This window comes from Nocardiopsis baichengensis YIM 90130 (assembly GCF_000341205.1).
Lineage (GTDB): Bacteria > Actinomycetota > Actinomycetes > Streptosporangiales > Streptosporangiaceae > Nocardiopsis_A > Nocardiopsis_A halophila.
Genome location: NZ_ANAS01000001.1, coordinates 171,525 through 216,421, shown reverse-complemented (window position 1 = coordinate 216,421; position 44,897 = coordinate 171,525). Strand labels below are relative to the sequence as shown.

Sequence of the window (44,897 nt, the reverse complement as noted above, 5' to 3'; positions counted from 1 at the left end):
GCCGCCGGTCTCCTACGACCTCGGGTTGGCCGGGTGGGCCCCGACCGGACCTGGCGCCCGCTCCGGGGAATCGGCCTAGATGGAGGTGAACGAAAGGGGAACCACCATGGACTGGCCCACCGCGGCGATCATCATCGTCATCGTCCTCGCCGTGGCCTTCGTCATCGCCGCCATCGGCACCACCTACCTCGTCAGGGGGAGCAAGGACGACACGTGACCCGTCCCGCGGCGGCCGCGGGTGCCCTGCGAAGCGGGCGTAGAATGCGCGGATGCCGTACGCGACCGCCGCCGACCACTCCAAGATCCACTACGACGTGCAGGGCTCGGGCGAACCGCTGCTCCTGCTCGCCGGCCAGGCCAACGACCGGACCTGGTGGGACGGCGTGCGCCCCGCCCTGAACGCGGCGTTTCGCACCGTGGCGCCGGACCATCTGGGCACCGGGGGCTCGGAGGCCCCGGAGGGGGCCGAGTACTCCACCCGCAGGTTCGCCGCCGACGCCGTCGCCGTCCTGGACGACCTGGGCGTGGAGCGCGCCCACGTGTACGGCACGTCGATGGGCGGCAAGGCGGCCCAGTGGCTGGCGGCCGACCACCCCGGGCGGGTGGGCGCGCTGGTGCTGGGCTGCACCTCGCCGGGCGGCGCGAACGCGGTGCCCCCTTCCCCCGCCATCGCGCGCGCGTTGGGCTCACCCGACCGCGAGGCCGCGCTGCGCACCCTGATCGGCCTGATGTTCACGCCCGAGTGGACGGAGCGCCACCCCGGCCCCTACCGGGTGCTCGGGGACGCGGGCATGCCGCCGCACGCGCGCCGCGCCCACCTGGCGGCGAGCAGGGCGCACGACGCCTGGGAGGCCCTCGCGCGCATCACGGCGCCCACGCTCGTGCTGCACGGCAGCGACGACGCCTTCACCCCGGCGGCCAACGCGGCGCTGATCGCCGGCCGGATCCCCGGGGCACGCGTGCACCTGGTCGAGGGCGCCCGCCACGCCTACTTCGAGGAGCGGGCCGACGAGGCGACCCGGGCGGTCCTGGACCACCTGCGGCGCCACCCCCTGGTTCAGGGCCGGTAGCCCCGGGGGTCGCCCGGCCTGCGGCTGAAGGGGCGGGTCGTGCCCCAGGCGGGTTCGTCGGCGGGGGCGACGCCCCTGCGGCCGCCGCCGCGGGAGGGCGCCTGTCGGGCGCGCTCCTCCTCGACGAGCCCGCGGGCGGTGCCGTCGATGCCCGCGCGCAGGGGCGTGGGCCCGTGGCGCTCCCCTTCGATGACGGCGGACGCCTGCTCGGTGATCGGGGCGTCGAACCCCTCGGCGTCCGGGCTCTCCTCCACGGTCTGCGGGGCGAGCCGCCCGCGGATCCGCCGGGGGAAGCGCCCGCGCTCGGGGTCGGCGATGCCCGCGCGGAAGTACCGCCTCGGCCCGGCGGTCCCCTGCACGAGCCACCAGACGCCGAACAGGGCGCCCAGGAAGATCAGCGGTGCGAGGACCAGTGCCCATGCGGTCATCGTTCATCGCCTCCTCTCTCCCGAGGCGCTGACCGCATTCGGCGCCGCCATGCGGGGCCGCGCCGAATGCGGCCGAAGGTGAGGGCCCTCTCCCGGTCAGGTGAGCCGCCCCAGGACCCCGTCGGGCGCGGCGGGGGCATGGGCGGTTCCCTCTCCGGGTGCCTCTGTGCGACCGGCGCTTCGGTGCCCCGGCCCCGCCGTCGTGGGCCCGCCGCTCAAGGCGGGTCAGTCCACTTCAGTCCGGTTCAGTCCAGTTCGACGAGGTCGGTCCTGTTCGCCCGGTTGATCGCCTGCTTCACTCGATGGGCGAATTCGGCGATCCGGTCGATCTCGTCCCACCGGCGCCGGCGCGGCAGCCCGTAGTCGGTGACCTCGGCGACGTCGTAGCCCTCGACCTCGGTCTCCTCGATCCTGAGCCCCTTGTCGCCGAAGGACTCGCGCTTGCGCTCGACCGTCGTGACCGTACGGTAGCGGATCCAGTCGTCCCCGCTGTCGTAGACGCCGACGTCGTCGGCGCGCAGCGGGGCCGCCCGGGCGGCCCGCTCCAGCTTGGGGATGACGTCGTCCTGGAGCACGAGGAGCTCGGGGACGGTCAGGGTGCGCACCCGGCCGTCGAGGTCCTCGACCTCCGCGCGCGCCCGCTGGCCGGTGCGCGAGATGCGCAGCGCGAGCTCCTCGTCCTCGGCCAGGATCGCGGCGATGCGCTCCCGGCACTCGGGGACGGTGTAGGGGCGCGCGGTGGCCTTCTCCGTGCCCGGCTCCGGCCGGTAGGCGCCGTCCCCCTCCAGGGCGGAGGTCCGGTAGGAACGCCGCTCCGTACCCGCCAGGCCCAGACGGTCGATCCAGGTCTGCAGGTCCGATGCGAGCTTCTTGCGCCGGTCGAAGGCGTCGCCGAGGGTCATGTTCACGCCGGAGAACCTAGCCGCGCCCGTTCCCCGCGCGCCACCGCTTCTCCCCACGCGGCAGCGGTTCGTCCGTATCCGGCCATCGCCGCGACGAACGCCTCTGCCCGAAGGCACGGACGGCACTGACGGCGGGGGCGGGCGGAGGGGCAGGCTCGGAACCGCTTCCCTTCAGGTCCCGATTCCGAGGAGGGTCCGATGACCAGCTCCGTCAGTCGCGTCATGGCCACCGACGTGGTCTCCGTCGGCGAGGACGCCGGCTACAAGGAGGTCGTGGACGTCCTGGTGGCCCACGCCGTCAGCGCGGTGCCCGTGGTCGACGCCGAGGGCCGCGCCGTCGGAGTGGTGTCCGAGGAGGATCTGCTGCACAAGGAGGAGTTCAAGGACGAGGACGCCTCCGACGACTACCGGCCGCCGCTGCGCGCCCGGCTCCGTGCCCGGCTGGAGGGTGCGGGACTCCACGCGCACCGCGCCTCCGACAAGGCCGCCGCCTCCACCGCCCGGGAGCTGATGTCGGCGCCGCCGGTCACCGCCTCCCCCGACACCTCGGTGGTGCGGGCCGCCCGCCTCATGGAGCGGCACGGCGTCAAGCGCCTTCCCGTCGTCGACGACCGGGGGCGCCTGGTGGGCCTGGTCACCCGCAGGGACCTGTTGCGGGTCTTCGACCGGGCCGACGGTGACATCGCCGCCCAGGTGCGCCGGGAGCTCGACGAGACCCTGGGACCCGACGCGGGCCGCGCGGTGGCGGCCTCCGTCGACGACGGCCGGGTGCGGCTGACCGGCCGGGTGAACCGGCGCAGCGACGCTGAGCTCCTGGTACGCCGGGCCGGGTCGGTCGAAGGCGTGGTCTCCGTGGACGACGCGCTGAAGTGGCGCGTGGACGACATCGTCCCACCGCACGTGCAGTGGAGGACCCCCTGACCCCGGCCGGTGCCTGAGCACCTCAGCCGAAGCGCTCGGCCCCCCGTTCGCGCGCGCGGCGGGCCGATCCCTTGAGCACCTCCACCATCTCGGGGACCGGCCGCCAGGGGCGCCTCCGGTGCACGACGTAGATCTCGCGCGCCAGGGCGCGCCTGCGCGCACCGCCGGACGCCCCCGACAGCGCGCGCGCCACCCAGCCCTCCTTCGGGGCGGCGCCGAGGATCGTGCGGGGGATCAGGCCCACGCCCACGCCCGCGCGGATGAGCGCCAGCGTCACCTCGTAGTCGCGCGTCTCGTGCGCCACGGACAGCCGCAGGCCCGCCTCCTGGGCGGCGGCCTCCAGGGCGATCCGGTTCGAGATCCCCGGGGCCCCGCAGATCCACTCCTCCTCGGCCACGTCCTCCAGGCGCGGGTCGGTGCGCCCGCCGGCCGGGTGGCCCTCGGGCAGCACGAGGAGCAGCGGGTCGACCAGGATCCGCTCGCGGTGCAGCCCGGCGGCGGCCGGCAGCGGCACCCCCGGGTAGCGGTGGGTGATGAGCAGGTCCAGGTCGCCGGAGGTGACCAGGCCGTACCCGCCGGGCGGCTCCACGTCGGACAGGGCCAGCCGCACCTCGGGGCGGGCGCGCCGGAAGGCCGCCAGGGCGCTGGGCACCAGCGTCTTGCCGGCGCTGGCGAAGGCGCCGAGGGCGAGCCGGCGCGGCGCCTCGCCGGCCGCCGCGCGCACCGCGGCCTCGGCGTCGCGCAGGTCGCCCATCACCCGCTCGCCGTAGGCGAGCAGCTCGCGGCCGGCCCCGGTCAGGCGGACGCCGTTGCGCCCGCGCTCCAGCAGCGCGCAGCCCAGTTCGCGTTCGAGCTTGGACAGCTGCTGGGAGACGGCCGGCGCGGTGAAGGACATGCGCTCGGCGGCGGCGCTGATGGAGCCGGCGTGGGCCACCTCCACCAGGACGCGCACCCGGTTGGCGTCGAGCACCGCGCCACCTCCGGATCGGAGAATCCCCAGGCAGGCCCCGCCCCGACCGGCGGCCGGCCGACGCAGGGCGCCCCGGGCCGCCGCTTGTGCGGGACCTGCGCGATCTTAAAGGAACGCTTAATCAAGTTAAGCAGACACAACTTCACCTTAAGGCCGCGCGGCGGCAGAGTGGAGGCCATGACACCGAGCACCGCGATCCCCGCCCACCTGCCCACCTCGGGCGACGTCCGCGCCGCGGCCGAGCGCATCGCGCCGCACGCCCGCCGCACCCCGGTGCTGACCGCGCGGGTGGACGGCCGCCCGGTCACGCTGAAGCTGGAGCACCTCCAGCTGACCGGCGCCTTCAAGCTGCGGGGGGCGCTCAACGCACTGCTGGCCGGGCCGAAGGCCGCCAGCGTGGTGACCGCCTCGGGCGGCAACCACGGGCTGGGGGTGGCCACCGCCGCCCGGCTGCTCGGCATCGAGGCGGTGGTCTACGTCCCCGAGACGGTGCCCGAGGCCAAGGCCCGGCGCCTGGAGGCCTCGGGGGCCCGGCTCGTGCGGGTCGGCGAGCACTACGCGGTGGCCGCCGGGGAGGCGGTACGCCACGCCGAGCGCGAGGGCCTGCGCTACCTGCACGCCTACGACGACCCGGACGTGGTGGCCGGGCAGGGCACCATCGGGCGGGAGGTCGCCCAGGACGCCCCGGGCTGCGACGCGGTGGTCGTCGCCGTCGGCGGCGGGGGCCTGGCCGCGGGGGTGCGCCTGGGCGCCGGGGCCCGCACGGTGGTGGCGGTGGAACCTGAGGGGTGCCAGAGCATGCACGCGGCGGTGCGCGCCGGGGAGCCGGTCGACACGCCGGTGGACTCGGTGGCCTCCTCGGCGCTGGGCGCGGCCCGGCTGGGCGAGGTCCCCTTCGAGGTCCTGCGCGCCCACCCGGTGGAGACCGCCCTGGTCAGCGACGAGGAGATCGTCGCGGCGCGGGACCGGCTGTGGGAGGAGTTCCGCATCGCGGCCGAGCCGGCGGCGGCGGTGCCCTTCGCGGCCTGGCTGGCCGGGCGGGTGCCCGCCGAGCACCCCTGCCTGGTGGTCTGCGGCGCCAACGCCGACTGGAGGCCGGCGGACTGAGGGGCCGGCCGGGCCGAGGGGGCCGTCAGTCCCCCCGATCCGCCGGGGGCGGTGTCCGGCCCCCGGCCAGCTCGGCGCGGAGCGCGCGCACCTCCTCGGTCAGCGCGTCCACTTGGGCCTGGGTCGCGGTCGCGGTCTCCTGGGCGGTGTCGATCTTCTCGACGAACCAGGAGGCCAGCGTTCCGGTGACCACGCCCAGCAGGGCGATGCCGGCGGTGAACAGCACCACCGCGATGGTCCGCCCCCACAGGGTGACCGGGTAGAAGTCCCCGTAGCCGACCGTGGTGACCGTGGTCGCCGCCCACCACAGGGCCTCGGGGAAGGTCGTGATCACGGCGTCGGGCGCCCCGCGCTCGGCGTCGAGCACCGCCAGCGCGGCGCAGAAGATCAGCAGCGCCGCGCCGACCCCCGCGTACCAGGCCACGCTGCTGCGCAGGGTCACCATCTGCGCCCGCTTGTTCATGAAGCCCAGCACCAGGATCACCTGCACCAGCCGCAGCGGGCGCAGCACCGGCAGCAGGATGACCGCCAGGTCGAACAGGTTGCGGCGGATGAAGGGGGCCTTGCGCGGCGCCAGGGACAGGCGGGCCAGGAAGTCGGCGGCGAAGAGCGCCCACACCGCCCAGACCGCCGTGTCGCACACGGCCTCCCAGGAGTCGGAAAGGTCGGGGTCGATGATCGGCCAGGCGTAGGCGGCGAGGAAGACGCCCGCGGCCGCCATCAAGGGCGCGAAGGTGCGGCGCCGCCAGTTCTCCAGCCTGGTCTCGTCGGGGGGATCGGTGTCAGGCATGCCCATTCGCTTCGGTCGTCGTGCAGGTAGGCGTGGGGACGGGGCCGGGGGCGGCCCGCGAGGTGCCGGTGGCTACCCTGTCCGGGTCGCATCACGGGGAGGGGCCACATGATCCACACGGCACTGCGCAGGGCCGGCTCTGCCATCGGCCGGGCGCTCTACCGCCCGGATCTGCGCGGCCTGGAGAACATCCCCGCGAGCGGGCCGGTCCTTCTGGCATCCAACCATCTGTCGTTCTGCGACAGTGTCGCGATCCCCCTCGCGGTTCCGCGTCCGCTCCGTTTCCTCGCCAAGGCCGAGTACTTCGACGCACCCGGGCTCAAGGGGCGCGCCTCCCGCACCGCGTTCACGGCCCTCGGGGCGGTCCCCGTTCGGCGCGGCGGAGGTCGGGAGGCCGTCGACGCCTTGGATCTCGGCCTCTCGGTCCTCAAGGACGGCGGCGCCTTCGCGATCTACCCCGAGGGCACGCGCTCGCCCGATGGGCGACTGTACCGGGGGCGCACCGGGGTCGCACACCTGGCCCTGACGTCGGGCGCCCCGGTGGTCCCGGTCGCCGTGCAGGGCACCGACCGGGTCCAGCCCATCGGCGCCAAGGTGCCCAGGATCGCCCCGGTCAGCCTGAGCTTCGGAGAGCCGCTGGACTTCTCCTTCGGCTACGGGCACATGAAGACCGGCAGGGCGCGCAGGGTCGTCACCGACGAGGTGATGGACGCGATCGCCGCTCTGTCGGGCCAGGAACGCGCGGCCGGGTACAACCCGAGGTCGGCGGAGGACTGAGCACGGCGGGGCCCGTCGGGGGGACGAAGGTCCCGACCCGACGGGAGCGGCGGCGGTGCCGTACCGGGGCCCCGGTGGCCAGAATGGTCTCGCGGCCCCAGTCGGAGGAAAGGACCCCGCCATGAGCACGACGGACGAAGGCACAGGCTTCGGAACGGGACACGGCACCGAGCCCGCCGGGGAGCACGAGCGGCTCGGGCCCACCGCCATCGTCGTCGGTGTCGACGGCTCGCCCGGGGGCCGCGCCGCCCTGGAGTGGGCAGCCCGCGCCGCCGCCGTGCGCGGGCTCGAACTCCTCGTCCTGCACGCCCTCAACATGCCCCTGATCACGGTCCCCTTCGGCTATCCGGTGCGGATGACGCCGACCGCGGAGACCGCCGGGCGCGCCGCGCACCTCGTGCAGGCGGCCGTGTCCGGCCTGGCCGAGGCCCACCCGGGACTCGTGGTGCGCTCCCAGCTCTCCTCGTCCGACCCCGCGCACGCACTGATCGCCGCCGGGCGCACGGCCGCGATGGTGGTGGTCGGCTCGCGCGGCCTCGGCGGACTGGGATCGGTGTTCCTGGGATCGGTGAGCATCCGGGTCGGCGCGCACGCCCACTGCCCGGTCGTGGTGGTCCCCGGGGCGGCCGACGAGCACGAGGACCGGCCGGGCCGCCGGCCGGAGCACGGCCGCGTGGTGGTGGGCGTGGACGGCTCCCGGGACTCCGACGTCGCGCTGCGCTTCGCCCTCGACCACGCCGCCCGGACCGGCGCCGAGGTGGTCGCGCTGCACGCCTGGCTCATCTCGGCGCCCATCGACACCCGCGGCCTGGCGGACGCCTCCTATGTGGTCGAGCACCGCTTCGCCGCCGAGAGCGCCTACAAGCACGTGCTCACGATGGTGGAGGCGGCGCGCACCGAGGCGACCGCCGACGTTGCGGCCCGGGCGGTGGCGGTCGAGGACCACCCCGCCCACGCCCTGCTCACCGAGGGCGCCGGCGCCGACCTCATCGTCGTCGGATCGCGCGGGCGCGGCGGCTTCGCCGGCCTGCTCCTGGGCTCGGTCAGCCAGACCGTCCTGCACCACGCCGAGGTGCCGGTCGCGGTGGTGCGCCACCGGCGGACGGAGGACTCGGTGGCGGACTGACCGTGAGGACGCCGGGGGCGCGCCGCTCAGCGGGTGTCGGCGCGCACCACGGCGGTGGGGACGGTGCCGTGGGTCAGCAGCGACTGGCTGACCGACCCCAGCAGCATTCCCGTGAAGCCTCCGAGCCCCCGGCTTCCCACCACGAGCACGTCGGCGTTCTCCGAGGCGTCGATCAGGACCCGGGCCGGATGCCCCAGGACCGCCGACTCCTCCACCTCCACCTGCGGGTAGCGCTCGCGCAGCCCCGCCAGCGACTCGGAGAGCATGCGGCGCGCCTCCGCAGCGGCCGGCTCGAACTCCGCGGCCCCGGAACCGCGGTGCAGCGGGGCCTCCGACCCGCCGAAGCGTCCGTGGGAGAAGGATCCGTGGGCGGTGACCGCGCGCAGGGACGCGCCCCGGGCGGCCGCCGCCGCGAACGCCCACTCCGCGGCTGCGGCCGCGGCCTGCGAGCCGTCGACACCGAGGACCACGCGCCCGGTCGGCGGCTCGGGCTCGCGGTCGGGGACCACGACGACCGGGCAGCGGGCCGAGGCCGCCAGCTCCACCCCGGTCGATCCGAGCATCAGCGAGCCCAGCCTGCTCAGCCCGCGCGAGCCGATCACGGCGAGTTCGGCGCGGGCCGCCTCGGCGAGCAGGACGGGCGCGGCGTCGCCCACTGTGAAGTCCGCCTCGGTCCGCAGACCGGGGACACGCTCCTCGGCCCGCTCCCGCGCCTCCTCGACGATGCCGCGGGCCAGGTCGTCGACGGAGAAGTTCGGGATGCCCGCCGGCACACGGTGGTACAGCGGCCAGTCGAAGGCGTAGACGATGCGCAGGCGCCGCCCGCGCATCCGCGCCTCGTCGGCCGCCCAGTCCAGGGCCCGCATGCTCGCCTCGGTCCCGTCGACCGCCGCCATCACCGGTGCTTCCGGTCGCTCGTTCATCGCCGCCCCCAACGCCGGCCCCGACTGTGCAGGAGCAACGCTACGGAGCCGGACCGGGGCCGCAGCAGCGACGAAGGTTCGTCATGGACGGGACCTTTCGACCGCCCGCTCCGGAAGCGTCCTGGACCGGAGCGCCGTCAGTCCGAACCGTGGCGGCGGGACTCCTCGGACTTCAACCGGGCGGAGTAGGCCGCGGCCTGGGTGCGGCGCTGCATGTCCAGCTTGGAGAAGATGCTGGAGACGTAGTTCTTCACGGTCTTCTCGGACAGGAAGACGCTCTCGCCGATCTGGCGGTTGGTCATGCCCTCGCCGATCAGCTCGAAGACGCGGCGCTCCTGGTCCGACAGGGCTGCGAGCGGGTCCCCGCGCTCGGCCTCCGCCCGGATGCGCCTCATGAGCCGGGCGGTGCTGCGGTGGTCCAGCAGGGAGTCGCCCCCGGCCACGGTCCGGATGGCGCCCACGAGGTCGTTGCCGTGGATCTGCTTGAGCACGTACCCGGCGGCGCCGGCCATCACCGAATCGTAGAGCGCGTCGTCGTCGGCGTAGGAGGTCAGCATGAGGCAGGCCAGATCGGGCAGGCGGGAGCGCAGCTCGCGGCAGACCTCGACGCCGTCGCCGTCGGGCAGGCGCACGTCGAGCAGCGCCACGTCCGGCTCGACCGCGGGGATCCGTGCGAGCGCCCCGGCCGCGTCCGCGGCCTCGCCCACCACCTCGATGTCGGACTCGCCCCCGATCAGCGCCCCGACACCGCGCCGGACGATGTCGTGGTCGTCGACCAGGAAGACTCTGATCGCACGCTCGCCGCCCGCCATGACACGCCCCCTCGATCGGCTGCGCCGTGACCGAGCCTACTCCCCACCGTCCGCGCCCCACATCCGGCGGGCGTCCGAGCGGCGCCAGAGTGCCTTGTCGGTCTCCACGGCGGCGTATGCGGCGGCGCCGACGGCCAGCACCAGCGCCCAGGTGCTCCCGGCGACGGGCGCCGTGTGGAAGAGGGCGTTCATGACCGGGGTGTAGGTGAACAGCAGCTGCAGCACCGCCATCACGGTGATCCCCGCCCAGACCCACCGGTTGGGCCCGTGCGGGAGCAGCCGCTCCAGGGAGCGGCAGCTGATCAGGTAGGCGGCCTCGACGACGACGAACACGTTGACCGCCGCGGTGCGCGCCTCCTCGACCGGGGCGCCGCCCGCCAGTGCGTGGTGGAAGACGCCGAAGGCTCCGGCGACGAGGATGAGGGAGACCAGCACGATGCGGCGCACCAGGTCGCGGCTGAGGACGGGTGCGCGGGGCCGCCGCGGAGGGCGCCGCATGGTCTCCGGCGACCGGGGTTCGAAGGCCAGGGTGAGGCCGAGGAAGCCGGCGGTGGTCATGTTGATCCACAGGATCTGCACCGGAAGGATGGGCAGGACCGCCCCGGCGAGGACGGCGGCCATCACGACCAGCCCCTCGCCGATGTTGGTGGGCAGGGTCCAGGCGAGGAACCTTCGGAGGTTGTCGAACACGCCGCGGCCCTGTTCGACCGCGGCCTCGATGGTGGCGAAGTCGTCGTCGGCCAGCACCATGTCGGCCGCCTCCTTGGCGGCGTCGGTGCCCACCCGCCCCATGGCCACCCCGATGTCGGCCTGCCGCAGGGCGGGCGCGTCGTTCACGCCGTCGCCCGTCATCGCCACCACCTCGCCGCGGCGCTGCAGCAGCCGCACCAGGCGCAGCTTCTGTTCGGGCGAGACCCGGGCGAAGACGCCCGCCCGTGCCAGCGACTCCTCGTCCGCGGCGTCGATCCCGTCGCCGACCAGCACCTCGCCTCCGATGCCGAACCGGTCGGCGATGGCACGCGCGGTGGCTCCGTGGTCGCCGGTGAGCATCCGGACCCCGATGCCGGCGGCCCGGCAGGCGCGCACCGCCTCAATGGCCTCCGGGCGGGGCGGGTCGTGCATCGCCTGCAGGCCCAGCAGGGTGAGGCGGCCGGGCAGGTCGTCCTCGCGGACCGCGCCCGCGCGCTCGGGGGCGAAGCGGGCGAAGGCGAGAACCCGCAGGCCCTGCCCGGCCCATTCGGCCGCGGTGCGCCGGACCTGCTCGGCGCCTTCGGCGTCCAGGGCGCCCTCCCGCCCATCGGGGCCCAGGGCTCGCGAGCACAGCACGAGCACCCGCTCGGGCGCCCCCTTGACGTAGCCGGCCAGGCGGCCGTCAGCGCCCCGGTGGGCGGTGGCCATCAGTTTGCGCTCGGAGGTGAAGGGGAGCGCCCCCACGCGGGGCGCGCGGGCGGCCTCCTGCGCGGGGACCAGCCCCTGGGCCTGCGCCGCCGCCAGCAGCGCGGTCTCGGTGGGGTCGCCCACGGCCCGCCGCCCGTCCGGGCCGGTCGGCGCGGCGTCGCTGCACAGGACCCCGGCCAGCAGGCAGGCGCGCGCCGCGGCCCCCTCGGCCAGGACGCGCACCACGGTCATCTCGTTCGTGGTCAGCGTTCCGGTCTTGTCGGTGCAGATGACGGTGGTTCCGCCGAGGGTCTCGGCGGCGGTCAGCGTGCGGACGACGGCGTTGCGCCGGGCCATGCGCACCGCGCCGATGGCCAGGACGATGGTGATCGCGGCCGGGAGGCCTTCGGGGATCGCGCCGACCGCCAGGGCCACCGCGGCGGTGAACATCCGGTCCGGTGCCTCACCGTAGAGGGTGCCGACCGCGAAGGTGAGCGCCGCCAAGGCGACGATGACGGCGGTCAGGCGGCGGCTGAACACGCCGAGCCGGCGGGTCAGCGGCGTCGGGTGGCGGTCGGCGGACCCGACGAGCCGGTCGATGGCCCCGACCTCGGTGTCGGCGCCGGTGGCCACCACGATGCCGCGGCCCGTCCCGCGGGTGGTGACCGTTCCCGAGTAGGCCATGGCGGTGCGGTCGGCGAGCAGGGTCCGCGGGGCCACGGGCTCCGCGGACTTGGCGACCGGGGCGGACTCACCGGTCAGGGCGGACTCGTCGGTCTCCAGCTCCTCGGCGCCGACGATCCGCAGGTCAGCCGGGACCCGGTCGCCCGCCTGGAGCACGACGAGGTCGCCGGGGACCAGGTCCTGAGCCGGGAGCCGCCGCGCGGCCCCGTCGCGCACGGCCACCGCCTCCACCCGGACCATGCGCGCCAGCGCGTCCAACGCGCGCTGGGCCCGCGCCTCCTGGACATAGCCGATGGCGGCGTTGAGCACGACGACGCCGGAGATCACCCCCGCGTCGACGAAGTGCCCCATCGCCAGGGTCACCGCCGCCGCGACCAGCAGGACGTACACCAGCGGGCTGTGGAACTGGCGGAGCAGGCGCATGAGGCGCCCCGTCCCCTCGGTCCGGGGCAGGGCGTTGGCACCGAACGCGGCCAGCCGCCGGGCGGCCTCGTCGCGAGTGAGGCCCCTCTCCCGGTCGGCCGCCAGCGCCTCGGCGACCTCGGCCCCGCTCAGAGCATGGGCGCGCGCATGGAGCGGTGTGCCGGAGGTGGTGTCGGGGGTCGCCATGACGCCCACTCTGCCCAGGCCGCCCTGTGGCGGAGCAGAGACCTTCCGCCCGTAGGGCAGGGGATTCGGGACCGGATCCCTCCCGGTGACGGCCTGGTCCGCCGGGACCTCCGGCACGCGAAATCCGGTGATGGCCGCGGGAGCATCGATACGACGGCACCGTCCCCGGAAGGGCAGGCCGATCGTTCCCTAGGGGGAGGACCATGACCATCCGAGTGCGCAACGTGATGACCAACGGTGTGATCGCCGTCCGGCCGAGTACCGGGATGCGGGAGATCGCCCTCCTGCTCTCCCGCTATTCGATCTCGGCCGTTCCGGTGGTGGACGAGGACGGGCAGGTCCTCGGAGTGGTCTCTGAGAGCGACCTGCTGTACAAGCTGACCGAGGACCAGGACCGGGGCGACCCCTCGGCCAGGACGAAGCGCTCGGCGGTCACCGCCCGTCGGCTGATGACCGAGCCGCCCGTCACCGTCGATGTCCGCGCCGAGGTGGCCGAGGCGGCGGGGATCATGGAAAAGCACCGGGTCAAGCGCTTGCCGGTCATCTCCGAAGACGGAAGGCTGATCGGCATCGTCAGCCGCAGCGACCTGGTCAGGATCTACACCCGGCCCGACTCCTGGATCCAGGGGCGGGTCGAGCGCCTGCTGCTGCTGGAGTTCGACGAGCCGCAGGTGAAGGCGGAGGTGCGCAACGGGATCGTGACGCTGCACGGCAAGGTGCGGCTCCGCTCCAGCTCCATTGCGCTGGGCCGGGCGGTGCGCCACATCGAAGGGGTGGTGCACGCCGAGAACCGCATCGCCTTCGCGGCCGACGACATCTCCCCCTTCTCGCTCATGGCCGACTGACTCGCCCATGGCCGGCTGAGACGGCGCCCCGCCGGGGCGGCCCGGCGGGGCGCCGCGGACCTACACCTTGGGCAGGCGCTCGGCGAGCCAGGCCTCGACCTCGTCGGAGCGGCGGGGAAGGCCGGCGGACATGACGCGGTTGCCGTCCTCGGTCACGAGCACGTCGTCCTCGATCCGCACGCCGATGCCGCGCAGCTCCTCGGGGACCGTCAGGTCGTCCGGCTGGAAGTACAGCCCCGGCTCGACCGTGAGCACCATGCCCGGCTTCAGCTCGCCGTACAGGTGCTCCTCGGTGCGCGCCCGGGCGCAGTCGTGCACGTCCAAGCCCAGCATGTGCCCGGTGCCGTGCAGGGTGTACCGGCGCTGGAGCCCCAGCTCCAGCACGCGGTCGACCGGCCCCTCCAGCAGGCCCCACTCGACCAGGCCCTCGGCCAGCGCGCGCTGGGCGGCCGCGTGGAAGTCGCGGAACGGGCGCCCGGGGGCGACCGCCGCGATGCCCGCCTCCTGCGCCTTGTACACCAGGTCGTAGACGCGGCGCTGGAGGTCGGTGAAGGTGCCCGAGATCGGCAGGGTGCGGGTGACGTCGGCGGTGTACAGCTCGTGCGTCTCCACGCCGGCGTCGAGCAGGAGCAGCTCCCCGTCGCGCACCGGGCCGTCGTTGCGGACCCAGTGCAGGGTGGTCGCGTTGGGCCCCGAGGCGGCGATGGTGCCGTAGCCGACGTCGTTGCCCTCCACCCGCGCCCGCAGGAAGAAGGTGCCCTCGATGTAGCGCTCGGAGGTCGCCTTGGCGTTCGGCAGCGCCGCCACGACGTCCTCGAAGCCGCGCACCGTGGAGTCCACGGCCTCCTGCAGCTGCTCGACCTCCCACTCGTCCTTGACCAGGCGCAGGTCGTGCAGGGCGACGGCGAGCTCCTCGTCGCGCTCGGCCGCCTTTCCGGCGTCCCCGCGCAGGCCGTCGACGACCCGCTCCAGCGCCGCGTCGTGCCCGCGCACGATGCGGGTGGCCGCGCCGTCGGCCGCCTTCTCCAGGATGGCGGGCAGCTCGCGCACGTCGTGGGCGGCCAGCCCCAGGCGGGCGGCGCCCTCGGCCAGGCTGTCGCGGCGCCCGCTCCACAGCTCGCCGTGCCCGTCCAGCCAGAACTCGCCGTTCTCGCGGTTGGAGCGCGGCCGCAGGTACACGGTCACGTCGTGGCCGCCGGGGCGCGGCTCGAAGACCAGGCAGCCGTCGTCGGACTGGTCGCCGGACAGGTACACGTAGTCGCAGGCGGCCCGGAACGGGTACTCGGTGTCGTTGGAGCGGGTGGTGAGCCCGCCGGCCGGGACCACCAGCCGCTCACCGGGGAAGCGCGCGCTGAGCGCGGCCCTGCGGCGCGCCGTGTGGGCGGCCTGGGCGATGGGGGCGAGGTCGCGGGACTCGGTGTCGGCCCAGCCCGTGCGCATCCAGTCGGAGAGCTCCGCGGAGACCTTCTGCTCCTGACCGTTCTTGCGGGGCCGGAACACCGGCGCCTCCTGCCCCTGGGGGTCGTGCTGCTCGGTCACGGCTGTGGCCTCCATCGCTCGCTCGCTGCTGCTTCCGGGCCGCTTGTGGCGGCGCTCGCCGTCAATCGTAGGACGCCCCCGGGCCCGTCGGCCCCGTGGAGAGCTCTGCGGAGAACTCTGCGGAGAGCTCCTTGGAGAAGGCGTAGTAGCGGCGGCTCCCGTCGGGCCCGGTCCCCTCGTCCTCCGACAGGGCGTACCCCAGGCGCGCGTACATGGCCACGGCCTCGGGCTGCTCGGGGCCGGTCGTCAGGTAGGCCCTGGCGTACCCGCGGCGGGCGGCGGCCCCCTCGAGTCCGGCCATCGCCCGGCGGCCCAGGCCCTGGCGCCGGCGGCCCGCGTCGGTCCAGATGCGCTTGAACTCGGCGGTGCGGGCGTCCTTGCGCCGGAAGGCGCCTCCGGCGACGGGACGTCCGCCGTCCTCGACGAGCACCACGCCCCCGTCCGGGGCGCTGAACTCGGCGTCGGGGGTCCCGGCCAGCTCGCGCTCGGCGGCCTCGGGGCCGTAGCGCGCGGCGTACTCGGCGGCCAGCCCGTCCAGCAGGGGGGCGACCCCGGGGTCGCCCATGTCGGCCTCGCGGACCGCGATCCGCACCCCGTCGCCTCCGCGCCGCTGCGCGACCGCCTCCATCGGCACCCCTTTCCGCCGGCTTCCGTCCACCGGAAGCAGAACACGGCGTCTCCGCCGCTTCATCCCGGTGTCCGGCGAGGGATGGCGCACACGCCGGGCGCCCCGCGCACCCCTGCTCCCCCGCGGCTCCCGGCGGCACCTTAGAGTGGCGTCCATGCCTTTGATCGAGCGCACCCTCCTGGGTCCCGGACCGAGCAACCCCTACCCCGAGGCCGTGCAGGGGCTCTCCGCCCCGATCCTCGGCCACCTCGACCCGGAGTTCATCAAGGTCCTCGACCGCACCGGTGAGCGCCTGCGCGCCCTGTGGGGCACCGCCAACCCGCTCACCCTGCCCCTGTCGGGCACCGGGTCGCTGGGCATGGAGACCGCCTTCGCCAACACCGTGCGCCGGGGGGACACCGCCGTCGTGGCGGTCAACGGCCTCTTCGGCGAGCGGATGTGCGAGGTCGCGCGGCGCTACGGCGCCGAGGTCGTGCGGGTCGACCACGCCTGGGGCGAACCGGTGGACGTGCAGCGCGTACTGGACGCCCACCCGGCGCCGGCGATCGTCGCCGCCGTGCACGCCGAGACCTCCACCGGCGCGCTCAGCGACATCGGCGCGCTGGGCGCGGCGCTGCGCGCGCGCTCCGACGACACGCTGCTCATCGCCGACTGCGTGACCTCGCTCGGCGGCACCGAGGTCGCCGTCGACGAGTGGAAGGTGGACGCCGCCTACTCGGGCACCCAGAAGTGCCTGGGCGTGCCCCCGGGCCTGGCCCCCTTCACCTTCTCCGAGCGGGCGTGGGAGCGCCGGGTCGAGGACCCGCCCGTCTGGTACATCGACCTGGGCCTGCTGGGCGCCTACGTGCGCGGCGGCCCCGGCGGCGGCCGCGCCTACCACCACACCGCGCCGGTGGGCATGGTGGCCGCCCTCGACGCCACCCTGGAGCGGATCGAGCAGGAGGGCGTGCAGGAGGTCGCGGCCCGCCACCGCGCCGCGGGGCGCGTGCTGCAGGAGGGGCTGCAGGAGATGGGCCTGGAGCTGTTCGCGGCCGAGGGCCACCGCCTTCCGCAGCTGACGTCGGTGAAGGTCCCCGAGGGCGTGGACTCGGCCAAGGTGCGCGAGCGCCTGCTCACCGAGTACGGCATCGAGATCGGCGCCGGCGTGGGCCCCTACGCCTCGACGGTCTGGCGGATCGGCCTGATGGGCCACAACGCGCGCCTGGACCGCGCCGAGCTGGTCCTGGGGGCGCTGCGCGCCGTGCTGCGCGACTGACCGCCGACACCGGGCGGCACCGGGCGAAACCGGGGCGTCCCGCGCGCGTGCGGGGCGCCCCGTCCTCGGCATGCCCGGCCGGCTCGGCGGGCTCAGTCGGCGTTGGGGCCGTAGCGGGCGTCGTGGTCCCGGGGGTCGCCCGGGTCCTGCGTGTTGCCGATGACCGCCGCGACCGGCGGCAGGACCATCGCCACCGCGCACATCGCCACCGCCCATCCCACGCCGAACAGGTAGTAGACGGGCAGGGAGCCGCCGAAGAGCAGCAGGCAGGCCCCCATCAGCCAGGCGTACCGGCGGATGCGCCGCTTCATGCCCCCAGGCTACTCCGGGCCGCTCCGGGCGCGCGGGGCCCGCTCCGGCCAGGTGCGCGGGTCGCGCAGGCCCGCGAAGCCGCGGGAGACGTCGTACCCGGCCTCCTCCAGGCGCCGCCGCGCGGTCCGGGCCCGTTCGACGGTGGCCTCGTCGAACACGCGGTTGTACACCTCGTCCGGCAGGGCGTGCAGCCCCGCGCGCAGGGCGCGCAGGGAGGCGGTCGCCGCCGCCTGCGTCCCCGGGGGCTCGGGCAGGACCCCGTACTCCCGGCGGGCCCACCCCGGGAGCGTGTAGTAGGACAGCGCGCCGACGGGCAGCCACAGCGGTTTGAACGGCGCCAGCGCCCGCATGCGGCGCGGCACCTCGGGCCACAGCAGGAACCGCACCGCCTGCCGGGCCTGCTCCCCGGCGCGCAGGCGCGGGCGCACCGACGCCAGGTAGGCGCGCATCTGGGCGGCCGACGCGGGCACCGAGGCGGGGTCCAGGCCCACGTGGGCGGCGGTGCGGGCCTGCTCGGCGAAGTAGCGGTCGGCCCCGTCCGGCCCCAGGCGGGCCCCGGCGCGGGCGACGACCTCCAGGTAGGAGACCACCTCGGCGCAGTGCACCCACAGCAGCAGGTCGGGTTCGTCGACGCGGTGCCGGGCGCCGGTGGCGGGGTCGGTGAAGCGCAGGCGCCGGTGCACCGCGCGCACCCGGGCGCCCAGCTCCTCGGCCTCCCGGGGGCTGCCGTAGGTGGTGGCGGCGACGAAGTCGGCGGTGCGCAGCAGCCGCCCGGTGGGGTCGTCCATGAAGTCCGAGCGCTGCCAGACGCCCTGCATCGCGACCGGGTGCAGCGCCTGGAGCATCAGGCCCCGCACACCGGCGACCCACATCGATCGGTCGATGTGCAGGCGCCAGGTGACGCTCTCCGGGGGGACGGCGGTCGGCTGCTCCATGCGGGCGCTCCCTCCGGCCGCGGTGCCCGCGGCCCTTGCGGTGTCCCCCGGGCACGATTCTAGGCGGGCGTCCGGTCCGACGGCGGCGACCGCTAGATTGGGAACCGTTGTCGAGCCGCACCGCACCCTTCCGACCCTTTCGACCGAGGAGCGCCATGGACCCCCTCCCCTCCGGCGGCGCCGAGCGGATCACCCTCGGCGTGCGCGGCATGACCTTCGACGCGCTCGCGGCCGGGCCCGCCGACGGCCCCCTGGCGCTGTTCCTGCACGGCTTCCCCGAGTTCGCCACGTGCTGGCGCGAGCAGCTCGCCGCCGCGGCCCGCGCGGGGTTCCGGGCCGTGGCCGTGGACCAGCGCGGCTACTCCCCCGGCGCCCGCCCCGAGGGCACCGGGGCCTACACCGTGGACGAGCTGGTCGCGGACGTCTTCGGCTTCGCCGACGCACTGGAGTACGAGCGCTTCCACCTCATCGGCCACGACTGGGGCGGGGTGCTGGCCTGGCCTGCGGCGGCGCGGCGCCCCGAGCGCATCCGCACCCTGACGGTGCTGTCCACCCCGCACCCGCGCGCGCTGAACGAGGCCGTGCGCGTGTCCAAGGAGCAGCAGGAGAAGCTGTCCTACATCGGCCTGTTCCGCATGGAGGGCAAGGCCGAGGACGTGCTCCTGCAGGGCGGCGCCGCCACGCTGCGGGGCGTCTACGAGGGGCGGGTGCCCGCGCCGCTGGTCGAGGACAACGTGCGGCGGCTGGCCGAGCCGGGCGCGCTGACGGCGGCGCTGAGCTGGTACCGCGCCCTGGAGGGCGACGCCGCCGACGCCGGCCCCGTGCAGGCCCCCACCCTGTACATGTGGGGCGAGGGCGACCTGGCCTTCGGCCCGGAGGCCGCCGAGGGGACCGGCGCGTGGGTGGAGGGGCCCTACGAGTACGTGCGTCTGGACAACGCCTCCCACTGGCTCCCCGAGGAGGACCCCGAGCGGGTCATCCCGCCGATCCTGGAGCACTTCAAACGCGGCTGACGCGGCGGCGGACGTAGGCGACGGTGAGGGCCGCCAGCAGCGGTCCCCACAGGAGCATGGGGAGGTACGCGGCGAGGACCCAGCCGCCGGGCGCCTCGGCGTCGAAGGTCCCGCCCGAGCCGGCGATGTCCGGGCTGATCGCGCGCGCCTGCTCGGGGGTGACGAACCCGAAGACCGTGTTGAGCAGCCAGTACGCGGTGAGCAGGGTGACGGCGGCCGCCCCCAGACCGGCGGGGACCGCGACGAGGGGGACGGGGATGCGGCGCCCTCCGACCAGCGGCACCCGTCCGGGCACCTCCTCTCCCCACCGGTGCACCAGGACGAGCCCCGACAGGCCGAGGGCGAGTTCGGCGCCGCTGAGGGCGACCGGGTACCACCCGCCCGGATAGGCGATCAGGTGCACGCGCCAGAGCACGGAGGGCAGAAGGCACAGCGGGATGGCATAGGCGGCGGCGTACGCCCGCACCGGTACAGGGTTCCTCCTCGTGTCCACCGCCGCCATCGTGCTCGTCCCCCTTCGGCCTCGGAACCGTTCACCGCCTGAGCGCAGGCGGACCGTTCCAGGCTCCCGCCCCGGCCTCGCGCGCGTCCTCCCCCGTGTGAGGGACCAGGGGCCGCAGGCCTCCCCTCGGAGAGGGGAGGCCTGCGCGCTCAGGCCGGGAGCCGCTCGGCCAGGCGTGCCGCGAGGGCCAGGCCGGTCAGGACCGGGTTGGCCGAACCGACCGTCGGGAATACCGACTGGTCGCAGGCGTAGGCGTTGGAGACATGGTGGAACCGTCCCGACGGGTCGGTGACCGAGGAGGCCGGGTCCTCCCCCATCCAGAGGGTGCCCGCCTCATGGAAGGTGGTGCCCAGCCCCCGGTGCCACTCGGGGAACGGCCGCTGCAGGGGGAAGGGCGTGCTCTGCCACGCCCCGTCGTAGAGGTACTGCACGTTCCGCGGTGACTCGGCCAGGCCCGAGGCGAAGGCGAGCGCCGCCTCGTCCATGGACTGCCAGGTCTTCTCGTCCTCAGGGGGCAGGCCGAGGTTGACGAACGCGCGCGCGGCGCCGAACTCGTCGCTCTCGAAGGGACTGAGGTCGATCCAGCTCTTGGCGGGGTCGTGGACGGGGGCGGTCCGGTCGCCGTGCATCTCGCCGACGCAGCGCAGGGTGAGGGCGACCCAGTCGGGGTCGGTGTTGGCCAGGTGCGCGCGGAGCTGCTCGATGTCGGGCACCATGCGGAACAGCAGCTCGTCGGAGCCCGCGGCGCTGGTGGAGGCGGTCACCTGCACGTGGAAGCGCCCGCTGGGCGCCAGGCCGCGCACCAGGGCCGCCGCCGTCTGGACCCGGGGCGGCAGCGCGGGCAGCTCCGAGCGGTGCAGGCGCACGGTGAAGTCGCTGCGCACGTGCGCCATCAGGTTGCGCCCCATGAGCGGCGCGGGGAAGGACAGCAGCGCCATGCGGGTGCTCTCCACGGCGCCCGCCGCCAGGACGACCGCGCAGTCCGGCGTGACGGGAAGGAAGCGGCGCACGCCCTCGGCGTCGGCCTCCACCGTGTGCACCGTGCCCCCGGAGGCGTGCAGGCGCACCACGTGCGCACGGGGGACCAGGAAGAGCCCGCGCCGGGCGTCGTCCCCGCCCGAGGCGGCGACGTCCGCGCGCAGCGCGTCGAACAGCAGGGGCAGCGCGCTGTACTTGTCGAAGGAGAACAGCCCTGAGACGGGCGGCTCGCCCTGGACCGCCAGCGGGGCCGGCTCCACCCCTTGGTCACCGAGCGCGCTCTCGACGAAGGGGGTGCCGACCGCCGAGTGCGCGAAGCGCGGCGCCAAGGCGTCGTTGAGTTCGCCGAAGATGAAGTCGGTCCCGGGGACCACCCCGGTCTCGCTCTCCGCCTCCAGGTAGTACCGCTCCAGGTCCGAGGCGGTCTCGCCGGGCCAGTGGACCAGGTCGCCGGCGGTCAGGCGCGGGCACCACCCGCCCCAGTAGACCGACTTGCCTCCCAGGCAGTACGCGGTTCCGGGGAAGGCGACGTTGCCCCTCCAGGGCAGGCCCCAGACGGCCTCGCGAGGCGCGCCCGGGTCCTGTTCGGGCGGGATCGGGGCGGGCACGTCCAGGCCCAGGCGGCCCATGTTCTGGACGTGCTCGGGGATGAGCAGTCCCCCCGCGTCCAGCAGCAGGACCCGCGCCCCGGGACGGGCCCGGCGGATGCGCACCGCGAGGTAGGCGCCGTAGGCGCCCGCCCCCGCGATGACCGCGGAGAACGGGGGGCCGCCGGTGGTCGCCTCGTCCCAGGTGTTGCACAGGTGGCGCCCGAGCGCGTCGGTGGTGAACGCCGTGGACTGGATCGTGGTCTGCTCCCTGGTGGGAGCGAGAACGGGAAGGGGCATGGCCGTGCCTCCCTTCCGCGCCACAGGCGCGCGGCCGGGCACCGCGCGTGCCCGGCCGCGGGAAGTACCGCGATCGTCGCACGCCCGCCACCGCGGCGGAAGCACCCCCACGGACGACTCACTCCGCGGGCAGGCCTCAGGGGCGGGCGGGGGCCGTGGTGTCGGCGCCCTCGGCCAGGGAACGGACGACGTCGGCCGCCGGGCACTCCTCCGCTGAGCGGTAGGCCGTGCCCGCCCACAGGTGGAGGCGGTCGGTGTCGCCCTCCTTGGCCGCTGCGGCGCGCATGGGACCGGTCAGGTAGTGCACCTGCGGGTAGGCCGCCGGGGCCTCGGACGTGTGCGCGGACAGGAAGCGGTTGACCAGCCCGCGCGCTCTGCGGCCGCTGAAGGCCCGCGTCACCGCCGTGCCGGGGAAGACCTCGTCGGCCAGCGCGCGCTTGTGGGCCGCGGAGGCCCCGCTCTCGTCCGTCCGGAGCAGGACCGTTCCCACCTGGGCGGCGACGGCGCCGTGGGACAGGACCTTGCGGACCGCGGCGGCGTCGCCGATGCCTCCGGCCGCCACCAGCGGGAGGTCCACGGCCTCGCGGACCCGCCCCAGCAGGTCGAGCAGCGGCAGGGTGCGCTCTTCGGCGTCGTCGAAGGACCCCTGGTGCCCGCCGGCCTCGGCGCCCTGGACGCACAGGGCGTCGGCCCCCGCCTGTGCGGCCGCGCGCGCCTCGTCCGGGGTCGTGACGGTCACCATGACGGCGCTGCCCGCCGTGTGCAGGGCCGCCGCCTCGACCGCGGCGGGGGCGCCGAAGGTGAAGCTCACGACCGGGACGGGGTCCTCGAGCAGGAGGGCGAGCTTGGCGGGGTAGTCGTCGTCGCTCCACCGCGGCTCGCCCGCCGCGGCGCCCAGCGCGTCCATCTCGGGAGCGATCTCGCGCGCGTAGGCCCGGACGCGCTCCCGGTCGGCCGTGTCGGGGCCGGGCACGAACAGGTTGACGCCGAAGGGGCGCCCGGTCAGCTCCCGGGTGCGGGCGATCCGGGAGGCCAGCGCGTCGGGGGACGCGTAGCCTCCGGCGAGGAAGCCCATCCCGCCCGCTTCGTTGACCGCGGCCACCAGCTCGGGGGTGCTCGCACCGCCCGCCATCGGGGCGCCCACCACAGGGACCGCCCCGGGAGCCTGGAAAGCGCTGGTCACCACGGTCTGTGTGCTCTGCCGCACGGTCGCCCGACCTCCTCTGCCCGGTTGCGCCTGCAGCCTGCCACACCCCGCGGCGCGACGCGCAACGGGGTCGGCCCGGAGGAACACCGGCGGTCTCTCTCGCCATCGAGAGAGAATGAGGTTACCCTCAACTGCACGGGGTGACCCCGTGGTCGCCCGCCGTCCCGCCCCCTTTCCCCAGGGGCGGGGCGCCGGGCGGCCGCTCGCTCAGCCCAGTTCGGGGATGCGCGGCGCGTACCGGGAGAAGAAGCGCCGGTTGGCCTCGTCGCCGCCGGGCATGTTGGCCGAGCGCCACAGCGGCGGCTCCAGGCCCTCCTTGCGCACCCGGTCGTGGACCGAGGCCAGCAGCAGGTTCCACAGGTAGGAGTTGACCAGGCTGGACAGCGGCGCGGTCACCGGGTCGGCCCGCGGGTAGGCGGCGTCCCCGGGGTCGACCAGGGTGTCCACCACCAGGTCGGCCTCCTCGGCCAGGGTGCCGCCCGCCCGGCGCGGCGCGGCCGCCGCACAGGAGCGCGAGGTGACCGCCACGACGGGCAGCCCCCGCCCGCGCGCCGCGCGCGCGAGCTCCACCGGGTAGGGGTTGACCCCCGAGGTGGAGAAGACGAACAGGGTGTCGGCGGGGCCCGCCTCGGCGCCCGCGAGCACCTGATCGGCCAGCCCGCTCCTGCGCTCGGCGGCCGTGGCCGCGGCGGCCCCGTGCAGCGGCAGCAGTTCGGGGTGGTAGAGGGGCTTGACCGGCGCCAGGCCCCCGGCGCGGAAGAAGGCCTCGGCCACGGCGATCATCGAGTGCCCGGAGCCGGCCACCATGACCACGCCCCCGCCGCGCACCGCGCGCTCGACCAGGAGGGCGGCCACCTCCTCCAGGACGCCGGCGTTGGCCCGCTGGGCCTCCTCCAGCCGGTCGCGCATGCGGGCCCCGAAGTCCCCGCCGCCGTGGTAGGCGTCCATCGGCTCCTCCTCGGTGTGCACCGTCCAGGGGTCGGAACGCGTCCTCGCCGCCCCTCGCCCTCGGGTCGACCCTAGCGGCTCCTCCCCGCCGGTCCGGCTCGCGCCTCACGGCCCGGCACGCCCCATCTCCTCGGCGACGGTGCGCCGAGCAGACGCTCCACGGCGCCCTCGGGGGCGCGGAAGTGCGCGGGGACGTACACGACCAGCCCTCCATTACTTACTAGTGCAAATTTGTCTCCATCATCGTGCATGTCCGGCGCCGGGGTGCGGCTGCCGGGGGCCGTTGACCCCCGCCGGGCCCCGGCCTACGTTCGGCGCACGCACCCCTCCCCCGGTGCCCGACGCCGTTGCCCCCGGAGGCGCCGCATGCCGTCCGCACCCCGCCCCTCCCCCCACGGCCGGCCGGACGTCCTGGTCGTCGGCGCCGGCTTCGCCGGGCTCTACCTGCTGCACCGCCTGCGCGAGCTCGGAATGCGCGCGCTCGCCCTGGAGGCCGGGGCCGGCATCGGCGGCACCTGGTACTGGAACCGCTACCCGGGCGCCCGGTGCGACGTGGAGAGCATGGACTACTCCTACTCCTTCGACCCGGCGCTGGAGCAGGAGTGGTCCTGGACGCGGCGCTACCCCGGCCAGGCCGAGATCCTGGGCTACATCGAACACGTCGCCGACCGCTTCGACCTGCGGCGCGACGTGCGGACCCGGACCCGCGCGGCCTCCGCCGCCTGGGACGCCTCCGACCGGCTGTGGCGCGTGCGGACCGAGGCCGGGGACACCTGCGCCGCCCCCTACCTGGTCATGGCGACCGGCTGCCTGTCCGTCCCCAAGGCCCCCGGGGTCGAGGGGCTGGAGCGCTTCGGGGGCCGCGTGTTCCACACCGGCCGCTGGCCCCACGAGGAGGTGTCCTTCGCCGGGCGCAGGGTGGCGGTCATCGGCACGGGCTCCTCGGGCATCCAGGCCGTTCCCGTCATCGCCGAGGAGGCCGCCGAGGTCACCGTCTTCCAGCGCACGGCCAACTTCAGCCTCCCCGCCAACGACCGGCCCCTGGCCCCCGGGGAGCAGGAGGCGCTCAAGGCCCGCTACCGCGAGCACCGCGCACAGGCCCGGAGGTCGCCCACCGGCATCCCCGGGCCCCGGGCCGACCGCTCGGCCCTGGAGGTGCCCGAGGCCGAGCGCACCGCCGCCTACCGGCACGCCTGGGAGCACGGCGGGCTCTTCGGGATGCTGCGCTCCTACAGCGACCTGACCACCGACGCCGACGCCAACGCGACCGCGGCGGACTTCATCCGCGCCCGCATCTCCGAGGCGGTCGACGACCCGGCCACGGCCGAGGCGCTGTCCCCGCGCACCCACCCCTTCGGCACCAAGCGCCCCTGCATCGACTCGGGCTACTACACGGCCTTCAACCGGGAGGGGGTGCGCCTGGTGGACCTGCGCGCCGAGCCGCTGGCCGGGGCGGTCCCCGGGGGCGTGGCCACCGCCCGCGGCGAGTACCCGGCCGACGACCTGGTGCTGGCCACCGGCTACGACGCGATGACCGGGGCGCTGACGGCCCTCGACCCGCACGGGCGGGACGGGGTGCCCCTGCGCCGGGCCTGGGCCGAGGGCCCCGCCGCCCACCTGGGGGTGGCGGTGGCCGGGTTCCCCAACCTGTTCACGGTGACGGGGCCGGGGAGCCCGTCGGTGCTCAGCAACATGGTCGTCTCCATCGAGCAGCACGTGGAGTGGATCACCGACCTGATCGCGTGGGCCCGCGACCGGGGGACCGGGGTCGTCGAGGCCGAGCCCGCGGCGCAGCGGTGGTGGACCGACCACGTGCAGGAGGTCGCCGCCGCCACGCTCTTCCCCCGCGCGGACTCCTGGTACACGGGCGCCAACGTCCCCGGCAAGCCCCGCGTCTTCCTGCCCTATCCGGGCGGGGTCGACGTCTACCGGGACGTGCTGGAGGGGGTGGCCTCCTCGGGGTATGAGGGGTTCCGCCTGAGCCGGGCCTGATCCCGGCCCGCGGCTCACATCGCGAACACGCGCTCGGGGGCGATGAGCACCGCGGAGCGCCGCTGCTCCTCCATGGCGCGGCCGTAGGCCTCCCAGTCCTCGTGCTCGCCGCCGGCCGCGCTGAACACCTCGCGCAGGAGCGCGCGCAGGTGCGCGGTGTCGACGCCCTCGTAGGGGTCGTCGTAGCCGATGAGGTCGGCGGCCCCGGCCACGCTCGCCCAGTGCGGGCCCGCCTGGAAGACCAGGGCGGCCTGCGGGCGCTCGCGCAGCAGCCGGAGCTTGAGGGCTCCGGCCGCGCTGGTGAAGGCGGCCGCGGGCTCCCCGGTGACCGGGTGCCGTGTCAGCCCGGCCGCCACCACGCTGGAGTGGACCGAGCCGTCGGCGCGGACGGCGGAGACGACGGCGCGGTGGCCGCCCCGGTCGATGACGGACTGGACCTCGCGCAGATCGGCCATGCCCCGAACCTACGCGGCCGCGGGGGCCGGGGCGAAGATATGACGCGGTTCACTTCCGGAAACGGTGCGAATTTCAGTGAACGGTGATTACGCTCGGAGGTACGGGGCCGACCGCCCCGGCCGTGCCACCCCCGGGAGGTCGAACATGGTCGACATCGCACTGATCACCACCGTCCTGGCCGTCGTCCTGGGCGGGATCGCCCTGGTCGTGCTCGGCGCGATCGGCTACATCGCCAACCAGGCGGTGCAGGACCGCCTGGACGACAGGGCCGGCGTCCCCCGCCCCGGCGCCCCGGCACCGGCGCCGCAGGCGGCCGCCCCCGGCCGGGCCGAGCGCCCGCGGGAGCCCGTCGCCGGGCCGACCGCCGCCTGAGCGCACGGGCGGCACGGGCACACTGGAGCCCCGGACCCCGCTCGGAGGAGGCGCACCGTGCCCGTGCCCGTCGTGATCGACTGCGACCCCGGCGTCGACGACGCCGTCGCCCTGCTGCTCGCCCTGGCCTCGCCGGAGCTGGCCGTGCGCGGCGTGACCGCGGTGGCGGGCAACGCCTCGCTCGACGACGTGGTGCGCAACGCCGGGCACGTGCTGGACCTGGCCGGGGCGCCGGACGCGCTGCCGCTGACGGCGGGGATGGCGGGACCGCTCACCCGGCGCCGCAGGGAGCGCGACGAGGCGATCCACGGCGAGGGAGGCCTGGGCGGGCTCGTCCCGGCCGTCCCGCCCCGGGCGGCGCACCCGGGCCACGCCGTGGACCGGCTCGCCGAGGCCGCGCTCGCCGAGCCCGGCGGGCTGACGCTGGTGGCCCTCGGGCCGCTCACCAATGTCGCCGCCATGCTGGCCCGCTTCCCGGAGGCCGGACGCGCCCTGAAGGAGATCGTCCTCATGGGCGGTGCGGCGTTCACCCAGGGCAACATCACCGCGGCCGCCGAGTACAACTTCCACTGCGACCCCGAGGCCGCGCGCTTCGTGGTGGAGTCGGGGCTGCCGGTCCGGGTCGTCGGGCTGGACGTCACCCGCTCGGCCCTCTTCCCCTTGGACCGGACGGACAGGCTGGCGTCCATGGGAGGCGCCGCAGGGGCCGCGGGCGAGCTGCTGCGCGGTTATGCGATGCGCTACGAGGAGCGCTCGGGGCTGACGGCGGTTCCGGTCCACGACGCGCTCGCGGTCGCGGCGGTCTCCCACCCGGACCTGCTGGAGTGGAGCCGGGGGTGGGCGTCGGTGGAGTGCGCGGGCGAGCTGACCCGCGGCGCCCTCGTCGCCGACGTGCGCACCCCCGGCCGCGAACGCGCGGTGGCGATCGCGACCGGGGTGGACGCCGAGGGCTTCACCTCCCTGCTCTTCGAGCGGCTGTCCGGCTACGCGGACCTCACCAGCTCGACTTGGTGATGCCGGGCAGCTCCCCGCGGTGGGCCATCTCCCGGAAGCGGATCCGGGACAGGCCGACCTTGCGGAGGTAGCCGCGGGGCCGGCCGTCGACCGCGTCGCGGTTGCGCACCCGCGTGCGGCCGGCGTCGCGCGGCTGGCGCGACAGGGCGCGCACGGCCTCGGCGCGCTCCTCGGGCCCCGTGGCGGGGTGGGCGATGATCCGCTTCAGCTCGGCGCGGCGCTCGGCGTACAGCGCCACGACCTCCTTGCGGCGCTCGTTCTTGGCGATCTTGCTCTTCTTGGCCACTGCTCAGACCTTCTCCCCGCGTGCGCGGATCTCGGCGACCACGCGGTCGATGCCCCGGCGCCCGACGACCTTCATCCCCTTGGCGCTCACCCGCAGCCGCACCCAGCGCCCCTCCGAGGCGAGCCAGTAGCGCTTCCTCTGGATGTTGACGCCGAACCGGCGGCGGGTGCGCCGCTGGGAGTGGGAGACGTTGTTGCCGAACGCGGGCCCCTTGCCCGTCACCTGGCACACGCGTGACATGGACAGCACGTCCTCTCGGGTCGTTCCTGACCCGGCCATCCTACACTAGAACGATAACCGTTTTCATTTTCAATCGAGCGCGCGCCGGAGCAGCGCGGGGTCGGTGTTGCCCCCCGAGACGACCGCGACCACCGCCTCCCCCGGGAGGCGCCCGGCCAGGTGCGCCGCGGCGGCGAGCGCCCCGCTGGGCTCGGCCACCACCCGCGCCTCGCGGGCGATCACCCCCATGGCGTGCACGATCTCCTCCTCGGTCACCGTGACGATGCCGTCCAGCCGCTCCCTCATGTGCGCGAAGGTCAGCTCCGAGGGCCCCACCCGGACCCCGTCGGCCACGGTCCGCCCGGTGCGCTCGGGGTCCCAGGCGACCAGGCGCCCCTCCGCCAGCCCCTCGGCCGTCTCGGCGGCCAGCTCCGGTTCGACGCCGACCACCCGCACGTCCGGACGCAGCCCCTTGACCGCCGTCGCCGTCCCCGAGGCCAGCCCGCCCCCGCCCACGGGGACCGCCACCGTGTCCACGCCGGCCAGGTCCTCGACGATCTCCAGCCCGACCGTGCCCTGCCCGGCGATCACGTCCCGGTCGTCGAAGGGCGGCACCAGGACCATGCCGCGGCGCAGGGCGATGTCGCGGGCGGCCTCCGAGCGCCGCGCGGGCGGGACGGGGACGATCTCGGCGCCCAGCCGCCGCATCCCGTCCAGCTTGACCTTCGGGGCGCCTTCGGGGACGACCACGGCGCAGGGCACCTCCTCCGAGCGCGCGGCGAAGGCCAGCGCCTGGCCGTGGTTGCCCGAGGAGTGGGTGACCACCCCGGCCGCCCTGTGCCGCGCGGGCAGCGAGCGGACGGCGTTGACGGCCCCGCGGATCTTGAAGGCCCCGACCGGCTGCAGGTTCTCCGGTTTGAGCCACAGCCGCCCCTCGGCCCAGGGGCACGTGACGAGCGGTGTGCGCACGGCCCTGCGCCGGATGCGCCCGGAGGCGGCCTGCACGTCGGCCAGGGTGATGAGCTCGATGCCACTGCGTTCCATGCCCCTCTTCCTTCCCCGGCGGCCGCCCGCGTCCCCGGCATCGCGGAGGGATCGCGGACAATGGGGGTGATGCGTACCGAGTTCACCGCCGAGGACCTGCCCGGACGGGCCTTCTACCGGATGCTGACGGCCGTGGTCGTCCCGCGCCCGATCGCCTGGGTCGCCAGCGTGTCCGCCCAGGGGCGCGACAACCTCGCCCCGCACTCCTTCTTCACCGTCTCCTGCGCCGACCCGCCGATCGTGCAGTTCACCTCGGTCGGGCGCAAGGACACCCTGCGCAATGTGGAGGAGACCGGAGAGTTCACCGTGAACCTCGCCCCCGAGCCCCTGATGGAGCAGGTCAACGCCACCTCCGCCGCGCTGGAGCGGGGCAGCAGCGAGTTCGACGCGGCCGGCCTGGACCGCGAGCCGTCGGCGGTGGTCAAGGCCCCGCGGGTGGCCGCGAGCCCGGCGGCCCTGGAGTGCCGGCTGCACTCGACGGTGCTGCTGGGCGACTCCACGGTGGTGTTCGGACGGGTCGTGCACGTGGCCGTGGACGCCTCGGTGCTCGACGGCGGCCACCCGCAGGTGGAGCGGCTGCGCCCGCTGTCCCGGCTGGGCCGCGACGAGTGGGGCACCCTCGGCCGGGTCGTGCCGCTGGACCGACCTTGACCTCAAGTTAGCTCAAGGTTCTAGTCTCCTCGGTGTGACGACGCGCCCCGGGCGCCGACCGAGAGGGATCCGGACATGAGCATGGAGATGACCGCGTGGCACTCGCTGTACACGGCGATGCACGCGGAACAGGACAGGCGCCCCTTCTCCAAGGAGGCGATCAGGCGCATCATCGGGTTCGCCCGGCCGCACCGCGCACGCCTGGTCGCCTTCCTGGTGTTCAGCGTCGCGCTCGCGGTGCTGGCCGTGGCGACGCCGGTGCTGGCGGGGCGGGTGGTCAACGCGATCATCGCCGGCGAGGACCTGTCCCTGGTCATGGGCCTGTCCGGACTCATCGCGCTGATCGCCCTGGGCGAGGCGGCGTTCGGGCTGCTGAACCGCTGGCTGTCGGCCGGCCTGGGCGAGGGACTCATCCTGGACCTGCGCACGGCCGTCTACGACCACGTCCAGCGCATGCCGGTCGCCTTCTTCACCCGGACCCGCACCGGCGCACTGGTGAGCAGGCTGAACAACGACGTCATCGGAGCCCAGCGCGCGTTCAGCGACGTCCTGTCCGGCGTCGTCAGCAACCTGGTGACGCTGCTCCTCACACTGGCCGTGATGGTCAGCATCTCCTGGCAGATCACCCTGCTGTCCCTGGTGCTGCTCCCCGTGTTCCTGATCCCGGCCCGGCGGATGGGCTCGCGCCTGGCGCGCCTGGAGCGCGAGTCGGCCAACCACGACGCGGCCATGGGCACCCAGATGACCGAGCGCTTCTCCGCCCCGGGCGCCACCCTGGTCAAGCTGTTCGGCCGCCCTGAGCACGAGTCGGCCGAATTCGCCACGCGCGCGCGGCGCGTGCGCGACATCGGGGTCCGAACGGCCATGGTGCAGGAGGTCTTCTTCACCGCCCTCACCCTCGTCTCGGCCCTGGCTCTGGCCCTGGTCTACGCGCTGGGCGGCTACTACGTCTTCACCGGCGGCCTGGACTCGGGCTCGGTGGTCTCCATGGCCCTGCTGCTCACCCGCCTGTACGCGCCGCTGACCGCCCTGGCGAGCGCCCGTGTGGAGATCATGAGCGCACTGGTCAGCTTCAGCCGCGTCTTCGAGGTCCTCGACCTGGATCCGCTGGTCAAGGAGCGCCCCGACGCGCACCCGCTCCCCCCGGGCCCGGCCGGCGTGGAGTTCGACGGGGTCGAGTTCGGCTACCCCAAGGCCTCCGCGTTCTCCCTGGCGTCCCTGGAGGAGGTGGCCGACCTCGACGACCGCGACGGCGGGCGCGTCCTGCACGGGGTCTCCTTCCGCGCCGCGCCCGGCGAGACCGTGGCCCTGGTGGGCTCCTCAGGCGCGGGCAAGTCCACCATCGCCCAGCTCATCCCGCGCCTGTACGACGTGGACGGCGGCGCGGTCCGCGTCGGCGGGACCGACGTCCGCGCCCTGAGTGCCGCCTCGCTGCGCCGCTCGGTGGGCATGGTCACCCAGGACGGGCACCTCTTCCACGACACCGTGCGCGCCAACCTGCGCCTGGCCGCGCCCGGGGCCGACGATGCCCTGCTGTGGGACGCCCTGCGCCGGGCCCGGCTGGACGGCCTGGTCGCCGGGCTGCCGGACGGGCTGGACACCATCGTCGGCGAGCGGGGCTACCGCTTCTCCGGCGGCGAGCGCCAGCGGCTGACCATCGCCCGGCTGCTGCTCGCCTCCCCGCAGGTGGTGATCCTGGACGAGGCCACCTCCAGCCTGGACGCCACCTCCGAGGCGGCGGTGCAGGAGGCCCTGGCCGAGGCGCTGGACGGGCGCACCGCGGTGGTCATCGCCCACCGGCTGTCCACGGTCCAGGCGGCCGACCGGATCTTGGTGGTCGAGGAGGGGCGCATCGCCGAGCAGGGCACCCACGAGGAGCTGCTGGCCGCCGGCGGGCGCTACAGCGAGCTCCACCGCACCCAGTTCGCGGCCGCCGAGGACACCGCGGCCGAGGCCGGGGCCGTCTGAGGCCCCGGCCCGCCCGTCACAGGAACTCCACGCCCTGGGCCAGCGGCAGGCCGCCGCCGTAGTTCACGGTGTTGGTGGCCCGGCGCATGTAGGCCTTCCAGGAGTCCGAGCCCGACTCGCGGCCGCCGCCGGTCTCCTTCTCCCCGCCGAACGCCCCGCCGATCTCGGCGCCCGAGGTGCCGATGTTGACATTGACGATGCCGCAGTCCGACCCGGCCGCCGAGACGAACCGCTCGGCCTCGGCCTGGTCCCGGGTGAACAGCGCCGAGGACAGGCCCTGCGGCACGCCGTTGTGCAGCTCCACCGCCTCCTCGAAGGTGCGGTAGGTCATCACGTACAGGATCGGGGCGAAGGTCTCCTCCTCCACCACCGGCGTCTGGGCGGGCATGCGCACCAGCGCCGGCTCGACGTAGTAGGCGCCCGGCGCGGCGTCCTCGCCGACCCGGCCGCCCCCGGTGACCACGGTCCCGCCCTCGGCCTCGGCCCGGGCCAGCGCGTCGCGCATGGCGGTGTGGCCGCGCTCGGCGATCAGCGGCCCCACCAGGGTGTCGTCGGCGAACGGGTCGCCGATGCGCTCGCGCAGCTGCCGGTAGGCCCCGGCGAGGCGCTCGGTGACCTCCTCGGCCACGTCCTCGTGCACGATGAGCCGGCGCAGCGAGGTGCAGCGCTGCCCGGCGGTGCCGGCCGCGGCGAAGACGCTGCCCCGCACCACCAGGTCCAGGTCGGCCGAGGGGGCGACCACCGCGGCGTTGTTTCCGCCCAGCTCCAGTAGGCAGCGGCCCAGCCGGGCCGCGACCCGCGGCCCCACCGCGCGGCCCATGGCCACCGACCCGGTGGCCGAGACCAGCGCCACCCGCGGGTCGTCCACCAGCTGCTCGCCGACCTCGCGCGCGCCCAGCACCACCCGGTGCAGGCCCTCGGGGGCGCCGGTGTCGGCGGCGGCCCGCCGCAGCAGGGCGTCGCACGCCAGCGCGGTCAGCGGGGTCAGCTCCGAGGGCTTCCACACCACGGTGTTGCCGCAGACCAGGGCGATGGCGGTGTTCCACGACCACACCGCCACCGGGAAGTTGAAGGCGGTGACCACGCCGACCACGCCCAGCGGGTGCCAGGTCTCCATCAGCCGGTGGCCGGGCCGCTCGGAGGGCATGGTGCGCCCGTAGAGCTGGCGGGACAGGCCCACCGCGAAGTCGCAGACGTCGATCATCTCCTGCACCTCGCCGGCCGCCTCGGAGCGGATCTTGCCCGCCTCGATGGAGACCAGGTCGGCCAGGTCCTGCTTGTGCTCGCGGAGCAGCTCGCCCAGGCGCCGCACCAGCTGCCCGCGGACGGGCGCGGGGGTGTCCCGCCAGTCGCGGCGGAAGGCGTCGTGGGCGGCGGTGACGGCCTGCTCGGTGGTCTTGGCGGTGCCGAAGTCCACCCGGAACAGCTCGCCGCCGGTGATGGGGGTGCGCGCCGCGCCGGGGGCGCCCCCGTCCTCGGGCAGGTGGGCCACGCCGCAGCGCTCCAGGGCGGTGTGGGCGCGTTCGACGAGGTCGGCCGTGTCGGGGAGGGTGAGGGAAAGCGGCATTCGTGTTCTCTCTCCATCGAGAGCCGTGGGGTCCGGTCGGCGACAGCGTGACAGCTGCCACAGGCGGGGTCTACCCCGAACGGCGGCGGGCCTCACCCGCCCCGCCGGAGCGCCCGCGGCGAGGGGGCCGGTGTCGCTGCGGGCATGTAGACTCACGCCCCGTTCCGACAGCCGACCCGCGAGCCTGGAGCCATGGACGCCACCCGCACCACCGCCGAGGAGGACCGCGCCCGGCTGGAGGCGCCGCGGCAGCTGCTGCGCCGCTCCGGGTTCGCCCCGGCGGCCCCGCTGTTCACCGCCGACCTGGCGGGGGCGTCCGACCCCGAGGAGGCCGCGCGGATCGTCACCTCGCACGGGCACCGGCTCTGGTCGGAGGCGGCCCGCACCGCCGAGGCCGGCGACGACCGTCCGCTGTACTGGGCCCGGCTGACGCTCGCCGCCATCCTGCGCACCTGGGAGCCCTCCTTCGCCCTGGACCCCGGGGGCCGCGCGGCGCTGCTGCGCCGCCTGGAGTACGCCTCGCGCGGCCACGACGACCTGGTGTTCGCCCCCGACGACCGGCAGCTGCGGGTGATCGTCACCGGCTTCGACCCGTTCGGGCTGGAGGAGGACGTGCGCCGGTCCAACCCCTCGGGCGCGGCGGCGCTGGCCCTGCACGGCACCTCGTTCGAGGCGGGCGGGCACACCGCGGTGGTGCGCGCGGCGGTCTTCCCGGTGCGCTGGCGGGACTTCTCCGAGGGCATGGCCGAGAAGACGCTGATGCCGCACCACGGGGCGACCGCCGCCCCGGCCGACGCGGTGGTCACCGTCAGCCGGGGCCGCGCGGACCGGTTCGACCTGGAGGTCTACAACGCCGCCTGGCGGGGCGGGCGGCCCGACAACGAGGACCGCGCCGAGCACGGCCCGGTCCCGCTGCCCGCGGATCCGGGGCTTCCCGAGCCGCCGCCGCAGTGGTGCTCCTCCACCCTGCCCCGCCGGGCGATCATCGAGCAGGCGGCGGGCCGCTTCCCCGTCGTGGACAACACCGAGGTCACCGAGATCCCCGCCGGTGGGACCGAGCCGGTCGTGCGCCCAGACGGCCCGACCGAGGGGTCCCGAGCGCGCGCGGGCGGCGGCGGGAACTACCTGTCCAATGAGATCGCCTACCGCAACACCCTGATGCGCGACGCCGCGGGCCGCGGGATCCCCGCAGGGCACGTGCACACGCCGATGCTGGAGCTGCGGACCGACGACCCCGAGGCGGTCACCGGCCCCGAGTTCGAGCGCGACCGCGCCGACATCACCGAGCAGCTCAGGGCGATCGTGATGGCCGCGGTCAGGGCGCGCGCCGAGGCGCCCGGATAGGGCCCGCCCTCAGCCCGCCTCCCCGTCCATCAGGCCGCTGCGGTAGGCCCAGGCCGCGATCTCCACCCGGTTGCGGGCGTGCAGCTTGGCCTGCACGCTCGCCAGGTGCGTCTTGACCGTGCTCAGGGACACGAAGAGCCGCTCGGCCGCCTCGGTGTTGGTCAGCCCCTCGGCGACCGCCCGCACCGTGTCCACCTCCCGGTCGGTCAGGCCGCTGCGGCGCGCCTCCTCCTCGGGGCGCCGGGGCGGACGGGACGGGCGGGCGAAGTGCTTGAGCAGGCGCACGGTGATGTTGGGCGAGACCAGGGCGTCCCCGCGGGCGGCGGCGCGCACCGCCTCGATCAGCAGCGCCGGGCCCGCGTCCTTCAGCAGGAAGCCCACCGCCCCGCCCTCCAGCGCCGCGTGCACGTAGTCGTCCAGGTCGAAGGTGGTCACCACCACGACCTTGACCGGGTCGGCCACCCCCGGACCGGCCAGCCGACGGGTCGCCTCCAGCCCGTCCACGCCGGGCATGCGGATGTCCATCAGCACCACGTCCGGCCGCAGCTCGGCGGCCAGGCGCAGGGCCTGCAGGCCGTCCCCGGCCTCCCCGGCGACCTCGATGCCCTCCTCGGCCTCCAGCATGTACCGGAAGCCGGTGCGCACCATCGCCTGGTCGTCGGCGAGCAGCACCCGGATCGTCACCGTCCCCGTCCCTCCCCGTCCCCGGCCGCGGGCAGCCCGGCCTCGACCCGCCAGCCCGGCCCGTCGGCGGCCGGGCCCGCGGAGAAGGAGCCGCCCAGCAGCTTGGCCCGCTCGGCCATGCCGATCAGACCGTATCCGGAGGCGGCGGGGTGCGCCGAACCGCCGCTCCGCCCGTCGTCGCCGACCCGCAGCCGCGCCCCGGCCCCGTCGGCCTCCAGCTCCACCCGCACCAGCGTGGCGCCGCGGGCGTGGCGCAGGGCGTTGGTGACCGCCTCCTGGGCCATGCGCAGGACGGCCGCGGCGGTCTCCTCCGGCAGCGCCGCGGGGTCCCCGGCCACGGACACCTCCACCCGGGGCCGGCCCACGTCCGCGGGCTCCTCCAGGGCGCGCAGCGCGGACGCCAGGTCGTGCGGCTCCAGCGGGGCCGCCTCCCCCTCCTCCCGCAGGGCGCCGACCATGCGCCGCATCGCGGTCAGCGCGGCCGCCCCGGCGTCCTCGATCCCGGGCAGCGCCGCGGCGACCAGGGCGGGGTCGCGGTCGGCCACGTGACGCAGCGCCTGGACCTGCACCACCATGCCGCTGACCTGGTGGGCGACCACGTCGTGCAGGTCGCGGGCCAGGGACAGGCGCTCCTCGCGCCGGGCCTCCTCCACCCGCCAGGTGCGCTCGCGCTCGCGCCAGCGCAGCACCAGCCCCGGCAGGAAGGCCAGCCCGGTCAGGAACAGCATCCAGCCCAGCTGGTCCAGCCCCCACCCGGGGCTGCGCAGCGTCTGGGAGAGCACGGCCAGCGAGGTCAGGGCCGCCATCGCGCCCACGGCCCGGCGGGGACCGTGCCAGGCGACGAGGTTGGCGGCGAAGAAGACGCCGAAGACCTCGGTCAGGTCCATGGTGTAGCCGAACAGGCCGGGCTCGGCGGGCCAGAGCACCAGCGAGACCGCCAGCACGGCGGTCGGGGCGAGGGGACCGACCAGGGCGATGCGGCGCGGGGGCGCGCCCGGCGGGGAGATCGCCACGGCGGCGGCGGAGGCCGCCAGGCCGCCGACGGTGGGCAGCCAGTCCCGCCAGGAGGGGTCGGGCCCTCCCCAGTCGGCCCCGGTCGGGCGGGTCAGCAGCTCCACCAGGTCGCTGGCCAGGGCCAGCACCAGGACGCCGGCGATGGCCAGGACCAGCGGCAGGCCGCTGCGGGCGAGGTCGTCCAGGGCCGACGCGACGCGGCCCGCTCCCCTTCTCGATGCCATGGGGTCAGATTAGGCAGGGGAAAAGCCGACCGCCTCGGCCGTTCGGCCGAGGCGGTCGGTCCGTCTGCTCCGCGAGAGGCGCGACTAGTAGGTCGTGGCCGTCCCGAGGTTGATGAAGAAGGCGAAGACGGAGACCACCAGGCCCAGGGCGAAGAGGATCCACCCGATCATCATGCAGATCTTGGCGGCCTTGGGGTTGCTCTCGGCCATCGACGCGGCGACGATGCCCAGCACGAGGGCGGGGATGTTGCAGCAGAAGAGGAAGCCCAAGATCGCCAGCGCGATCGCGGCGCCCTTGTTCGCGGGCGGCTCCGACGGCCCCATGGGCGGCGGGGGCGGCGGGGCGCCGTAGCCGCCCCCCGGGGGCGGAGGCGGCCCGTAGCCGCCCGGTCCCTGCGGTGGCGGTGGACCGTAACTCATACTCGGTTTCTCCTGGACTCGGGGAATCTCTGCATCGGCCTGACGCCGAAGCGCGCCGGCGGCCCGCCGATGATCTCACCTCGGACGGGAACCGGCGGTCCGCGGGTTCCCACTGCCGCCGGTTCGTTATCAGGACGTGTCCGAATCCACCGCTGCGGCGGCCTCATCCCGGGCATGACGGACGGAATGGCGAAGCGCGCACGGACGGCGACGCGCCGCGACCGCACGATTGCACGGCCGCCCCGCCTGCCCGTATGTTCACGGTGCGATCCGCCCGCGGGAGGACGGGCGCCGCCCCGGCCGCTCCTCGCCCCGCGCGTCGCCTTCCGACCCCCGAACCCCAGGTGGAGACCCGTGCCCGAGCTCAACCGGCGCCACCTGCGGCGCGCACCGGCCGTCGCCGCCGCCCTGGTCCTGCTCGCCGTCCCCGGGGCGGCCGCCGTGGGCCGGGACACCGCCCCCGAGGCGCCGCCCCTGGCGCTGGCCGACCCGCAGGAGGTGCCCGGGCTGGAGCTGGTCGAGCGGACGGCGGAGCACGGCGGGGTGCGCACCTCGCACACCTATCCGGTGGTGGAGGGGGCACCCGGCTTCGGCACAGAGGTGCGCACCGCCATGGCCGAGGCGCACACCGCCTTCCTGCGGGAACGGGACGGCGAGGAGCCCGCCGAGCTGGTGCAGCGCTCGGAGCCGCTGGCGGCCTCGGGGGAGGTGCTGGGGGTGCGGATCGCCCGCGAGGCCTCGGCGGGGGACGGTGGGCCCCGCACGGAGGGCGAGTCGCTGTGGTTCGACGGCGCCTCCGGCGCCGTGCTGCCGTGGACGGGGCTGTTGCGCGGGCCCGACGCGGTGGAGGCCCTGGACGCCGAGGTGGCCCGGGTGCTGCGGGAGCGCGGCGGGCTGGAGCCCGGCGAGCTGCCCGAGGGCCTGGAGTCGGACGGGTCCGCCGACCCGCTGGAAGAGGGCCCGCAGGGCGGCGCCGGGGACGCCCCCGAGGTCCGGCCCGGGGACGCCTGGAACCTCAGCACCGAGCTCGACGGCTCGCCCCTGGGCGACCTGGCCTTCGACACCGCCGGCGGGCTGGTGGTGACGGTGGCCGGACAGCGGGTGGCGGTCCCGGCCGGTGCGGCGGGCGGCCTGCTGTCGGAGTTCGGTGAGCGGGCGCGGGCGGCCGCGCTGTCCCGGGCCCCGCTGGACCTGGGGGAGGCCGACGGGCCGGCCCGTGCCGACCTGGACTGCGACCGGGTGCCGTGCGTGGCGCTGACCTTCGACGACGGCCCGAGCGAGCACACCGGGCGGCTGCTGGACATGCTGGAGGGGTACTCGGCCCGGGCCACCTTCTACATGCTGGGCAGCCTGGTCGGGGAGTCCCCGGAACTGGCGGCCCGGATCACCGAGGAGGGCCACGAGGTGGGCGGCCACTCCTGGAGGCACGACGACCTGACGGGCATGTCGGCCTCGGCGGTCGCCGACGACACGGTCCGCACGGCCGAGGCGATCGAGGAGGCCTCGGGCCAGTGGCCGCACACCATGCGACCGCCGTACGGCTCCTTCAACGCCACGACCGAGCGCAGCGTGGGCGCGCCCATCGTGATCTGGGACGTGGACACCCTGGACTGGAAGGTCCGCGACGCCGAGAAGGTGGCCGACACGGCCGTCGAGCAGACGCGCCCGGGGAGCATCGTGCTGATGCACGACATCCACGGCAGCACGGTGGACGCGGTCCCCGACATCCTCAGCCGCCTCCACGACGAGGGCTACCACTTCGTCACGGTCTCCCAGCTCTTCTCCGACCTGGACATGAAGAAGGGCGGCATCTACAAACGCCGGGAGTGACCCGCTTCGCGCCCCCGCGGAGTGAGCGGAGTCGGCGGAGTCAGACGGCCTTCGAGGAGTCGCCGCCCTCTCCCAGTTCCCGGTAGGCGGCGCGGGTGCGTTCGGTGTGGTCGGCCATCAGGCGGGCGGCGGTCGCGGGGTCCCCGGCCTCCACGGCGTCGATGATGCGGGCGTGCTCGTCCCAGGACGCCTGGCCGCGCGACCGGGCGATGGGGGCGTAGAACCAGCGCACCCGCCGGTCCACCTGGGCGGCGAGTTCGGCGAGGACCGTGTTGGCCGAGGACGCGATGAGCGCGCGGTGGAAGTCGGCGTTGGCGGTGACCGCCGCCTCGACCCGCTCCTCGCCCGCGGCCCGGGCGCCCTGGCGCCACAGGGTGCGCAGGCGGGCGATGTCCTCGGGGGCGGCGTTGCGCGCGGCCAGCCGGGCGGCCTCGGTCTCCAGCAGGGCGCGGACGGCCAGCAGCTGCTCGGCCTCGCTCTCGTCCGGGGTGTGCACGAACGCCCCGTAGCCGGGGCGCAGGTCGACCCACCCCTCGTTGCTGAGGCGCTGCAGCGCCTCGCGGACCGGCTGGCGGGAAACGCCCAGCCGGGCCGCCAGCTCGGTCTCCACCAGGTGCCGCCCCGGGGGCAGGGCACGGGTGGTGATGAGGTCGAGGAGGGCCTCGTATACCGCCTCGCGCAGCGGGGCCGGGCGTCGCACGGGGTCGGCCGCGCCGCCGGCGGTGGTCGTCGGAGAGGTCATGGACGGTCCTCCGGCTCCTCGGCGGTCATTGTCGACAGTGTACGAAACGCGCGGCGGACTGCGGGGAAAGAAGGCGAGAACTTCCCGGACCGGACGTGTTCCCGCCTCCTTCTCCCCCTCCGCGGAGGGTCACCCTCCCCGCACACGGTTATTGTATACAGTATTCCTTTCCCCGAGAGAAGGGACCCCCATGCGCATCGCCGTCCTGGGAGCCGGCGCCATCGGCGCCTATGCCGGCGCCGCCCTGCACCGGGCGGGCGCCGACGTCCACCTCATCGCGCGCGGCCCGCACCTGGAGGCCATGCGGGCCCACGGCGTCCGCGTGCTCAGCCCGCGCGGCGACTTCACCGCCCGCCCCCGCGCCACCGGCGACCCGGCCGAGGTCGGACCGGTCGACTACGTCCTGCTCGGCCTCAAGGCCCAGCACTACGCCTCCTGCGGCCCGATGCTGGCGCCCCTCATGGGCCCCGGCACCGCCGTCGTCGCAGCGCAGAACGGGATCCCTTGGTGGCTGTTCCATCGATCCGGGTGCCCCTGGGAGGGCCGCCGGATCGAGGCGGCCGACCCGGGCGGCGCGGTCAGTGCGACCATCCCGCCCGAGCGCGCGATCGGCTGCGTCGTCTACGCCGCCACCGAGATCGAGCGCCCCGGGGTCATCCGCCACATGGAGGGCACCCGGTTCTCCATCGGCGAGCCCGACCGGTCCGCCTCCGCCCGGTGCCGTGCCTTCTCTGAGGCGATGACCGCCGGCGGCCTCAAGTGCCCGGTCGAATCCGACATCCGGGAGGACGTGTGGGTGAAGCTGATGGGCAACGCCACCTTCAACCCGCTCAGCGCACTGACCCGGTCGACCATGGCGCAGATCTGCTCCTCCCCTGACACCCGCACCACCGCCGAGCTGATGATGCGCGAGACCCTCGAAGTCGCCGAGCGCCTCGGCGTCCACACCTCGATCTCGATCGAACGACGCATGGCGGGCGCAGAGCGCGCGGGGGACCACCGCACGTCGACGCTGCACGACGTGGAGCGCGGGCGGCCGATGGAGCTCGACGTCATCCTCGGCGCCGTGGTGGAGCTGGCCGACCTCACCGGCGTCGGCGCCCCGACACTGCGCACCGTGAACGCCTTGGCGTCGCTGCTCAACGCGCGCTTGGAACAGGGGACGGAGCGCCCGAAGGCCGCCGAGGGCGCGCCCATCGCCCCCTTGCCGCCATCCACCGGAAGTTGAATACTGTAGACAGTCATCAATGACCGCCCGCCGCACCCCCCGGACCACCCCTCCACCCCTGCGAGGCAACGATGCGATCGGACCGGCGGAGTCCCGCCTACCAACGACTGACCCGGCCCCTCGTCCGCGAGGACGGAGAGCTGCACCCCGCGACGTGGGACGAGGCCCTGGACCGCGCCGCGGAAGGGTTCCGCGGGGCCGTCCGGCGACACGGCCCCGACTCCTTCGCCATGCTCTCCTGCGCCCGCTCCACCAACGAGATGAACTTCATGGCGCAGAAGTTCACCCGCGCGGTGATCGGCACCAACAACGTCGACTCCTGCAACCGGACCTGCCACGCCCCCAGCGTCGCCGGGCTCGCCGCGGCGTTCGGCTCCGGAGGCGGCACCTCCTCCTACCACGAGGTCGAGGAGACCGACCTCATCGTCATCTGGGGCGGCAACCCCCGCAACGCGCACCCCATCTTCTTCCAGCACGTGCTCAAAGGGGTGCACAATGGCGCGCGGCTCTTCGTCGTCGACCCCCGCCGCACACCCACCGCCGAGTGGGCCGACCGGTGGCTCGGCCTGAACGTCGGGACCGACATCCCCCTGGCGCACGCCGTGGGGCGGGAGATCATCCGCTCCGGACTGGTCAACGAGACCTTCATCAGGCGCGCGACGACCGGGTTCGACGAGTACTGCGAACTCGTGGAGCCCTGGACGCTCAGCGCAGCCGAGGCCGAGACCGGCGTGCCCGCCGAGACCATCCGGGAGCTGGCGCACGCCTTCGCCCTGGCCGAGCGCGCGCAGATGTGCTGGACGCTCGGCATCACCGAGCACCACAACGCCACCGACAATGTGCGGTCGCTGATCAACCTTTCACTCCTGACCGGGCACGTCGGCCGCCCGGGGTCGGGGCTGCAACCGCTGCGGGGCCAGAACAACGTGCAGGGCGGGGGCGACATGGGCGCCATCCCCGACCGGCTGACCGGCTTCCAGGACATCCTCGACGCACGGACCCGTGAGCCGTTCGAGCGCGCGTGGGACACCCCCATCCAGCCCTACAAGGGCAAGAACCTGACCCAGATGTTCGAGGGCATGGACGGGGGCGAGGTCAAGGCGCTCTACGTCATCGGGGAGAACCCGGTGCAGTCCGAGCCCGAGACGGAGACGACGCTGCGCCGCCTCGGGCGCCTGGACCACATGGTCGTCCAGGACATCTTCCTCACCCGCACGGCCGAGCAGGCCGACGTCGTGCTCCCGGCGAGCGCGGCCTGGTGCGAGTCGGACGGGACCTTCACCAACAGCGAGCGCCGCGTACAGCTGGTGCGCAAGGCCGTGGACCCGCCGGACGGGGCGCGCGACGACATCGAGATCCTGTGCGCGCTGGCCGACCGGCTGGGGCACGCGTGGAAGACGCCGACCGCCGAGGAGGTCTGGAACGAGGTCCGGGCGCTGTCCCCCATCCACCGCGGGATGACGTACACGCGACTGGAGCAGGAGCAGGGGCTGCAGTGGCCGTGCTACTCCGAGGACCGGACCGAGCCGACGTACCTGCACGGGCGCCTGTGGTCGGAGGACCCGCAGGAGCGCGGGACGCCCGCGCCGTTCGGCATCGTGGGGCACTCTCCCCCGGTGGACCTGCTGGACGAGGAGTACCCGCTGCGGCTCACCACGGGCCGCCGCCTGGACGACTACAACACGGGCGTCCAGACGAGCGGGTTCTCCTCGCCTCTGAGGCGCGGGGAGCTGCTGGAGATGTCCCCTGAGGACGCCGCCGGGTTCGGCCTTGAGGACGGGGACGCGGTGCGGGTCTCCTCCCGGCGCGGCTCGGTCGTGGCGCCGCTGTCGGTGTCGGCGGGGCTCAGGCCGGGACTGGTGTTCATGACGTTCCACTTCCCCGACCAGGTGGACACCCAGCTCCTGACCATCGACGCGACCGACCCCGTGGCCGGCACCGCCGAGTACAAGGCGGCGGCCGTCCGCGTCGAGAAAGTCGAGAGGGCCGAGGGAGCCGAGACCGGAGACCGCGCGCCCGCGGCGTGACGGGCACTCCGCAGTACGCGGCCGGGGGCGAGGGCCCCTCGCCCCCGGCCGCGGCCATGCGTGCGCGAAAGGCGCCCACGGGCCCCTTCCGCCTTCTCCCGTCGGGGGTTGTCCCCGTCCAATCGAAGGCATACTGTAGCCCGTATACAAAATCCTGTGATCTGGACCACGCTCGACCGCGCGCCGCGCCCCGGCCCGGAAGGCCGCCCCGGCAGGCCGCGGCAGTGAGCGAGACCGTGAGAGGTGAGCGGAGAAGGTGGACCTTCAGCACCTGGACACGCCTCCGAGCGACGCCGAGCGCGCCGCCGTGGACGCCCTCCTCGGCCCGCCCGAGTCGGCCTGGGAGGGCGGCGAGCGCACCGGGACCGACCTGCGCCGGGCCGACGGCGGGCAGGCCGCCCGCGGCCGCCGCGACCTGCTGCTGCCCGCCCTGCACGCGGTCAACGACCGCATCGGGTGGATCAGCGAGGGCGCCCTGGGCTACATCTGCCGCCGGCTGACCGTCCCTCCGGCCGAGGCCTACGGCGTCGCGTCCTTCTACTCCATGTTCTCCCTGCACGAGCGCCCCGAGCGGGTCCTGCACGTGTGCACCGACATCGCGTGCGCCGCCAAGGGCTCGGGCCGGGTGTGCGACGCGCTCAAGGCGCACCTGGGGCCTCCCGGGCACGGGGCCGGCCCGGAAGGGGCGCCCTCCGGCTCCGACCCCGCCTGGGTGGAGAGCCCCTGCCTGGGGATGTGCGAGCGCGCCCCCGCGGCGCTCGCGATCGAGGCCGGCGACCCGCCCGCCTACGCGGTCTCGGCCCCCGCCGACCCGGAGGCGCTCTGCTCGGCGGAGGCCTCCGGGCGCCCGCCCGAGGGCGCACCCACCGCCCTCCCTCCCACCACCTTCGCCCCCGGGACGCTCGCCCCGCTGCCCGCCGAGCCGCCCGCGCACGCCGCCGTGCCCCAGGCCGGCGGCCCCGGGCTCCTGCTCCTCGGGCGCATCGGTACCACCGACCCCACGGACCTGGACTCCTACCGCGCCGCGGGCGGCTACACCGCCCTGCGCCGCGCGATCGCCCTGGGGCCCTCCGGCGTGATCCGCGAGGTCACCGACTCCGGGCTCGTGGGGCGCGGAGGCGCGGCCTTCCCGACCGGGCGCAAGTGGGCCGGGACCGCCCAGCGCCCCGAGGCGCCCCGCTACATCGTCTGCAACGCCGACGAGAGCGAGCCGGGGACCTTCAAGGACCGCGTCCTCATGGAGGGCGACCCGTTCTCGGTCATCGAGGCCATGACCGTCGCGGGCTTCGCGATCGGCGCGGCCCGGGGCTACCTCTACATCCGCGGCGAGTACCCGCTGGCGCTCACCCGGCTGGAGAACGCCATCGTCCGCGCCCGCGCGCGCGGGCTGCTCGGCCCCGACATCCTCGGGAGCGGGTTCTCCTTCGACATCGAGATCCGGCGCGGCGCGGGGGCCTACATCTGCGGTGAGGAGACCGCGATCTTCAACTCGATCGAGGGCCTGCGCGGCGAGCCCCGGAGCAAGCCGCCCTTCCCCGTCGAGCGCGGCCTGTTCGGGCGCCCGACGGCTGTGAACAACGTCGAGACCCTCGTCAACGTCCTGCCCGTCATGCACATGGGCGGCCCCGCCTACGCCGGCATCGGGACCGGCTCCTCCACCGGGCCCAAGCTCTTCTGCGTCTCGGGAACGGTCGGGCGCCCAGGGGTGTACGAGGTGCCGTTCGGGGCCACACTGCGCGAGCTCATCGACCTGGCCAACGCCGGACAGGAGGCGCCCCCGGTTCCGCGCGCCGTCCTGCTGGGCGGGGCGGCCGGCGGCTTCCTGCGCGGAGACGAGCTCGACGTGCCCCTCACCTTCGAGGGCGCGCGGGAGGCGGGGACGACCCTCGGCTCAGGCGTGGTCCTGGTGCTCGACGACACCGTGGACCTCCCCGCGGTGCTCGTGCGCATCGCCGCGTTCTTCCGCGACGAGTCGTGCGGCCAGTGCGTGCCCTGCCGCGTCGGAACCGTCCGCCAGGAGGAGGCGCTGGCGCGGCTCTCCGGCGGAACGGGCGACGGCTCCGACGTCGCCCTCCTGCGCGAGGTGGGGGCCGCCATGCGGGACGCCTCCATCTGCGGCCTCGGGCAGACCGCCTGGAACGCGGTCGAATCGGCGATCGACCGCCTCGGGGTGTTCGCGGAGGCGCCGCCTGTGAGGACATCCCTTCCCCTGACCACCGCCGCCCCGTCGAACACGAAGGAGGCGCAGTGACCGCCGCACCTGAGACCCC

The 44,897-nt window shown here is 75.1% G+C and carries 44 protein-coding genes (1 of these 44 only partly in view); 20 read left to right on the top strand and 24 right to left on the bottom strand.

Going from position 1 to position 44,897, the window contains the following annotated elements; genetic code table 11:
• Positions 1-79: 79 nt before the first annotated feature.
• Both C892_RS31700 and C892_RS0100885 read left to right on the top strand, forming a co-directional pair.
• On the top strand, positions 80-217 hold the full coding sequence (locus C892_RS31700) for a hypothetical protein (protein ID WP_017555628.1): 138 nt from the start codon (positions 80-82) through the stop codon (positions 215-217).
• Positions 218-269: 52 nt separating this feature from the next.
• A complete protein-coding gene (locus C892_RS0100885) occupies positions 270-1,070 on the top strand; it encodes an alpha/beta fold hydrolase (RefSeq protein ID WP_017555627.1) in 801 nt (266 codons plus the stop codon).
• On the opposite strand, the gene C892_RS0100880 is transcribed toward C892_RS0100885, so the two are convergent.
• Entirely contained in the window at positions 1,058-1,498 is a 441-nt protein-coding gene (locus C892_RS0100880) for a hypothetical protein (protein WP_017555626.1), read from the bottom strand. The two genes, C892_RS0100885 and C892_RS0100880, sit on opposite strands and share 13 nt — an antisense overlap.
• Positions 1,499-1,743: 245 nt before the next feature.
• On the bottom strand, positions 1,744-2,400 hold the full coding sequence (locus C892_RS0100875; protein WP_239647217.1) for a hypothetical protein: 657 nt from the start codon (positions 2,398-2,400) through the stop codon (positions 1,744-1,746).
• Between the two features lie 198 nt (positions 2,401-2,598).
• Between C892_RS0100875 and C892_RS0100870 the strand changes: the two genes are divergently transcribed.
• Entirely contained in the window at positions 2,599-3,321 is a 723-nt protein-coding gene (locus tag C892_RS0100870) for a CBS domain-containing protein (RefSeq protein WP_017555624.1), read from the top strand.
• Between the two features lie 22 nt (positions 3,322-3,343).
• Here the strand turns inward: C892_RS0100870 and C892_RS0100865 are convergent, their stop codons facing one another.
• The gene (locus tag C892_RS0100865; RefSeq protein WP_017537390.1) at positions 3,344-4,291 is read right to left on the bottom strand and encodes a LysR family transcriptional regulator; all 948 of its coding nucleotides are present in this window, start codon (positions 4,289-4,291) and stop codon (positions 3,344-3,346) included.
• 177 nt (positions 4,292-4,468) lie between these two features.
• Between C892_RS0100865 and C892_RS0100860 the strand changes: the two genes are divergently transcribed.
• On the top strand, positions 4,469-5,398 hold the full coding sequence (locus C892_RS0100860; protein WP_017537389.1) for a threonine/serine dehydratase: 930 nt from the start codon (positions 4,469-4,471) through the stop codon (positions 5,396-5,398).
• Between the two features lie 25 nt (positions 5,399-5,423).
• On the opposite strand, the gene C892_RS0100855 is transcribed toward C892_RS0100860, so the two are convergent.
• Positions 5,424-6,188 carry a potassium channel family protein gene (locus tag C892_RS0100855; RefSeq protein WP_239647215.1) on the bottom strand — a complete coding sequence of 255 codons (765 nt, stop codon included), beginning with the start codon at positions 6,186-6,188 and terminating at the stop codon, positions 5,424-5,426.
• A gap of 108 nt (positions 6,189-6,296) precedes the next feature.
• Between C892_RS0100855 and C892_RS0100850 the strand changes: the two genes are divergently transcribed.
• Positions 6,297-6,965, top strand: coding sequence for a lysophospholipid acyltransferase family protein (locus C892_RS0100850; protein ID WP_017555623.1), 669 nt, complete (start codon positions 6,297-6,299; stop codon positions 6,963-6,965).
• A 121-nt stretch (positions 6,966-7,086) separates the two neighbouring features.
• Complete coding sequence (locus C892_RS0100845) at positions 7,087-8,091, top strand: universal stress protein (RefSeq protein WP_017555622.1); 1,005 nt, start codon at positions 7,087-7,089, stop codon at positions 8,089-8,091.
• 26 nt (positions 8,092-8,117) lie between these two features.
• Here C892_RS0100845 and C892_RS0100840 read toward each other — a convergent pair whose 3' ends face one another.
• From C892_RS0100840 to C892_RS0100830, 3 genes are all read right to left on the bottom strand, one after another.
• Positions 8,118-9,014 carry a universal stress protein gene (locus tag C892_RS0100840; protein ID WP_026124056.1) on the bottom strand — a complete coding sequence of 299 codons (897 nt, stop codon included), beginning with the start codon at positions 9,012-9,014 and terminating at the stop codon, positions 8,118-8,120.
• Positions 9,015-9,151: 137 nt separating this feature from the next.
• Entirely contained in the window at positions 9,152-9,826 is a 675-nt protein-coding gene (locus tag C892_RS0100835) for a response regulator transcription factor (protein ID WP_017555620.1), read from the bottom strand.
• A 36-nt stretch (positions 9,827-9,862) separates the two neighbouring features.
• A complete protein-coding gene (locus tag C892_RS0100830; protein WP_051060458.1) occupies positions 9,863-12,496 on the bottom strand; it encodes a cation-translocating P-type ATPase in 2,634 nt (877 codons plus the stop codon).
• A gap of 203 nt (positions 12,497-12,699) precedes the next feature.
• Here C892_RS0100830 and C892_RS0100825 point away from each other — a divergent pair, with 203 nt between their 5' ends.
• Entirely contained in the window at positions 12,700-13,341 is a 642-nt protein-coding gene (locus C892_RS0100825; RefSeq protein ID WP_017555618.1) for a CBS domain-containing protein, read from the top strand.
• A 60-nt stretch (positions 13,342-13,401) separates the two neighbouring features.
• On the opposite strand, the gene C892_RS0100820 is transcribed toward C892_RS0100825, so the two are convergent.
• Together C892_RS0100820 and C892_RS0100815 are read right to left on the bottom strand one after the other, a co-directional pair.
• A complete protein-coding gene (locus C892_RS0100820) occupies positions 13,402-14,895 on the bottom strand; it encodes an aminopeptidase P family protein (RefSeq protein ID WP_017555617.1) in 1,494 nt (497 codons plus the stop codon).
• Positions 14,896-14,941: 46 nt separating this feature from the next.
• Positions 14,942-15,508 carry a GNAT family N-acetyltransferase gene (locus C892_RS0100815; RefSeq protein WP_017555616.1) on the bottom strand — a complete coding sequence of 189 codons (567 nt, stop codon included), beginning with the start codon at positions 15,506-15,508 and terminating at the stop codon, positions 14,942-14,944.
• A gap of 154 nt (positions 15,509-15,662) precedes the next feature.
• On the opposite strand from C892_RS0100815, the gene C892_RS0100810 reads away from it, so the two are divergent.
• Positions 15,663-16,763: a pyridoxal-phosphate-dependent aminotransferase family protein gene (locus C892_RS0100810; RefSeq protein WP_026124054.1), complete on the top strand. Its 1,101-nt coding sequence runs from the start codon at positions 15,663-15,665 to the stop codon at positions 16,761-16,763.
• 92 nt (positions 16,764-16,855) lie between these two features.
• On the opposite strand, the gene C892_RS0100805 is transcribed toward C892_RS0100810, so the two are convergent.
• Both C892_RS0100805 and C892_RS0100800 read right to left on the bottom strand, forming a co-directional pair.
• Positions 16,856-17,074 (bottom strand): DUF3099 domain-containing protein, encoded by a 219-nt coding sequence (locus C892_RS0100805; RefSeq protein WP_017537378.1) that lies wholly within the window; start codon positions 17,072-17,074, stop codon positions 16,856-16,858.
• 9 nt (positions 17,075-17,083) lie between these two features.
• On the bottom strand, positions 17,084-18,010 hold the full coding sequence (locus C892_RS0100800) for an oxygenase MpaB family protein (RefSeq protein WP_017555614.1): 927 nt from the start codon (positions 18,008-18,010) through the stop codon (positions 17,084-17,086).
• A gap of 155 nt (positions 18,011-18,165) precedes the next feature.
• On the opposite strand from C892_RS0100800, the gene C892_RS0100795 reads away from it, so the two are divergent.
• Positions 18,166-19,023 carry an alpha/beta fold hydrolase gene (locus C892_RS0100795; protein ID WP_017555613.1) on the top strand — a complete coding sequence of 286 codons (858 nt, stop codon included), beginning with the start codon at positions 18,166-18,168 and terminating at the stop codon, positions 19,021-19,023.
• Here C892_RS0100795 and C892_RS0100790 read toward each other — a convergent pair.
• The 4 genes from C892_RS0100790 to C892_RS0100775 form a co-directional block, all read right to left on the bottom strand.
• Positions 19,010-19,525 (bottom strand): hypothetical protein, encoded by a 516-nt coding sequence (locus C892_RS0100790; protein WP_394296664.1) that lies wholly within the window; start codon positions 19,523-19,525, stop codon positions 19,010-19,012. The genes C892_RS0100795 and C892_RS0100790 overlap by 14 nt on opposite strands.
• Before the next feature lie 149 nt (positions 19,526-19,674).
• Positions 19,675-21,390, bottom strand: coding sequence for a GMC oxidoreductase (locus C892_RS0100785; RefSeq protein ID WP_017555611.1), 1,716 nt, complete (start codon positions 21,388-21,390; stop codon positions 19,675-19,677).
• Positions 21,391-21,526: 136 nt separating this feature from the next.
• Positions 21,527-22,597: a nitronate monooxygenase gene (locus tag C892_RS0100780; RefSeq protein ID WP_017555610.1), complete on the bottom strand. Its 1,071-nt coding sequence runs from the start codon at positions 22,595-22,597 to the stop codon at positions 21,527-21,529.
• Between the two features lie 207 nt (positions 22,598-22,804).
• Entirely contained in the window at positions 22,805-23,545 is a 741-nt protein-coding gene (locus tag C892_RS0100775) for a sugar isomerase domain-containing protein (protein WP_239647214.1), read from the bottom strand.
• Positions 23,546-23,911: 366 nt separating this feature from the next.
• On the opposite strand from C892_RS0100775, the gene C892_RS0100770 reads away from it, so the two are divergent.
• Positions 23,912-25,537 (top strand): flavin-containing monooxygenase, encoded by a 1,626-nt coding sequence (locus C892_RS0100770; RefSeq protein WP_017555609.1) that lies wholly within the window; start codon positions 23,912-23,914, stop codon positions 25,535-25,537.
• Between the two features lie 14 nt (positions 25,538-25,551).
• Here the strand turns inward: C892_RS0100770 and C892_RS0100765 are convergent, their stop codons facing one another.
• Entirely contained in the window at positions 25,552-25,992 is a 441-nt protein-coding gene (locus C892_RS0100765; RefSeq protein WP_017555608.1) for a pyridoxamine 5'-phosphate oxidase family protein, read from the bottom strand.
• A gap of 145 nt (positions 25,993-26,137) precedes the next feature.
• On the opposite strand from C892_RS0100765, the gene C892_RS0100760 reads away from it, so the two are divergent.
• The gene (locus C892_RS0100760; protein ID WP_017537367.1) at positions 26,138-26,365 is read left to right on the top strand and encodes a hypothetical protein; all 228 of its coding nucleotides are present in this window, start codon (positions 26,138-26,140) and stop codon (positions 26,363-26,365) included.
• Between the two features lie 57 nt (positions 26,366-26,422).
• Positions 26,423-27,379, top strand: coding sequence for a nucleoside hydrolase (locus tag C892_RS0100755; protein WP_017537366.1), 957 nt, complete (start codon positions 26,423-26,425; stop codon positions 27,377-27,379).
• Here the strand turns inward: C892_RS0100755 and rpsN are convergent.
• The 3 genes from rpsN to C892_RS0100740 form a co-directional block, all read right to left on the bottom strand.
• Positions 27,360-27,665 (bottom strand): 30S ribosomal protein S14, encoded by a 306-nt coding sequence (gene rpsN, locus C892_RS0100750; RefSeq protein WP_017555607.1) that lies wholly within the window; start codon positions 27,663-27,665, stop codon positions 27,360-27,362. The genes C892_RS0100755 and rpsN overlap by 20 nt on opposite strands.
• A 3-nt stretch (positions 27,666-27,668) precedes the next feature.
• A complete protein-coding gene (gene rpmB, locus C892_RS0100745; RefSeq protein ID WP_026124051.1) occupies positions 27,669-27,905 on the bottom strand; it encodes a 50S ribosomal protein L28 in 237 nt (78 codons plus the stop codon).
• Between the two features lie 69 nt (positions 27,906-27,974).
• Positions 27,975-28,928: a threonine ammonia-lyase gene (locus C892_RS0100740; protein ID WP_017555605.1), complete on the bottom strand. Its 954-nt coding sequence runs from the start codon at positions 28,926-28,928 to the stop codon at positions 27,975-27,977.
• 69 nt (positions 28,929-28,997) lie between these two features.
• On the opposite strand from C892_RS0100740, the gene C892_RS0100735 reads away from it, so the two are divergent.
• Positions 28,998-29,579 (top strand): flavin reductase family protein, encoded by a 582-nt coding sequence (locus tag C892_RS0100735; RefSeq protein ID WP_026124049.1) that lies wholly within the window; start codon positions 28,998-29,000, stop codon positions 29,577-29,579.
• A gap of 75 nt (positions 29,580-29,654) precedes the next feature.
• On the top strand, positions 29,655-31,547 hold the full coding sequence (locus tag C892_RS0100730) for an ABC transporter ATP-binding protein (RefSeq protein ID WP_017555603.1): 1,893 nt from the start codon (positions 29,655-29,657) through the stop codon (positions 31,545-31,547).
• Positions 31,548-31,563: 16 nt separating this feature from the next.
• Here C892_RS0100730 and amaB read toward each other — a convergent pair whose 3' ends face one another.
• Positions 31,564-33,114 carry an L-piperidine-6-carboxylate dehydrogenase gene (gene amaB / locus C892_RS0100725; protein WP_017555602.1) on the bottom strand — a complete coding sequence of 517 codons (1,551 nt, stop codon included), beginning with the start codon at positions 33,112-33,114 and terminating at the stop codon, positions 31,564-31,566.
• 192 nt (positions 33,115-33,306) lie between these two features.
• Here amaB and C892_RS0100720 point away from each other — a divergent pair, with 192 nt between their 5' ends.
• Positions 33,307-34,458 (top strand): PA0049 C-terminal domain-containing protein, encoded by a 1,152-nt coding sequence (locus tag C892_RS0100720; protein WP_017555601.1) that lies wholly within the window; start codon positions 33,307-33,309, stop codon positions 34,456-34,458.
• 9 nt (positions 34,459-34,467) lie between these two features.
• Here the strand turns inward: C892_RS0100720 and C892_RS0100715 are convergent, their stop codons facing one another.
• The 3 genes from C892_RS0100715 to C892_RS0100705 all read right to left on the bottom strand — a co-directional run bounded on the left by C892_RS0100715 (position 34,468) and on the right by C892_RS0100705 (position 36,800).
• On the bottom strand, positions 34,468-35,142 hold the full coding sequence (locus C892_RS0100715) for a response regulator (RefSeq protein WP_017555600.1): 675 nt from the start codon (positions 35,140-35,142) through the stop codon (positions 34,468-34,470).
• Entirely contained in the window at positions 35,139-36,380 is a 1,242-nt protein-coding gene (locus C892_RS0100710) for a sensor histidine kinase (RefSeq protein ID WP_017555599.1), read from the bottom strand. Before C892_RS0100710 ends, C892_RS0100715 begins: the two co-directional genes overlap by 4 nt.
• Positions 36,381-36,464: 84 nt before the next feature.
• Positions 36,465-36,800 carry a hypothetical protein gene (locus tag C892_RS0100705; protein ID WP_239647213.1) on the bottom strand — a complete coding sequence of 112 codons (336 nt, stop codon included), beginning with the start codon at positions 36,798-36,800 and terminating at the stop codon, positions 36,465-36,467.
• A 354-nt stretch (positions 36,801-37,154) separates the two neighbouring features.
• Here C892_RS0100705 and C892_RS0100700 point away from each other — a divergent pair, with 354 nt between their 5' ends.
• Positions 37,155-38,630, top strand: a complete 1,476-nt coding sequence (locus C892_RS0100700) for a polysaccharide deacetylase family protein (RefSeq protein WP_017555597.1) — start codon at positions 37,155-37,157, stop codon at positions 38,628-38,630.
• Between the two features lie 40 nt (positions 38,631-38,670).
• On the opposite strand, the gene C892_RS0100695 is transcribed toward C892_RS0100700, so the two are convergent.
• The gene (locus tag C892_RS0100695) at positions 38,671-39,372 is read right to left on the bottom strand and encodes a GntR family transcriptional regulator (protein ID WP_017555596.1); all 702 of its coding nucleotides are present in this window, start codon (positions 39,370-39,372) and stop codon (positions 38,671-38,673) included.
• 190 nt (positions 39,373-39,562) lie between these two features.
• Between C892_RS0100695 and C892_RS0100690 the strand changes: the two genes are divergently transcribed.
• The 4 genes from C892_RS0100690 to C892_RS0100675 all read left to right on the top strand — a co-directional run.
• Positions 39,563-40,600, top strand: coding sequence for a 2-dehydropantoate 2-reductase (locus C892_RS0100690; RefSeq protein WP_017555595.1), 1,038 nt, complete (start codon positions 39,563-39,565; stop codon positions 40,598-40,600).
• A 71-nt stretch (positions 40,601-40,671) separates the two neighbouring features.
• Positions 40,672-42,627 (top strand): molybdopterin oxidoreductase family protein, encoded by a 1,956-nt coding sequence (locus C892_RS0100685; RefSeq protein WP_017555594.1) that lies wholly within the window; start codon positions 40,672-40,674, stop codon positions 42,625-42,627.
• Positions 42,628-42,883: 256 nt separating this feature from the next.
• Complete coding sequence (locus tag C892_RS0100680) at positions 42,884-44,878, top strand: NAD(P)H-dependent oxidoreductase subunit E (RefSeq protein ID WP_017555593.1); 1,995 nt, start codon at positions 42,884-42,886, stop codon at positions 44,876-44,878.
• On the top strand, positions 44,875-44,897 hold the start of the coding sequence (locus C892_RS0100675) for a 2Fe-2S iron-sulfur cluster-binding protein (protein WP_017555592.1). It continues 979 nt past the right edge of the window; 23 of the gene's 1,002 nt are visible here — the first part of the coding sequence; its start codon is at positions 44,875-44,877; the stop codon falls past the right edge of the window. The genes C892_RS0100680 and C892_RS0100675 overlap by 4 nt, the downstream gene beginning before the upstream one ends.

Bases quoted from the DNA above. Each gene is read 5' to 3' on its own strand.
- C892_RS0100760 (WP_017537367.1), top strand. From the start codon at position 26,138: ATGGTCGACATCGCACTGATCACCACCGTCCTGGCCGTCGTCCTGGGC.
- C892_RS0100705 (WP_239647213.1), bottom strand. From the start codon at position 36,800: ATGAGTTACGGTCCACCGCCACCGCAGGGACCGGGCGGCTACGGGCCG.
- C892_RS0100835 (WP_017555620.1), bottom strand. From the start codon at position 9,826: ATGGCGGGCGGCGAGCGTGCGATCAGAGTCTTCCTGGTCGACGACCAC.
- C892_RS0100860 (WP_017537389.1), top strand. From the start codon at position 4,469: ATGACACCGAGCACCGCGATCCCCGCCCACCTGCCCACCTCGGGCGAC.
- amaB (WP_017555602.1), bottom strand. From the start codon at position 33,114: ATGCCGCTTTCCCTCACCCTCCCCGACACGGCCGACCTCGTCGAACGC.
- C892_RS0100785 (WP_017555611.1), bottom strand. From the start codon at position 21,390: ATGCCCCTTCCCGTTCTCGCTCCCACCAGGGAGCAGACCACGATCCAG.
- C892_RS0100730 (WP_017555603.1), top strand. From the start codon at position 29,655: ATGAGCATGGAGATGACCGCGTGGCACTCGCTGTACACGGCGATGCAC.
- C892_RS0100880 (WP_017555626.1), bottom strand. From the start codon at position 1,498: ATGACCGCATGGGCACTGGTCCTCGCACCGCTGATCTTCCTGGGCGCC.
- C892_RS0100850 (WP_017555623.1), top strand. From the start codon at position 6,297: ATGATCCACACGGCACTGCGCAGGGCCGGCTCTGCCATCGGCCGGGCG.
- C892_RS0100720 (WP_017555601.1), top strand. From the start codon at position 33,307: ATGGACGCCACCCGCACCACCGCCGAGGAGGACCGCGCCCGGCTGGAG.
- C892_RS0100810 (WP_026124054.1), top strand. From the start codon at position 15,663: ATGCCTTTGATCGAGCGCACCCTCCTGGGTCCCGGACCGAGCAACCCC.
- C892_RS0100740 (WP_017555605.1), bottom strand. From the start codon at position 28,928: ATGGAACGCAGTGGCATCGAGCTCATCACCCTGGCCGACGTGCAGGCC.
- C892_RS0100815 (WP_017555616.1), bottom strand. From the start codon at position 15,508: ATGGAGGCGGTCGCGCAGCGGCGCGGAGGCGACGGGGTGCGGATCGCG.
- C892_RS0100845 (WP_017555622.1), top strand. From the start codon at position 7,087: ATGAGCACGACGGACGAAGGCACAGGCTTCGGAACGGGACACGGCACC.
- C892_RS0100685 (WP_017555594.1), top strand. From the start codon at position 40,672: ATGCGATCGGACCGGCGGAGTCCCGCCTACCAACGACTGACCCGGCCC.
- C892_RS0100775 (WP_239647214.1), bottom strand. From the start codon at position 23,545: ATGGACGCCTACCACGGCGGCGGGGACTTCGGGGCCCGCATGCGCGAC.
- C892_RS0100840 (WP_026124056.1), bottom strand. From the start codon at position 9,014: ATGAACGAGCGACCGGAAGCACCGGTGATGGCGGCGGTCGACGGGACC.
- C892_RS31700 (WP_017555628.1), top strand. From the start codon at position 80: ATGGAGGTGAACGAAAGGGGAACCACCATGGACTGGCCCACCGCGGCG.
- C892_RS0100690 (WP_017555595.1), top strand. From the start codon at position 39,563: ATGCGCATCGCCGTCCTGGGAGCCGGCGCCATCGGCGCCTATGCCGGC.
- C892_RS0100830 (WP_051060458.1), bottom strand. From the start codon at position 12,496: ATGGCGACCCCCGACACCACCTCCGGCACACCGCTCCATGCGCGCGCC.
- rpmB (WP_026124051.1), bottom strand. From the start codon at position 27,905: ATGTCACGCGTGTGCCAGGTGACGGGCAAGGGGCCCGCGTTCGGCAAC.
- C892_RS0100825 (WP_017555618.1), top strand. From the start codon at position 12,700: ATGACCATCCGAGTGCGCAACGTGATGACCAACGGTGTGATCGCCGTC.
- C892_RS0100695 (WP_017555596.1), bottom strand. From the start codon at position 39,372: ATGACCTCTCCGACGACCACCGCCGGCGGCGCGGCCGACCCCGTGCGA.
- C892_RS0100790 (WP_394296664.1), bottom strand. From the start codon at position 19,525: ATGGCGGCGGTGGACACGAGGAGGAACCCTGTACCGGTGCGGGCGTAC.
- C892_RS0100710 (WP_017555599.1), bottom strand. From the start codon at position 36,380: ATGGCATCGAGAAGGGGAGCGGGCCGCGTCGCGTCGGCCCTGGACGAC.
- C892_RS0100820 (WP_017555617.1), bottom strand. From the start codon at position 14,895: ATGGAGGCCACAGCCGTGACCGAGCAGCACGACCCCCAGGGGCAGGAG.
- C892_RS0100805 (WP_017537378.1), bottom strand. From the start codon at position 17,074: ATGAAGCGGCGCATCCGCCGGTACGCCTGGCTGATGGGGGCCTGCCTG.
- C892_RS0100875 (WP_239647217.1), bottom strand. From the start codon at position 2,400: ATGACCCTCGGCGACGCCTTCGACCGGCGCAAGAAGCTCGCATCGGAC.
- C892_RS0100870 (WP_017555624.1), top strand. From the start codon at position 2,599: ATGACCAGCTCCGTCAGTCGCGTCATGGCCACCGACGTGGTCTCCGTC.
- C892_RS0100800 (WP_017555614.1), bottom strand. From the start codon at position 18,010: ATGGAGCAGCCGACCGCCGTCCCCCCGGAGAGCGTCACCTGGCGCCTG.
- C892_RS0100855 (WP_239647215.1), bottom strand. From the start codon at position 6,188: ATGCCTGACACCGATCCCCCCGACGAGACCAGGCTGGAGAACTGGCGG.
- C892_RS0100765 (WP_017555608.1), bottom strand. From the start codon at position 25,992: ATGGCCGATCTGCGCGAGGTCCAGTCCGTCATCGACCGGGGCGGCCAC.
- C892_RS0100885 (WP_017555627.1), top strand. From the start codon at position 270: ATGCCGTACGCGACCGCCGCCGACCACTCCAAGATCCACTACGACGTG.
- C892_RS0100735 (WP_026124049.1), top strand. From the start codon at position 28,998: ATGCGTACCGAGTTCACCGCCGAGGACCTGCCCGGACGGGCCTTCTAC.
- C892_RS0100770 (WP_017555609.1), top strand. From the start codon at position 23,912: ATGCCGTCCGCACCCCGCCCCTCCCCCCACGGCCGGCCGGACGTCCTG.
- C892_RS0100795 (WP_017555613.1), top strand. From the start codon at position 18,166: ATGGACCCCCTCCCCTCCGGCGGCGCCGAGCGGATCACCCTCGGCGTG.